Origin of the sequence: Porphyromonas miyakawae, from assembly GCF_045865415.1 — a bacterium.
Classification (GTDB): Bacteria; Bacteroidota; Bacteroidia; order Bacteroidales; family Porphyromonadaceae; genus Porphyromonas; species Porphyromonas miyakawae.
The window spans coordinates 1,028,529-1,086,199 of record NZ_BAAFSF010000001.1; the positions used below are offsets into that span (position 1 = coordinate 1,028,529).

Consider the following 57,671-nt stretch of genomic DNA (forward strand, 5'->3'; position numbering starts at 1 on the left):
TGCATCACTTGATTCAAGGGACCGGAAAAGTAGAGGAAATCACAGAACGCCTATATAACGCAATCGATAAATTATAGTGGCTGCTGAAGGCAATTTTGTAGATTGGGTTAAGATATATTGTCGGAGTGGCAGGGGAGGAAACGGCTCTGCACACTTCCGGCGAGAGAAATATATCCCCAAAGGAGGTCCGGATGGAGGTGACGGAGGTGACGGAGGTGATATAGTATTGCATGCTAATCGCAATTATCATACGCTCATACATCTGCGTTACAATCGACATATATTCGCACCGGATGGAGCTTCCGGTTCCGGAGCTCTAAAAACAGGTGCTTCCGGTAAGCGGATTGTTATTGAAGTACCGGTAGGTACAACCGTTCACGATGCTACGACCGGGGAATTTATTCTTGAAGTTACTGAGCACGATCAGGAGGCACTTCTCTTAAAAGGGGGCAAGGGAGGCAAAGGCAATACTCACTTCAAGAGCGCGACCAACCAAGCTCCTCGTTACGCACAACCCGGAGGAAAAGCAGAAGAAAAAGAGCTAATTCTTCAAATTAAGACTTTAGCTGATGTGGGGCTTGTAGGAAAGCCTAATGCCGGCAAATCCACTCTTCTTTCGTCAGTAAGTGCCGCCAAACCTAAAATTGCAGATTATCCTTTTACTACGTTAGTACCTAGCGTAGGTATTGTGGCTGTTCGTGATGGGCTCTCCTTAGTTATGGCGGATATCCCCGGTATTATAGAGGGAGCTGCCGAAGGACGTGGCTTAGGACTTCGTTTTTTAAGACACATTGAGCGCAACAGCCTGCTTCTGTTCGTTATTCCAATTGACACAGAGCACATTGGAGAAGAATTTAAGTTACTTCACGAGGAGATTGTAAAGTACAATCCGGGAATGGCAGACAAACGAGCTATTTTGGCTATTTCTAAATGCGACTTAGCAGATGAAGAGCTCATCAGCCTTGCTGAAAGCGAATTGCCTAAAGGACTTCCCCACTGCTTTATCTCTTCTGTAACCGGCTATGGACTTACGGAGCTAAAGGACTTGCTGTGGAGTGAGCTACAGCGCGAGCTTCCTTATGACAATAGCGAAATGGTGCGGCAGGATATTTCTGTGGAGGCCCTAACGGGAGAAGAGCAACAGGAACAAACTACGACTGATGCAGAGGGTGAGGAAGATGAGCTAATGGATATAGCTTGGGATGAAGATATCATGAAAGACATTGGTCTTGAGTAATACTACTACATGACACACCATCTAACTATTGATCCTCACTTCGCTACCCTCGTACCTCACTTTGCCATGGCAATGATAGAGGCGCAGGTTGCAAATACACCCTACTCAATTGAGCTTCAACGCGAAATAGACCGAGAAGTAGCTCATATAGCTCTTACACAGACTATGGAGAGCATCAAGCAGATGGAGTCTATTCACTTCACCCGCAATGCCTATAAAATACTGGGAAAGGATCCCAATAGATACCGCCCGGCAGCAGAGCAGCTTCGCCGCCGTATTGTCAATAAAAAAGGACTTTATACAATTAATGCCATAGTAGACTTAGGCAACTTGCTTTCTCTCATTACAGGTTTTTCTATGGGGCTGTTTGATGCGCCATCGGTAGGAAGGGATGTAGTGATGAGAGTGGGCACCAATGCAGACCAATTTGAGGGTATCGGACGTGGAGAGCTGAATGTAGAAGGCTTGCCTCTATATTGCGATAAGCAGGGCCCTTTTGCCAATCCGACAAGTGATTCGGAGCGAACCAAAGTAAAGAATAATACAAGCGAATTACTTCTATTTATTAACTCATTTACCCCATCGGAACAAAATGCCAAAGAGGCTCTCATTGAGGCTACTGAGCTTACTATCTCTATGCTGAAACGCTTTCTTAACGCAAAAGAGATCGTTTCACAATACCATTCTGCAAAAGAAACATTACTTTTGTCTTAGAAGAAGTAAGAACTGTAAAAAAAGAGAATAGAATCATGATTTCAGTAAATAACATTGGCGAGAGTGCCGGCATCGTGTGGAATGCCCTTAACGATCTGGGCAAGCTTGATATTAAGCAATTAAAAAAGGCAACAAAGCTACGCACCGACAAGGAGCTATTTGCTGCCATCGGCTGGTTAGCTAAAGAAGGAAAGCTTTGCTTTGAAGAAAGTGAAGATGGCACAACGCTTATCACGCTCTGCTATTAAGCAACTCAAAATACTGCCTCTTTTACATTCGCTAAGCAAGTTTTCCCAGTCGCAGCTGCTTTCAAAGAAAAAGAATAAGTAATACTACCCTGCTTTTTCTCTGCATCAAAACGATGTAAGGGGAAGTTCAATTTCCACGCAAGAAATGTTCTGATCTTTCAACTGAAACATCTATATCTTTTATACAATAGATCTATATCTTTCGAGTGATAGATATAGATCTTTTTTATGCGCTACTATAGCAGCACGCGGGAGGAACTACATAAAAAGCCCTGATATCAGCGTTCAAAATATGTAATAAGCCTACTTTTTAGCTTGGGGGTATTGCATTTCTTTTTTCTTTTTGTACCTTTGCATCACGCTTTCAGAAAAGCGACTCTGAAAGAGTGTCGGCGAGATAGCTCAGCTGGTTAGAGCGCATGATTCATAATCATGAGGTCGAGGGTTCAAGTCCCTCTCTCGCTACAGCTAGGAAACAGCATTTGTACTGAGATCAGGCTCCTCTCTGCAAGGGGCTTGATTTTTTTTGTAACTACGAGTATCCTATTGCTGATTATTTTTAGTGTACTCTCTCCTCCTTATTTAGGCTGTTATATACAGACCCCTTTGGGGGAAAATGAGCCTTTTGCTAGGCTTCTGCTTTTTTGAAGTGCGATAAGGCATTGAACGTCCAATCCAACATTTTCAGTAGTATTCCCATCTAGTTGGGCAGCAATAAAAGAAAAAGTTTCTATTATTCATCTTTTTCATCTGTGGGTTGGCTAGTGATTTACTATCTTTGTAAGACTGAATAAAAAAATGAGTTGGTGGCAAAAAATAAAAAGGAATAGCGAACAAGGCATTCCGAAAGGCTTGGAGGATGAATTAAAGCAACGTAGCAATTTATGGCATCGTTGTAAGAACTTCATCAATACTCATTGGTGGATTATGTATGCCACTGCCGCATTTATTTTCATTCTTTTTTCTTTAATCTTGGGACCTGATAGTTTGCCGGTTCAAATGGATCACAAAAAGCGCATAAGCACTTTGGAGCATAACTTAAAAGAGGCTCAAGAGGCTTTCCAAAGAGACAGTATACGTTTAGAGGGAGTTCAAAACAGCGATTTGGACGAATTAGAGCGAATTGCTCGCGAACGCTTCAAAATGAGGCGTGCAAATGAACTAATATTTCTTCTGGAAGACACAACCGGAATCTCAACAAAGCAATGAAGCAACAAAGCATTCTTAAAAACACTCTGTACATAGTGGGTTGCCTTCTCCTATTAGGCGGGTTGGTGCTAACTATCTTTATACCACAGAGAGTTTTTTCCGGCTGGCTCATTACAATTGGAGCCGTCTGCTACATTATATCTTGGTTTATGAAACGAAGAGAGTCGAAAGATGCTACTACGAATAAGACTACGAATAAGGCCAAGTCACTACGCTACAAACGCTGGATCTCAATGGCCATTCTGAGTGGTTTTTTCTGGCTCATAACAGGTATCTTATTACTCTCTAGCGACTCCCCTTGGTCGGTATGGGCGATTATGGGCTTTATTTTCTATGCCTATAGTAACATTTGCCTGGCCTACAGGAAATAGTAAATCTATGAAGAGACAGCCACATCATAGCAATACCCGTAGGAGGGAGTGCCTTTACAGTATTACCGCAGAGGCACCTACCACGCTGATAGATCTCCTTCTAGATATACGACCATCCCTAAGCCGTAGCCGCATCAAACAGCTTCTAAGCCGCCGTTGTGTAACTATAGGCAAAGAACCCATTGTACAATTCAATACACCTATTTCTAAGGGAACTATCGTTGAGGTGTATAATATAGGCTTTCCGATGCCTTTCTCCCATCCGCTGGCTAAAGAGCTTTGGAGAGACAAGTACTTTATTCTAATAGAAAAAAGAGCCGGACTGCCCACCATTGCAAAAGGAGGAATGCAAGGAGATACTCTATTTCGTCTGCTTGCTGCCCACGAAAAGGCAGATAACTCAAGAGCAAAAATATTCCTACTTAATAGATTGGACAGTGCTACCTGCGGACTAATTTTGTTTGCAAGGGATAGAGAGATTCAACAAGAGGTGCTTTCAAATTGGACGCGTTATATCCCGGAGCAAGTATTTGAAGCCGTTGTAGAGGGCATTGTAGAACCTGAAGAGGGCTCTATTAGATGGACGAAGGAGCAAAGTGAGAGAGTGAGTGAAGCAAAGTACTCTGTACTTTCCTACGGCCCTTGGTGCACAAAGCTCAAAATATATCTCTTGGGACGCTATAATGCACTCCGTACCGGATTAAAGGGAATGGGACACGCAATAGTTGGAGATCGACATGAAAAGGCTGTACTTGCTTACTCAGAAGGCTTAGCTCTATACCAAAAGGGAATGACCTTCGTACACCCTATTGATGGGAAGAAATATGATTTCATGGTGCAGGAACCAAAACAGTTTGACAAACTTCTACAAAGAAGACTAACACAAAAACAACGAACTACCATAGCTATTATTGAAGCTGAAAAAGAGAAATTAAATCAACGACTCAATTCAAATGAAGCATAAACTAATATTTTTCACACTCTTACTGAGCACTTACTGCATACCCACATTACTCAGTGCACAGCTCTATGATGATGTGATCAAGTGGAGTGCCAAGATAGAGGACTCCGGAGCCGCTGAAAAGACACTTGTTCTAACCGCAACGATTGAGAACGGGTGGCATATGTATGATCAGAATCTTCCTGAAGGAGGTCCCAACTCAACCGAATTCTTATATACTAAACTAATCGGAGCTCAAAAAATAGGAGAGGCTGTATCGGACGAAGTACCGGAAAATGCCTTTGACAAACAGTTTAATATGAACCTCAGGTGGTTTAGCCACAAGGCAACTTTCCGGCAGAAACTTCAAGTCACTAATGCTGACAGCTTTGCCTTAGTGGTTGAAACGAGAGCTCAAGCCTGCAATGATGAGACTTGCCTTGCTCCTTCAGGAGAGACATTTTCGTTTGGTGCAACCACCGCTTCCAATTCGGAAGAACAGCAGCAGCCGGCAGGGGAATTATCATTTCAGAGTCTCAGCGATACAGACAACACGCTTGGAGCTATTTACGAGCCTGTAACGGATGTACTGAAAGCTTATGGAGATGTATCCATGAAACAGGCAAATAGTTCCCTCCTGATGATCTTTTTATTCGGTTTCTTGGGAGGATTCATTGCCCTGCTCACACCGTGCGTTTGGCCTATGATTCCTATGACCGTCAGCTTCTTTCTTAAAAGGACGAAAAAGAGAAAAGAGGCTATTAGGGATGCAATGGTATATGGGCTTGCCATTATAGTGATATACTTAGTGCTCGGCCTGGCTATTACGCTTATTTTTGGTGCAAGTGCCCTCAATAGTCTTTCCACAAATGCCTTTTTCAACCTAATCTTTTTTGCCCTATTAATCTTCTTTGCTGTTTCCTTCTTCGGAGCCTTTGAGATAGTGCTACCCTCTCGATGGACCAATCGAATGGATAGTAAATCAGATTCAACAAGAGGAATTCTAAGTATTTTCTTTATGGCCTTTACACTAGTACTGGTTTCTTTCTCCTGTACAGGGCCTATTATCGGCACTCTACTTGTACAAGCTGCTTCAATGGGGGAAATACTTGGTCCGGCTATTGGCATGCTCGGGTTTGCCATTGCTCTAGCCCTCCCATTTTCACTCTTTGCTATCTTCCCAAATTGGCTGCAAAGTATGCCAAAAAGTGGAGGATGGCTCAATTCAGTAAAGGTGGTAATGGCTTTCTTAGAATTGGCTCTCTCGCTAAAGTTCCTCTCCGTTGCAGATTTAGCATACGGATGGGGAATATTGGATAGAGAGACATTCTTAGCATTATGGATTGTTATCTTCTTTCTCCTTGGTGTCTATTTATTGGGCAAGATACGCTTCCCACATGATACCCCATTAGAAAAGATTGGTGTAGGAAGATTCTTTTTAGCCGTTATTTCTTTATCCTTTGCTGTATACATGGTTCCGGGCCTTTGGGGCGCTCCCCTAAAAGCCATCAGTGCCTTCTCCCCACCTCCCTATACACAAGACTTTAATTTGTACAATGGCTTTGTGCATGCCAAATACGATGACTATGAAGAGGGTATGCGCTATGCGGCAAAGGTCGGTAAGCCGGTACTAATTGACTTCTCAGGCTATGGCTGTGTTAACTGCCGTGAGATGGAAAATAACGTTTGGATTGATCCGGGCGTAAAAAAGATCTTGGAAGAAGATTACGTATTAATCACCCTTATGGTTGATGACAAAACAGCTCTTCCCGAGCCTATCACAGTAAATGATGCCGGCAAGACTCGTGTACTGCGAAATATAGGCGATAAGTGGAGCTACTTCCAAAGGACTAAATTCGGAGCAAGCTCTCAGCCTTTCTACGTGCCTATTGATAACAATGGAGTACCACTTGGGGCCTCCTACAAACGCGACTTAAGTATTGAACGCTATACCACCTTCCTTCGTGAAGGATTAGCGGAATACAAAATGAGGACTGAGCAAAACAAGCCCATACCGGGAAGAGATAATGACAAGTAAGGCAAATAAACTTGAAGCTTTTGCACGCTTATTAGATGTGCTGGATATGCTTCGCAGCTTTTGTCCATGGGACAAAAAGCAGACCAATGAATCGCTTCGTACCAACACAATAGAGGAGGTTTACGAGCTATCCGAAGCTTTACTAAATAAGGAAGATAAAGAGATCAAAAAAGAGCTGGGAGATGTGCTACTGCATGTACTCTTCTACTCTAAGATTGGTGAAGAGCAGGGAGCTTTTGATATTGCAGATGTTTGTAACACGTTATGTAATAAACTAATCTTCCGTCATCCACATATTTACGGCACGTCTCAGGTTGATACGGCAGAGGCTGTAGTCAGTCAGTGGGAGCGAGTCAAGCAGGTGGAGAAAGGAGGAAATAAAACGCTCCTTAGTGGTGTACCTCAGTCCCTCCCCTCCTTGGTAAAAGCCTATCGGATCAGTGAAAAGGCTGCTGCAGTAGGATTTGATTGGGAAAAGCGTGATGATGTATGGGACAAGGTAGCAGAAGAACGTAAAGAGTTTGAAGCTGCCGTGAGCGAGGGTAATCCAGATGCCATGGAAGAGGAATTCGGAGATTGGCTCTTTGCTTTGGTGAACGCGGCACGCCTTTATGGGATTAATCCTGATAGTGCCTTAGAGCGCACTAATCGCAAGTTTACCAATCGCATCGGTTATATTGAAGCGCAGGCAAAAGCACAAGGAAAAAAGCTGGGCGACCTCACTTTAGATGAGATGGAAGCATTATGGCAGGATGCAAAAAAACTGGAACATCACAGCAACTAATAACTGATAGAGCCTGCCCAATTTGTGGAGGACAGGACTACATACTTTTAGAAGAAATCTGTGATCAGCTTGTATCCGGTCAATTGTTTCCTCTTCTACGCTGCCGAGATTGCGGACTGATTATTACAGGCAACGCGCCCAAAAAGGAAGAACTTGGACACTACTATCGAAATAAGGCTTATGTATCGCACAGCAATACAAATCAAGGCCTTATCAATAAGCTGTACCATTATATCCGCCATTTCACTCTGAAAAGAAAATACCATCTTATCAAAAGGCTCACCAATGGAAGAAAAGGGATCAGCCTGCTTGATGTAGGAGCAGGTACAGGACATTTTGCAGCACTTATGAAAAAGAAAGGGTATGCTGTATCTTGTGTTGAACAAGATTCAGAGGCGCGGCTTTTTATGGAGCATAATTTTTCTCTTAGCTCATCCCCCTACTTAAATGATATTTCCATACCGGTTGCCAGCCAAGATGTGATCACTCTTTGGCATGTATTAGAACATATTCCGGATTTGGAAAATCATTTTTCTCTTTTTCGTAAGCTTCTCACTGCCGAAGGGTTTCTTATCTTAGCGCTTCCTAACCCATCCGGCTATGATGCTGCACACTATGGAAACGATTGGGCTGCCTACGATGTTCCGCGGCACTTATGGCACTTTTCTCCGGAATTAATATGTAGATTGGCAGAGAAAGAGGGCTTTACCCTTGTAGAAAAGCATATTATGCCTTTCGATGCCTACTACATTGCACTACTTAGCGAGCAACGTTGCAACAATAAGGGTCTCAGCTGTTACGTCAAAGCATTTACAATTGGCTTGAAAACCAACCTTAAAGCGAGACGACAGTCAAGCTATGCAAGTGCACTAACCTACGTCTTTAGACTGACATAGATGGTATACCCTTTCATCAAAGATCCCTGCCTTCCAAATGAAAGGTAGGGATCTTTTTTCTACTTAGCCTATATGTTGCTGTCTCGTATTGAGACCTATAAAAGTGAAATATCCAAAGCGTGCAAGCGGAAGAATAGCTTTCTTACAGAATTGCAGATAGAAAGCAACTTAAAAGCTAAGGAGCTTACACGAAAGAGGAATCAATGAAAATAGATATTCAGGCTACTTTATTATGCTACGATATATCTCTTCAGGCAGATCCTTCTCAATACTCATCTTCATTAAAGAAGAAATCTTCATTTCGCGGATAGTCAGGCCAAATATCTTCAATGGAATCGAAAGTTTCACCTTCATCCTCTATCTCCGAAAGATTCTCAATCAATTCAAGTGGAGCTCCACTTCTCTGCGCATAGTCTATCAATTCTTCTTTTGTGGCAGGCCAAGGCGCATCGTCCAAACGCGAAGCTAATTCAAGTGTCCAATACATATAAACTTCCTCACACTTAATAGGTTTTGTCTCTTCTTTGCAGTCTTATATTACTGCTGTCAGCGGCTGCAAAAGTAACATTCTCTAATCAGAAAAACAATTTTGCTCCCAATATATTTCCTTTTCTCCCTCCTTGTGCGCTGCATAACGCGCAAAAACAAAGAGTAAATCACTAAGTCTATTCATGAAGCGTAAGTTTGTTTCCGCTACAGTAGCAGACTTTTCTTCCTCCGGTACAGAGGCAATCAACGTTATTATTTCTCTTTCTGCACGTCGACATACTGTACGAGCGAAATGAGCACTTGAGGCAAGCTGTCCTCCAGAAGGGAGTATAAAGCCCTTCAAGGGAGGAAGCTGTGCATCGTAGTTATCTATTGCCTGCTCTAAAGTCTGCACTGATTTTTCGGGGAGGGAAAAGCGTTTTTTTATTTCGGCATCAGCAGGAAGGGTTGCCAAATCACTTCCTATTAAGAAAAGGGCATTCTGTATCATAAGAAAAAGCTCCCTATCTTCAAGAGAGATAGGAAAGCCTAATAATACTCCAATCAAAGAATTTAGCTCATCAATAGTTCCGTAGGAGACCAATCGTTGATCTCCTTTGCTAACTCGCTGGCCTCCAACGAGGGCAGTAGTACCTTTGTCCCCGGTTGTCGTATACAACTTACTTTTCTTATTCATATCATTTCAATGGTGCTGTTTGCTATAAACTTAAAGACATCGAATATACTTTTGTAGGCAAAAAAGAATTCCCAAACAATAAAGAGATGTGCGACAAGTGAAGAATAGTCCTATATCCCTTTTCTTCGGCTATGCGGCAGGTCTTGCGCAGTGTGGTATCGGTGAGCATTAAGATCATATTTTCTGCTGCATTAGTATCTGTTCCCTCTTTCTCCACTACAACTTGTGTAGGACGACACTCCTTAGGAAACGGACCGTCAACTCCTTTTAAGGTATTTGAATTGAGATAATCTGCCATCTTTTGTAAAGTAGTAGGTAGCCCATTCCCTATCTCTATTCTTTCAATTGGGTAAAAAACGGCAAGCCTGTAAAGCACCCATGCCGCTTTTAGCTGTTCATAGGTAGCATAGGGATAGAGATGCTCAAGCTCTGTCATTCTATAAAAGTCATAGTGGGGATCCAATACCTCTGTTACCAAATGGTACAAGAAGGGTGAATGGATGCCATAGCCACAGGTTGTAAGCGGACTCTTAAACTTTGCCACTATACACTGCCATAGCGAGAATGCTTGCTTTGCCAAAACCTCTTATAACGTAATTTCTATTTCTTGCAATGAGCCATCCACGTTTCTTTGTCGGAAATATACAACAGCTCCAAACGACCTGAACTACTTATTGAGATAGTATTGCTCCCCAGCTCTGCATCTTTGAGTATATACCCTCCATTGCCACGCTCTATCATGGAGATACCATCCAGAGCAGGGATGCCATCTGAAAAAGTAAAAGAGAAGAGATTGCCCCTACGCACTACTGTCACAGATCCATTATCCACAGCAATATTTTTACCTCCCTTCTTGTACCCTACTGTTCCCGAATAAGTGCCTACTAATACTTCATCGTTGGGTTCTGAAGAGCAAGAGAACGTGAGAAGCATAAACGAGAGTAATGCACCGAAGATTAAGAATTTCTGTTTCATAAAACTATTTTTCAATTTATGTTTTTACTAAAATCAGTACCCAAAAAACAATGTCTTTTTAAGTTCTGCGCAAAGGTAACTATTCAGTGTAACTTATAGGATACATAGGGTCACATAGATATTCCACCACCGCTCACTAACTTCTTAAGTTCATGCCAGTGGGGCATTTCCTTTAGGAATGAGGCTTTTCCAACCTCATAATCCACTTGAGCGACTATTATAGATCGACCATTAGAAGCGACTAATAAAGGCGCTTGATAGCGAAGATTATAGGAGAGTAACTGATCCCATACCTTCTCAGTAATACAAACATCCGGAGCCTTAAATTCAATGATCATCCACACTACTCCACCGGTTCCGAAAACAATAGTGTCGGTACGTCCCCGACGTTTGGTGCCGGGTAGAATCGCTTCATTACTCAATGCGATACGAGGATATCCCAAGTCACTCATCATCCAATGTAGGAAGTGCTGTCGGACCCACTCTTCAGGAGTTAGAGCTACCTCTTTACACCGTACCTCATCATATATGAAAGGAGTATCATTGTGCATGCTCACCTTCACAGGAAAAGAGGGTAAACAAAGCCCATTCTCATTCAGAAAAGGCTCTTTGTTTTCGTTGTACTCATTGCTTTTCATATCTTTGCAAAGATAGTGATACAATGGAGACGAAGAAAGAAATTGTAACGGATTGGTTGAAGCGCTACACAGGACGCGAACCCGAAGACTTTGCACCGTATATATTGTTGTGTAACTTCAATCGCTACTTAGAGTTTTTTGCAGAAAAACATAGTGTACCCATACTCGGGAAAGCCCTTGCTATGCCTAATGCGAGTACCAAAGAGGTTACACTTATACAATTTGGGATGGGCAGCCCCAATGCAGCTACTGTGATGGATCTATTGAGTGCTATAATGCCCAAAGGCGTACTTTTCATAGGCAAATGTGGTGCACTCAAAAACAATCTTTCGGTAGGTGACTACCTATTACCAATAGCAGCTATTCGAGGAGAAGGGACTAGCAATAGTTACCTACCTGCAGAAGTGCCCTCTCTCCCATCTTTTCGAATACTACGTGCAGCAGATGAAGCTTTAGAACGCAATAAGCTGCTCTTTGCTGCAGGCACTGTCTACACAACGAATAGACGTGTTTGGGAGCATGATCATCACTTCAAACGCTATTTGCATACTACACATGCTGAATGTATCGACATGGAGACAGCAACGCTCTTCACGGTAGGGTATGTAAATCGAATACCTTGTGGTGCTCTCCTGGCTGTCTCTGATCTTCCAATGACTCCCGAGGGGGTAAAGACAGATAAGGGAGATCAAGAGGTAGCTAAGCGATATACAGCCCAACATTTGGCATTGGGAGAAGAAACTTTACATATTCTTCAGTACGAACGTAAAGAGCTGATTGGAATACGGTTCGGTTGGTAGCAATGAGACAACAATGACAAAACTAAATGCACCTCAAGGGAGCTCCTTATATACCCCCTCTCAAGCAATCTCAACACTAAAAGGCATTTTAAATGAAAAGAATTGCCTTCCCGCTGTGATTCTTTATTCGGGCGAAGAACAATATTATTTTAAGCAACTCGAGCAACTTATAATCAAGCATTATGGGGAGAACGTAGTTACCCTCTATGGCAATGAAAGTAGCTACTCTGACATTGCTTTGGAGATTCAATCTACTTCTCTATTTGTACAACAGAGAGCCGTAATACTTAAAGAGGCAGAAGCTGTGAAGGATCTAGATAAGCTTATTCCTACCCTCAGCAGATTACCTCAAGGCACTTCCTTAATCCTCGCCTACCAAGGGAATATGGCATTCAATGCAAAAAAACTATTTGCTTCTTTCCAAACCCTACCGAGTGACCAAACGATAATTATCGTTTCGCCTCGTATCACGAGCAAGCGTACAATACTCTCTATTATCAATCAAACAGCAAAAGCGCACGATGTAACTATTACTGCCGAAGCAGCAGAAAAACTGATAGAACGGGTAGGATTTGACGGGGTTACCTCCGCAAAAGAAGTAGCTAAACTTGCTGTTTTAGCTTCCGATAGTGGTCAGATAGAAGCTAATATGGTGGATTTCATTGTAGGGGTATCTATTCAATATTCCGTAGATGACTTATGCCAAGCTTTATATAAGAAACAGAGACGTGAAGCCCTTACTATAGCACAATACATGACCAAGGATCCGGCTAACTACCCTTTGCCTCTTATTGTAGCTACGCTCTACGGTTTTTTCTCTAATCTAATGGTTGCATCCTACCAAAAAGATAGAAGCGAAAAGGCACTTGCTTCTGTCCTCAATCTAAAGAATGCATACCAAGCCAAAAGGTACTCCGATGCGCTTTGGCTATTCAAGGCAATGCAAATATTCTATATTATCCATGAATTACGCTTAGCCGATGCTCGTCTCAAAGGTGCTGAGGATGGAGATTACGATTACGAGGGGATTCTTTTCAACTTAGTGTACTTAATACTCGCCTAAGACAATGTCCTCATTAATTGAACGAGTAAGAGAGAGCAACTTCTCAACTTTCATCCGACGTTACTTTCCAAATGATAAAGTTCAGAAGATATCGGTATCTGCTTCTAATGCTTGCCCGCTTCATGAAAAAGGACGAGGGGAAGTATGTTCCTATTGTAGTAATAGTGCCTTTAGCCCCGCTTATGCGCTTCGAGATAAACCTTTTAAGGAGCAATTGTCAGAGGGGATAAATTTCTTCCGGCACAAATACCCTTCAATGAAGTATTTGGCCTATTTCCAATCATACACTGCCACTTATGGCAATCCAGATCGCCTCATTCAGCTATTCCACACAGCATTAGCCTATCCGGAGGTAGTTGGGCTAATTGTAGCTACCCGACCGGACTTAATGCCACAGCGTGTTTTGGATGCCTTGAAGGAATTATCAAAGAAATACTTCGTAATGGTTGAGTATGGAATAGAGAGCACCCAAGATACTACCCTAAAGCGAGTAAATAGGGGGCATAGTTATTCGGTAGCCTGCGATACCATTCTCCGCACTTATAATGCAGGACTACCCGTAGGGGCACACCTCATATTAGGGCTACCCGGAGAATCCCGTACAGACATGCTCCGGCATGCGGTTAAGCTTAATGAGCTTCCATTGGATACACTTAAACTGCATCATTTACAGATCCTTAAGGGAAGCCGCATGGCAGAAGAATATGCGGCTGATCCTTCTCAATACCATCTCTTTACAATAGATGAATACATTGACTTGTGCTTGGATTTCTTGAGTTTGCTCAAGCCAACCATCACAGTAGAACGCTTCGTTGCGTCAGCTCCGGACACCGAGCTAATTGCCCCTCGCTGGGGAGTAAAAAACTACGCTTTTATAGATAGATTGCTTAAAGCTGCAGCCGCACGCTAATCCGACTTACTATCCTCCTTGACTTACTTTTCCAAATGCTTTTCATTTGGAGAGCTCTTTTCCTCGATATAAAGTTTTCCGCCTCGGCGTCTAACTCGATGCGTAGCACTTTCTATAACTGCCGGCTCCGGATTGAGAAGCTGCTCTGCGAAGGGAGCAATACGAATACGTGTAAATCCTAACGGATTAAGTATTGCAAAGAGCAAGCTAAGAGGCGCAGGTGAGGTTGCAATTAATCGTGCATCATAAAGAGTTCCCTCCTGCGACAAGGTCACTGCTTTAATTTGCTCTTCAAGGGCATAACTAATGAGGGCATCACACTCTCTCAGATTGGCAAAGGTACGAATAAGTGCCTCTGAGAAAGAAGGATTTAAATGATCAAAGAGAGGTCGTATATCGTGACGTATATAGTTACGTCTAATAGCAGTGTCACTATTCGTTGAATCGGTACAAAAAGGTTGCTCCAACAAGTTGAGAAAGCTTATAATTTCTTGATGTGGTACTTCAAGTAGTGGACGAATAATCCTTTCCCGCTGAATAGGAATACCGCGTACGCCTTTGATGCCACAACCTTTTGCTAAATTGCCAATCAGTGTTTCAAAGTTATCCTCAAGGTGATGAGCAACTGCAACGTAATGCAATTGATATTTTTGTCGACACTTTTCAAAAAAGTCGTAACGTAAGTTACGGGCAGCCTCTTCAACAGAGAGAGCATGCTCCTTTGCATACGCAACTGTATCAAAATCCGCTTTGCTAAGAGGTACTTGCAATTCGTTGCAGAGAGCCTCTACAAAAGCCTCATCCCTGTTGCTCTCGTCCCCTCTTAAGTGGAAGTTACAGTGCGCTGCTGATACAGGGAACCCCAAGAACAAGAGTGCCCTGAGTAGAGCCACGGAATCCGCCCCTCCACTCAGAGCTACTAATATAGAATCATTTGGAGCTAATCTAAGCTCACGCTTCATTGTAGCCCTAATGCGTTGTATCAGCGGATGCTGATACACGCTCCTGGGCATTCGTAGTGTCATTTAGACTCTTCCTCAAAAAGATCCGGGTCTACAACAATCCTACCACAATACTCGCACACAATTATCTTCTTGGCAAGCTTAATCTCAAGCTGTCGCTGTGGGGGAATACGATTGAAGCATCCTCCACATGCATCTCTATCAATAGGCACTACGGCAAGCCCATTATGTGCAGCACCACGAATGCGATGGAAGGCTTTTAGAAGACGTTCATCCTCCACCTTTGCTTCACATTCCTTCGCCTCCTTAACCAGCTTTTGCTCTTCAGCTTCCGTTTCTTCTATGATCTTGTCCAGCTCACCTTTCTTTGCACTTAAATCTCCGGAACGCAGCTCATAAGTTTCTTTCAGCTTCGCAATATCCTCTTTTCGTCCATTCAGCTCTGCCGTGTATTCTTTGATTCGCTTTTCCGACAACTGAAGCTCTAACTCCTGGTACTCAATCTCTTTGGAAAGGCTATCGTATTCACGATTATTTCTCACATGATCCAATTGGCGACGATACTTCTCCAAAAGCTCTCTTGAGGAAGAGATTTTGTTTCGCTCATTTGTAATAGAGGTTGTGAGAGCCTTTGCCGCAGCAGAATAGTTATCCAAACGAGTTTGAATGCCGGCAAGATTATCCTCTATGTGCTGTACTTCTAATGGCAACTCCCCGCGGAGCGTCTTAATCTTATCAATAGAAGAGAGTACGGTCTGAAGCCTAGCTACAGAACGCAGCTTAATTTCGATCTTATTAACCGGTTTAACCTCCTTTACGGCAGTCTCAGTTTCAGCAGGAGCATCCTCTTTTACTGTATCTGCTTTTTTCTTAGAAGTCTTCTTTGCAGTAGTTTTGGAGGAAGTTGTCACTTCCTTTTTTTTAGATATCTTGTCTTCGCTCTTTTTTGTTGCCATATCTATCGTCTATAATGGATCGGATTATTGTCACTATCAGCTATCTGGAATGCAAAGTTAGGCATTTTCTGCTTCATAACACGCTGAAAGAGTTCCCTAGCGATCTGCTCACTCTCCCAATGTCCTATAACAACAAGAAGGATCCTTCCTTGTGCATCTAAATAATCGTTGTAGCGTGCCTCTCCGGTGAGAAGCACATCCACACCTCTTGCCATTGCTTTATTCAGAAATGAGCCTCCACTTCCGGTTACTATCGCTATGCGCTGCACAGGACGATCAAGAGGCTTTGAATGTGCTACAGATGTCACAGTTGGCAGTAAAGCTATCCTCTTAAGTACGTCTTCCTCGCTCAAGGATCCTTTTAGGCTCGCAATAAGTCCGGAAGAGAAATCCTTTCGTCCATTCTGAAGAGGAATTATATCGTATGCCGGTTCCTCATAAGGATGGGCCTTTATCATAGCAGAGAGCACTGCGCTCATACGCTCATGCGGCACTAATACCGACACGCACGCTTCCTCAACTTTGCATACTTCTCCCACATCACCAATGTAGGGATCCGCCCCATCTAATGGTCTAAACTGCCCCTCACCGGAGATTGTGAAGGCACAACCCTCGTACGCTCCAACATGTCCGGCACCTGCTGCGAACAAAGCTTCTTTCAGCGCTTCTTTATTCTCTGTAGGTACCATTATCGAGAGCTTTGAGAGAGCACCTTTCTTTTCTTCAAGAGGCTCTAAGCTCCCATACGGCAAGTCCAAGGAATCAAGAAACTGTCTATTAAGTCCACCAAAAGCATTATCTGCATTCGTATGGGCTGCATAGATTACCACATTCTCTCTAATAGCGAGAGAAACCGTTCGCTCTTGATAGGTATGGGGCGTAAGACGGTAAAGCGGATGGAATAGAATGGGATGGTGCGTAATCAGCAAGTTACACCCTTTTTCAACGCACTCTTGCACCGTAGCTTCTGTAGCCTCAACAGCAATAAGTACTCCGGTACACTCTCGATCAGCATCCCCTACCTGAAGGCCCGAGTGATCCCATTCTTCAGCCCACAGAGGAGGGAACTCCTCCTCCATGATCGCAATAACATCTCTAATAAGCGGCATACTGACTTATTTAGGCAATGAGGCCAATCGAATATGCAACTCTCGGAGTTGCTCCTCATCCAAACGAGAGGGAGCATCTATCATTACGTCACGTCCTGCATTATTCTTCGGGAATGCTATGCAGTCTCTGATACTATCCAATCCTGCCATAATCGACACCCAACGGTCTAAGCCAAATGCAATTCCACCATGAGGAGGTGCGCCAAAGCGGAAAGCATTCATGAGGAAGCCAAAGCGCTCATCTGCATCCTCCTTGGTAAAGCCTAATAGCTCAAACATCTTGTGTTGAAGTACAGAGTCGTGTATTCTAATAGAGCCACCACCTACTTCTACTCCATTGATCACCATATCATAAGCGTCTGCTTTGACTTTTCCGGGATCAGTGTCAAGCAAAGGAATATCGCTTTCTTTGGGAGCAGTAAAAGGATGATGTACTGCGTAATAGCGTTGTGTCTCGTCGTCCCATTCCAAAAGCGGGAAGTCAACTACATAGAGGCACTCAAAGCGATTAGGATCCTTTAAGCCTTCTATATCGGCTATATGCAATCGAAGAGTACCCAATTGCTTCAAGGTGGTATATCGCTCTGCACCGGAAATAACAAGGATTAAATCTCCCTTTTCTGCCTTTAGTGATTCAGCTAATGATGCGAGTATATCTTGTGCAAAAAACTTATCTACAGTACTCTTTAGAGAGCCATCCTCATTATATTTAATCCAGATCAGCCCCTTTGCCCCAACTTGTGGCTTCTTCACAAAGTCCGTCAAAGCATCAAGTTGCTTACGTGTATAGGACGCACACTTCTTGACTACAATCGCTCCGATATAGGCTGCTTCATCTAATATAGACATGCCCTTGCCTTGCATTTGTGCCGTAATATCGTTGATTTCCATACCAAAACGAAGGTCCGGCTTATCGCTGCCGTAGTAGCTCATTGCATCCTCCCAGCACATTCTCCGGAAAGGAATAGGAAGTTTTATTCCTCTAATCTTCTCAAAAAGGTGTGCTGCAAGTCCTTCAAAGGTAGTGAGTACATCATCACGACGAACAAAACTCATCTCGCAGTCAATTTGGGTAAACTCAGGCTGTCTATCAGCACGTAAGTCCTCATCACGGAAACACTTTACTATCTGGAAATACCTGTCCATTCCAGCTACCATCAGCAACTGCTTGAAGGTTTGTGGAGACTGAGGTAAAGCATAGAATTCACCGGAATTCATTCGACTTGGCACCACAAAATCACGCGCTCCTTCAGGGGTAGACTTGATGAGCATAGGAGTCTCAATCTCCAAGAAACCAAGTGAATCCATATACTTTCTCACTTCGAGAGCCATCTTGTGACGGAGTATAAGGTTTTGCTTCACCGGTTCGCGCCTTATGTCTAAGTAGCGGTATTTCATTCTCAAGTCGTCTCCTCCGTCAGACTCCGTCTCTATGGTGAAAGGAGGCACTTCACTTGGATTGAGTATAGAGAGATTTGTAACCTCAACCTCTATTTCTCCAGTAGGCAGTGCCGTATTCTTAGCTGACCGCTCGCGTACAATCCCTTCTGCCTGAACAACCCATTCCCGTCCTATACGATGTAAAATATCGTTATGAGTTGCCTCTTCTCCCCCAAATACCAGCTGCGTTGTACCATAGCGATCCCTCAGATCCACAAATGTCATTCCGCCTAAGCGACGTACTTTACTTACCCAACCGGCGAGTGTAACTTGCTTTCCTGCATCACAGATGCGAAGAGCTCCACAATCAACTGTTCTATACATTATCTATCTTTCTGGAAGCAAAGCGAAAAAGAAACTCTTCTTCGTCTTCTGTTTTCATCTTAATTCTTACTCTACAAAGATACTAAAAAGCATACTATTCAGATCTGAAAAAAACATCAGTATCTTTCATTTGAAACATCTATACTCTTGAAACAAAACATCTGTATCTTCCGTTTGAACCAACAATACTTTTTTTTGCAGCACTTGAGAACATCTATAGTAGACTTATACATCAATACTTTTGCTGAACACAACATCTGCGCTATCACTACCTAAATTCAAGTTCTGCCATTTGCATTAAATACGATAATAGAAAAGAGCTTCACCATTCGACAAACGAAAGATGAAGCTCTAATCAGACTAACAAATTGCAGTGAACTGCCCGGGGCTCGAACCCGGGACCCCATCATTAAAAGTGATGTGCTCTACCTACTGAGCTAGCAATTCTTCCATATTAATTTTGCATATAGAGCAACACAGCGCATCTGCATTACCAACCAATGCGAGTGCAAAGGTAACAAATAAACAGAGAATACAAAAGGATATTCTCTACGGAATACGTAATTTTCCTATTATTTGATCCAATTGATGCAGCTGCTTACGCTCCATGTAAGCGACCAAGTCCTCTGTAAGTCTCTCACATATAGTCGGATCGACAAAATTATATGTTCCCACCTGCACTGCAGAAGCTCCGGCCAATAGAAATTCAATTACATCACTTATAGAAGTAATACCTCCTAATCCTACTAAAGGTATTGCAACGGCATGGCTCACCTGCCACACCATGCGTAATGCAACCGGCTTTATGGCCGGTCCAGATAAACCACCAGTCACTGTAGAAAGGATAGGACGCCATGACTCTGCATCAATAGCCATACCCAAAAGTGTATTGATCAGCGAGATACTATCAGCTCCGGCACCTTCTGCTGCCCGAGCCATCTCGGTTATATCGGTCACATTGGGAGAGAGCTTTACCATCAGATGCTTCTTATAGACCTTACGTACAGCCGAGACAACTTCTGAAACACCTCCACAAGTAACTCCAAATGCCATACCACCCTCCTTCACATTGGGGCAGGATATGTTTAGTTCTATTGCAGGGATTCCATCGAGAGAATTGATGCGTTCAGCTGTGGCCACATAATCTTCCAATTGAGACCCACCTACATTAACAATGATCGCACAGTCAGACTCCTTAATTTCCGGATAGATATGATCCACAAAGTAGTCAACGCCTTTATTTTGGAGTCCAACAGCATTCAGCATACCACAGGGAGTCTCCGCCATACGGGGATAGGGATTTCCTTCACGTGGATGTAATGTAGTTCCCTTTGTGACAAAGCCACCGAGCGAGGAAAGGGAAAGAAAAGGAACATATTCTATCCCATAGCCATAAGTACCACTGGCCCCCAATATGGGATTACGTAGTACTAATCCCTTTCCCAAATCAACTTGCGTAATCACTGCCATAGGAGTAAGTCACTATTAAAAACCGGTCCTTCTGAGCAACAGCATATATTGCCACGCTTTGTAGCCTCTACACAGCAAAGACAAACACCTATCCCACATGCCATCCTATTCTCGAGAGAAACCTCACAGGGTAAACCCCTTTCTTTTGCAAAACGAACAATGGCACGCATCATAATCAAAGGTCCACAAGTATAGATAGAGGTTAGCGAATCATGCAAAACCGGATGGTCGGTAACACGCCCTTTCACTCCATATGAGCCATCGTCAGTAGTGCAATACACTGATCCCAATAATGCAAATTCACGCTTATATAACAACAACGACTCCGTGCGAGCTCCCAATAGGATATGAGGAGTTATGTTTTTTCTCTGCAGTTCCTTGGCTAAAAAGAATAAAGGGGCAACACCTACTCCCCCACCAATCAGGAGCGGATGAGCCCCTGAGAAGGATGCATCCAAAGAGAAACCGACTCCAAGAGGCCCTATGAGATCCAATATGCTACCTACCGGAAGCTTTCGCCATGCTCGGGAAGCTTTTCCCACCTCTTGTATAACAAGACTTAATAACCCATTTTCCGCATCGTAGTCTGCAATTGAAATAGGACGTCGTAACAAAACACCGGGGGCATCTGCTTTGATCTGTACAAATTGCCCAGCTTTTGGTGCAAACGTTTCACGCTCCAACTCAGGAATGCGAACCAACAGTAAATAATATGCTTCGTTGAGCTCCTTATGCTCGACCAATTCGGCTTGAATACACTGCATGCTATTATATTTCACAATACAAAGTTAGTGAAGATAAATTCAGAATAGATAGTACAGGACGAAGCCAATAAATCCCATAACACCGATTAGGGCAATAGGATGTAACCAACGCTTTATCATTGCGACAAAGGTAATGAGGAATATCAGCACGCTCTTATAGTCCGGGAAGTTATCCGTTACGATAACCTGATCAAGAGGAAAGGGCCCCTGTCCGGCAGAGGCTATATTAGCTATAAATCGACTTCTAAAAGTAAGCATAAGAGCAGCCGCCGCAACCAATCCTACAGAAGCCGGACGTATTCCTAAAAAAGCCGCTTCAACCCAGCGATTATTACGCACTTTATTAAAGGCTACTGCAATAGAAAAAACAAGAATGATGGAAGGGATACAAACTGCTACTGTAGCAAGAACGGAGCCCCATACGCTACCGGTTACCGTATAACCTACATACGTGGCACTATTGATCCCTATTGGGCCCGGAGTAACCTGGCTCACGGCTATAATATCAGTAAACTGCTGCTCTGTGAGCCATCCGTGCCGCGTTACTATCTCATCTTGAATAAGAGATAGCATGGCATATCCACCTCCAAAACCGAAAAGTCCAACCTTTAGATATACGAGAAGTAATTGCCAATAAACCATGAGACTATTTACCTTCTTTCTTGCTCTTTTTTCCCATCCCTCGAGCCTCTATATTTGTCCTAATAACCATATAGACGATTCCGATAAATCCGGATAATAGTATCACCCATACGGGTGAAAAGTTGAAATACCACACTACTATTGCTACCACAACAGGAATAACAAGCATGTATCGCTTGAGATTCATCGCTTTCCAGATAGTAATAACGGGTATCACGATCATAGCTACTACTGCGGGGCGGATACCGCTCATAATAGCACTTACCACCTGATTATCACGAACTGACTCAAAAAACAGGGCTAAAAGAAGGATAATGATAAAAGAGGGCAGGATGGTCCCTAATGCAGCTACCAAACCTCCAATGAAGCCGGCCTTACGGTAGCCAATGAAAATGGATATATTAACAGCAAAGACGCCAGGAAGAGACTGTGAAACAGCAAATACATCCAAAAAGTCCTCTTCAGAGAGCCACTTATGCTTTTCTACTATATCCCTCTGTATGAGAGGAAGCATAGCATGCCCTCCACCAAATGTAAAGGCTCCGATACGAGAAAAACAAAGGAATAACTCTAGCAGTTGGGACATACTCCTTTCTAAAAGCGCCCTCGTGCAGAACGTTTATTGCCGCTTTTCTGACGACTACTAGTACTATTCTTCTGCTTCTTAGACTTTGCCGACTGACGCTTTGCGCGCTCTGTTTTAAGACTTTTCTCTTTTGCTACAGTTTTTTCAGTCACGCCATTAGCTTTGTCAGAGGAATCCACTTCAGTTTCCTTAACTGAAGAGCCTCTCCATAAGGACTCATCAAAAGAGGCTAATTGAGCTTCTATACGAGCTTGCTCAGCCCGAAGCGAGTCCGCAGTAGGGCAATACTGAGCCAACGCTTTACCTAAGCGGTTCTGTGTCTTATAAATTTCGCCTTTGTACAATCCGCGTCTGAAATAACTATCCAAAGAAGCGGTATTCGCATTGTTGTCATCAGAAAGGAGAACCTCTTGCGTACCTAAATAAGGCTTGCAGTCACTATACTTAACCCAAAACAAAGGATAACGAAGAACCTCTTCCGGATTGATATCATCTATAAGGATAGGGCAAATAGCCACAACCTTTACATCTATATTACTTGTTATGGGGTCGAAATAGTACTCCTCTTTGATATAATAAGAGCGAACAATATCCCCGGGTACGTCAGCCGCAGCGACCTCTATTTTTCCATTATGTTCCTCATAAAGAACTCCGAAACGCTCTAAGAAATCTTTGAAATTCAAGCGATGTGCCGGATCAAATATCTCTGCTCCATCAATATATTCGTAAGCAGGGATCTTGTTCTCTTCTATCAAACGGAAAAGCGTATAGAAGAGATTCTGCTTCCCTTCCGTGGGACGAGCCGGATAGTATAATGCTGCATTTTCGGGTGAATAAAGATTTATTTCCCTATAAATAATTCTCTTCCAAGGCGTATTATCCGTATTCTGAAGTAAACGCTCGTTAAAGGCTTGACGCCGCACCGATACATCGTTTTCTGAAGTACCCTCCTTCTTCTCTCGCTCAGCTGCCGTTCTTCGGCGAATTACGCTCTTTCGTGGAGGCTCTGTAGCTGTACTCTCTTCAGTAGTCTGAGCGTTGCCCGACACAACAGCCTCTGCCATCAAAAGAACCGCTGCAAACCAAGGTATTAATCTGCGTAACATAGAGGTTCTTATACTTAACTGCATCATTCCGTATTTATCCATTCCCTTTTACCTTACGATCACCTCGATCGTTGGTATCTTTCTTTCAATTCCATCCGGTCCTTTTGCCAAAACATCGCTTATGTAGAAACGCTTTCCACGGGACAGATTACGAATCTTTTGCTTTTGTCTATCTGAAAAATTGCTTCCATTTGACACTTCGGGCATAGCATTTCCCATCGCATCAAAAAAGGTCAAGGAGAAATGTATTACCGTATAGTTGACATCTAATATATCATCATCTATAGCAGCCTTTACCCCACCGGCAGCGAGAAGATCTCTTTTGCTGATTTGTCCTCCCTTGAAACGCTTTACTGCCCCATTAGCATCGGTATACTCAATATAAGGTAAAGGATCCGGCAATTGTCGTACACGAAGTTTAGAAGTAGCTACTTGGGTCATAGCACCATTAGCTCCACGAACCGAAACGGTAATCACAGCCTCTTGCCCCACCTTATTGGGTCGAGCAACCCAAACACCTCCTTTTGCCACTAATGAACCATTAGTCATAGTGGCCGATATCTGTTGTTGTGCTACTCCGGGGACAGCTATAGCAAGAGGATTGTCTATTCCTGCATAGAGCACATTCATCAAGGTAGGCGCAATAGAGGCCATCGGCTCCGTAACAATATATTCGCTTTTGAAAGGACGTCTAATCTTACTGCCATCACCTGCGGTAGTTTCCACATACCCCTCTATTGGGAAAGTACCGCTTGTAGGTGTAGCTGCCACATAAACCCCCTGATCTGCTGCTGAAAGACTTCTCCCATTTACCACTATGTTAGGAGCAGCCGTTGAGTCAATACTACTCATAATCACATGCGCCCTATAGGGTGTGCCTTTCATTACGATACGACTATCGGGTACCACCTGAGCTTCTATTTTATTCACCCTTAAGTCTCCCCTATCAATACTTCGAATCAAATTGTTCAGCACTTCCCCTTCCACACTGCGCACATCATTTTGTAGTTTTGTAAGCATCGTAACAGCTGCAATAGTAGGCACTCCCTCAAAGAGTTGATTCTCCCAGCTGAGGGTTCCTTTCGGCGTAGTTGAAAGTGTTTCCTCTATCATTTGTCGCTTATTTGCATCCACAACTGAAGCTACACTAAGCGTACGGAAATGATCTACCTGCTTACGCAAATGTACTCCTTTAGGATCTAATGGATTGAGCATGACTGAAGAAGGTGCATTCATATCATCCTTCCGGTCAATATTCTTCACATCTGCATTTTTGCCGTCGCTCTTTTGTACTATAAGCCTTTTAGCCTCCTCAATTGCTGCATATAAACTATCCGCAGCCAACTGTAGTTCTTTTCCTTTCATAAAAGCATGGGCTGCTTTTTCAGGATACAACTCGTGAGCTAAATTAAGTTCACTAACAGCTTGTTCGTTACGCTGCATTGTACCGGCCAGCATAGTATCAAGTCCCTTCTCTACTCTGTCAAAGCCTGTCAATACATCCCCTGACACATTCAAAGCCACCATAGCAATAAACACTAAGTACATCAGATTGATCATCTTCTGTCTATTGCGATTGCCACTCGATCCTACTGCCATAATATTATGTCGGGTTTATTAGTCTTAATATTGAGTTTGCAGCAATCCATCAATGCTCATTACTATTGCGATACTCGGGATAGTGTCGATCGTCCGGCATGCTATCGTAGCGATGCGGTGCAGAATAGGGATCTCTGTAAGAACCTCTATCGTAAGGCATCCCAACGGGGGCAGCCATATTGACTGTCATAGCCTCTAAAAGACGTGCATAAATTCTATTCAAGTCACGCAGCTGACGAGCCATTGCCGCATTTTCGGCACGGAAAGCATTACTATCGGCAAGACTATCCGAATAGGAGCGAGCAAGATCTTCCAAACGGCGATTAATCTGCTCAATAGCTCCTACCTGTCCGGTAATATCTTTCAACTGCGATTCGTACAATGAACTCAGGCCTTCCAAATTACGATTGAGTGACTCCATGTACTCTTTATACCGCTCAGTTTGCTGTCCCACCTCAATAGGAGTAGCTTTCATCTCTTCCCATTGCGACAGAGCTGTGGCGCTCATTTCTCCCAAATTCGACAGTGTATCAATAGCTTGAGAAAGACGAGCAATACTCTGCGACAGACGAGTTACGTCCTCTTCCGGTAAGCCTGCTAAGCTTACTTGTTGTACCATAGTAGGCACTGACTCGCCCGGATGCCCATTTTGTTGGACAAACTGATCGTTCTCTGTCATCACAGCACGCTCTTGTGCCTCTTTTGCCTTGCGCTTAAGATATGCACGCCGCGCTTCCATTTCCTCCTGATCCATTGGATTTTTGGAATCCAACTCAGGGAATACTTGCTCCCAGCGATACTGCTCCTCCGGCTTCTCAAAGCCTGAGATAAAGAATACAAAGAACTCTGTCATCATACCGATGAAGAGCATCTGATCCCCAAAAGGCCAGTGCAGCAACTTAAACAGAGCCCCAATGATCACAACTGCTGCCCCCCAGCTATAGGCTACGTTTAATAGACGACGTCCCTTGTGAGAAGCGAGGAACATCTCTACAGTATTTTTATATGAACGATATCTCTTACTCATTTTTTGTCTACTCTAACCTAATAGAATCCACTTCTTATTTCTTTTTCTTGGATTTTTTCACAGCTTTCATATCGGCAGGTCGGAAAGAAATGGCACTGCGCACACATCTAAAGCCTATATAAGACCGCTGTTTATCTTGTATTTCCTTATTTCTGGTAGCCGACTGAATAAAGCGAGCTACATCTTTCCACGATCCTCCGCGTATCACTTTTTGTTTAAAGGTCACCGGATCATTTACCTCTGCATAGTAACGAAGCTCAGGATTGATATCGTCTACCTCTTTATAAGCAGAAGCTGAATAGGTGGTACTGGTCCACTCCGATACATTACCTGCCATATCATAAACACCAAAATCATTGGGCATATAGGAGCCTACTTGAGAGGTAATCAGATAACCATCCGGAGTATAATTACCATCGTCCGGTTTAAAGTTACCATTGTAGCAACCATTATCGCGCTGTGTATCAGCGGCTGACCAAGGGTACCTTCGATTGCTATCTCCTGCTCTAGCGGCATATTCCCATTCTGCTTCAGTCGGGAGTCGGAAGGACTCAATGACTGTACCCTCCGGAGCATCAATACCTTTCATATAGAAAGAGGAGCGCCAAGCACAAAAAGCCTCCGCTTGCTCCCAAGAAACACCTACAACGGGATAATTATCGTATCCGGGATGATTGAAATATTGATGCGTATATTGCTCATTGTGAGCATTGGGGAAGTCATTTACCCAACAAGATTCATCGGGATATATCGGCACTATATACGTATTAAGAAAGTCATATTCACTACTCAACCTGCGCGTAATCGTCTCTCTCATAACGATTCCACTATCATCTATGTAAGCGGTATCTTTAGAGATCATAGGAAGAGAGGCATCTTCTTGCGCATTATAATCCGCTGCATGAGGCATGCGAAGCCGCAGCAAAGCATCAGAATAAAGAGCGGCTGCATGATAATCATAGCGAGTATACTTATACAGCATCTGGTTAGGATCTAATTTTTTTTCTCGTGTAACCGGATTAGTATAATAAACACTATTCATAGCTGCCAATTCCTCATCAAAAGCCCTCCGTTCATTCGGTAGGGGACGAGACCAATCCAAGTAGGGCACTTCCAAAGGATCTCCGTAGCGATCTGTCGTTATCTTATAGTCGGGATTGCCACCAAAAGCCGGATCTGCTAAGCGCTCTCGAATAATAGAATCACGCACATAATAGACAAACTGACGGTACTGTGCGTTGGTTATTTCATACTGATCCATCCAAAAAGCGTCTACCGAAATAGCTCTTGAGTCTTTTTGCATTCCCCAAACAGAATCACTCTCCGAATGTCCCAACACGATACTTCCTCTCGGTATAAGTACCATACCTAATGGCTGCGGCTCTTTCCATGCGGCAAGGGGAGCTCCTACCAGCTCACCACCTACACCCCCACGACGCGATGAAGCACATCCACTCAGGAGTAGCATCATCAGCAATCCAAACAAGATACCGCACTCTCTTCTTCCTATCATATATCGCTCTTTTCTTTTTCTTCTTTATTGCAAAGTTACAAAAGGCGTGTACTAACTACACGCAATCCCTTATCCTTGGCAGGCATAAGGGGCATGGAGTAGGTTACCATTAGTTCGTGACTACCCCACGTATTACGTGCCAAAGCACTTATAGGCATCATAAACCCGTACTGTATGCGAAACTGTCCCCACTTCATACCTACCGCAAATCCGGCTGCTTCAACCGGCCGAAACGACACAGCAGCGAACCATCGATCATTATATGCCATCTGCACATTCAAATCAATGGTATAAACCTGCCAATCCGTTAAGGCGATCACAGACGGTTGCCAACTGAATAACGAACCATGTCGTTTTATATTGTATCCGGCTGCCAAACTATATGTTCGCACCAGCCGATGGTAAAAGTTTCCATCAAAGGTAACTTTGGAACCAATCAAATGCTTTGCCGCAAGGCCGACAAAAAGATTCTTGCGTACATAATACACCCCTGTGCCCAAATCAAAAGAACGCCCGGATACGCGCTGAGTGGGCAGCCCCGGATCATTGGGCGAAAGCCCCTCCCCTTCCGGTATCTCTATTTTTGTACCATCAAAGGATAAATTGTATAGACCTGCCTCAAGTCCTATTCCCAGTACTCCTTTCCAGAGTTTGAATCGAAAGGCATACTGCCCCATTAACTCGGTTGACGTAAACAAGCCTCTTTTACTCCCCGATAACAAAATACCTACACCATGAGTCCGCTGGGCAATAGTAATTGGTGCAGAGACCGAAAGTCCATAATATCCGGGCGCACCCGATACTCCTATCCATTGCTGTCGATAAAAAGCACCCATAGTGAGCATATCACTGCTCCCTGCAGCTGCGGAGTTATAGTATGCAGGTAATACGTACCAGTTACTCAGCACCGCTTCCTCCTGTGCTTGAAGAGCAGGAAGGAAGAAAAGTGAGCCGAGCATCCACAAAAGGAATTGCCTTATGATACCATATAACTTCACGTAAGCATAACGTAATAACAGCTCATTTATTATATAAACGCCACAAAAAGCCTGCAGAGCATTCCGTAAAGGAGTGGGAGCGTATTGGATAGAAGAGTACCAATGGTATGGTAGATCTAAATAAATGGAGCAGCGGCATTAACGCTCCGGGAGGAGGGCTTTGAGTTGCTTGATGCTGCGACGCAGCTTATTGCGCTGTTGGTTCAGCTCAAATTGTAGGGAGAATTGCTTTTCATTACGGATCTTTTTCACCATCGCCTATGTCATTGCACTTATTGAGTGAGTTGGTCGCTCAACTGTTTGTAATCGGAGACCACTTTATACACAACCGGGTTCTCTCCTTCACTTACAGCCTTGAAATGTCGTTTGGCACACTCAATTTTAGCTTTTTCCACTTCACGCAGCTGCATCGTCTGCATACTTCCCTTTGTCTCTGCGACAAAGTAGACATGCTTTACGCCTTTTTCCTTGAAAACAATTGCCCAGTCCGGATTATAATGCCCCATTGGCGTATTGATGTAGAAGCCCCTCGGCAGTTTGGTATAAACAATTACCTCTTCGTGCTGCTCCAGATCAGCGGCAAACCGCAACTCATTGGTACTATCCGTTACTACAAGGTCGTAAAGCGACTTCGACTCACTTTCCATTGCCGTAACGCCCAGTTCGCCTCGAATACTGTTGGCAGTGAATACATCCACATCGTATTTTTCCTCCGTAGGCACATAGCTAATTTGCTGTACCAGCGTGCTTGCCATTGCATCGTTGATGATCTTCCCGGTTTTGCGAAGGAACTCCTCTGGATTAAGCCCGAACAGAGCAAATTTTTCCTCTTTCATCCGCTTCAGAATGGCTATAACTGTTTTGCGCGTTAAGCCGGTATCTGCTATCAGACTACCGATAAGGTCGTAGCGCACACCTTGGTTGATTGTCCGCTTCGGTAGCCTTTCGACACGCACCGCATCACGTTGCACAGCATTCCCTAAGCGAAGCGCTTCCTTATCCTCGATCTCCTCCATATGCCCCTCATGCACTTCGTAACGAATTTGGGTTACACTCAGATTCTTATTCAGTGCTTCCGCCGCTTTTTCGACTAATTCATCGGTACTGAATGCTACCCGATAGGATGTTTTGGCGTTGATCTGCTGCCATAGTTCCTGGAATTCCTTTTTCCGGAAGCAATCTATTCGGAAGCTTGCTTCCTTTGCCTTGTCGGCATTCTCTACCTTGATACCTTCGGGGCAATACACATTTTCCAGCGTGCGCACAATTCCCCCCTTATAGGGCGCAAAACCATCTAATTGGAGCGTGTCAGTTTCAAGCGCATTGTAATACTTGGGGGTTAACTTGCCATAATCATCCACATATCCTGTTCGAATAAAATGATTGTATAGTGCATTGCTCGTAGCTTCGTCCACTGTCAATTTTGTTCCCTCTTGCTCGCCATCCACGGAATCTGATTGGTATATGTTACCCACAAAGAAACTGCAGGTAATTTTCCTACGCCGTTCGCTTACCACTTCGGCAATCTCGTGCTGTAGAGCAGCAGCAAAGGATTCATAGCTTTCACTGGCAATTACGGTGAGTACATTGATATCGAACACCTCATTTCCCAGTAGACCAGCATCTTGTCGTATGCCTTTTTGGTCTACGCAAAGCCGCATACCGCGCCCTACTTCTTGGCGGCGGCGCGTGGTGTTATCCGTTTCCTTCAGCGTACAGATTTGGAATACATTGGGATTATCCCATCCCTCTTTCAGTGCGGAATGCGAAAAGATAAAGCGCGTCTTCTCGTCCAAGCTCAGCAAACGCTCCTTATTCTTCATAATTAGGTCGTACGCACTCTGGTCGTTGCTATCCGATTCACCCCGGCTTACTCTCGAATCGATTATTTCTCCCCTCCTATCCACTGAGAAGTAGCCGTTGTGCGCCTTTTCCGCGTCCATATTCTTCGAGAGATAGTGTCGGTACGCTTCGTTTTCAAAAAGGCTCAGTTCGCTTACCGCCCGCCTGTACTCCTCTTCAAACATACGGGCATACTTACCCTTTTCTGCCGTGCCGTTGTGGTAAGTACGGTAATTTTCCACATGATCGATAAAGAATAGGCTAAGCACTTTGATTCCCATCGGATAGAGCTTTCGCTCGCGCTCCAGATGGCTTTTAATCGTTTCACGTATTTGGAGAAGTCGCAACGTATCGTCGCTGTTAACGGAGTCGCCTACGGAAAGCCTTATTCCGTTGGCAAACTGCACCGTCTCCGCTTTGCCGTCTATTGTTTCCACCTTATAGGATTCACGGTACGCTTCCAGTTCGTCGCTTTGCTCATATAGGTCGAAGCCCTCATCCACCACACGGGTTATTCTACTAATGGTACCTCCGGCTCCCATTCTTTCAAACGTAAGGCGCGCCTTTGGGTCCTGATCCCTGCGAACGATTACCTCATCCAGGTGAACGAACCCTTCGGTACCGGTGGCTCCCACTTGGTGGATTCCTTTCACGCTGATCTTCTTCACTAATCGCTGCTTATAGGCATCAATAGCATCTAACCGGAACACCATATTGCGCACTTCACGATGTGTGGCCGAATAGAGCAACATCATGAGCGGATTGAACAGTTTGAGCCCCTTACGCGTAGCATTCTTCTTATTAGCTCCCAGTACAGTTTGCGGTTCGTCGATAATAATAATCGGGTTGGTTGCTGCCAGTATATCAATCGGTCTTCGGCTGCCAAAGTCGTCCCGTTTCGAAAAGATTATTCGCGCCACGCTATCTCCGCCGCGTCCCTCTTTGTTCTTCTCCTCGTTGAGCGAAGTATTGAACGCCTGCATATTGATAATCATCACATGCAGATTATTGTCGCTTCCAAACGCATCTATCTTGGTAAGCTGCGATGAATTATAGATAAAGTATTGCATCGGCTTGTTGTATTCCGAGCTAAAGTGCTCCTTCATCGTTTCGAAGCTTTTGAACACACCTTCGCGAATGGCTACACTGGGCACCACAATTATAAACTTGCTCCATCCGTACTGCTTATTCAGCTCGTACATTGTTTTGATGTACGTATAGGTTTTGCCCGTACCGGTTTCCATCTCCACGGTGAGGCTGATACCCTCCCCTTCAAGTGCATCGATCGGCTTAATATCACGCTCTCTTTGGATAGTGCGTACGTTGGCGGCTATTGCATCGCGGGAGAGCATGAGCGGCGCATTACCGTAACCCCGAAGGGCTGTTTCCAATCCGAGCTGATTATTCCGAGCCTCTTTACCAGGATCTTGCAGATACTCATTAGCCTGCTGATACGGTTGTCCCTCAAAGGCACGCACCACGCAACGAGCCGCTTCCTCCTGAAATGTCTGATGCTTATACTGCAGTTTCATAGCTTTTCTCCTTCCTTGCCGAGTTGACCTATTGCTTTAACGGAAGCCAAGTAATCTCGTTCTACATCGCTAAGCGTACGTTGCTTGTATTTTCTGTACTCCTGTGTAGCAAACTCCATTGCCTCTGTGTGGGACACTTTCCCTGCATCTTCCAATAGGCGTTCTCCCGTAAGTGCCAGTATGCTATCCAGATATTTTGCCCAATCCAGCATTGTCATTGGTTGTTTGCGCTCCGCCTGACGCTCGGCAAAGTCCAAGTATCCTGAAACCAGTTGACCCATTGAGCGGAGTTCCTTATCATTGAGATAATTCTTGGCAGTACGTGCTTCCGTTAAGGTAGGTTGACTACCCTTGAAAGTAAGTAAGCCCATAAAATCTTTTTCGGCATCCGCACGCTCTACAATCAACTCTGCTGCAGTGTGTCCGTGTATGGCATAGTGTATTTTGTTCTGAACTTTACGGAAGAATTCTTGGGATACAGAAGCGCGCGGATCGTAATCAATGCTGGTGGCGTAGATTTCGAGTATCTGACGATAAAGCACCTTTTCCGTAGCCCGAATATCCCGAATACGTTCCAGAAGCTCTTTCCAATAGCCACCTCCACCGAGTTGCTTCAAACGCTCGTCATCCATAGTAAATCCTTTGATAAGGTATTCCCGTAATCGTATGGTTGCCCATTGGCGAAAGCGCGTTGCTATAACAGATTTGATGCGGTAACCGAGGGCGATAATCATGTCCAGATTGTAGTATGCCGTTCTGTATTGCTTGCCGTCTGCAGCAGTTGTTCGGAAATAGCGAACAACTGATTCCTCCCGGAGTTCCCCTTCCTCAAAGATATGCTTAATATGCTCGCTTACGTTTGATTTACCGGTTTGATACAGCGCACACAATTGTGCTTGCGTAAGCCAAAGCGTATCGTTGTCGAGCATTACGTCTATTTTAGTTCGTCCGTCCTCGGTTGTATAGATAATGATTTTGTTCTCTTCCATACCCTTTTCCGTCACTATATCACCCGTATATTGCGGAGCGCCTCCTTTTGTTCCCAGCCGAGCAGTTGCTTCACGATTTCGAAAAGGTTGATTTTGTCCGTATCCTCAGTAAAGCAGCTATCGCGGAACAGCATGCGCAGCGGGTTACACGCCGCCATCGCACGGATAACCGCCTCATTTACGTCCGGACTGAAGCAGGCCACCAATCCGTTTTCGTCCACCGTGTAGATGGTACAGTTATCCACCTTTTCTTCAGTGATAGGGAGCGAGAGGGATAAGCCCCAAGCGAGCATAGCGCCGTAGAGCAGATCGAGCTCGGTACGGTCCGGCTTGATATTTTCCGCAAATAGATGCAGATCTTGCTGCACATAGGCGGAGGGATGCAAGTATACGTCGTTATGATTGGTACTATCTAACCGGAACACACGGAAGCCGGTATCAAGAGCCTCTATTTTATTGTCTGCTTCTTCCAAATCCTTTGCGGCTTGCGTGCGAGTTTCCTCATCTTCTATATACTCCCATAGAGAGACATCTTTTTCCACATCGTCACCTAATGCTACCTTAGCGAATTTTGCAGATGCTTTAATACTTTCCGTTGAAAGTTTCCCTAATATGGCTTTGCCGGCACGGCGGATGCGCTCCTTGGCGATAGCGGGGATGGTGGCGTAGCCCGCTTTGCGCGCTTCGCTCCCCTCGGGTGTCTCTTCGGGCAATTGCACCATAATATACTTGCGGTGCCCCCCATCCTCTGCATTGAGCTGCATTACCGCATGCGCCGTTGTGGCCGAACCGCTGAAGAAGTCAAGGATAAGAGCATCTTTGTTCGCAATTAAATTCATCATTCGCTTTATAAGACTAATCGGCTTTGTATATTCAAACACGCCCCTGTCCATCAACTCATCTATTCCTTTTTTCGCATTATCATTAGAATAGATATTCTCAGTGAATTCTAAAGTTGATAAAGGTTTAGTTCTATTTATCTGTACAATTTTATACGTATTACCTATCTTCTCTATTTTCACATTTTGATAAGTCTTCGTATAGATACGGGGACGTTGCCCTCCTGTCTTAAGAACAATAAATCCGTTTTCATACCCAAATGTATATAGCTCTTTACTCCATCTCCATCCCCAATCCGCACGTCCGTGCTGTCCGTGTTGTCGTTGAAAATAAAGTTCTTGATCACCTCCGGCATAATAGGTTTCTCCATCTATCGTAATTGGATAATCTAATGACGGAACATATCCTAACGAATCGTAGTCTAAAGTTTGATTTAGCTTGTAAAATCCTCTCTCACTAAAATATTCATCCTTAAGAGAATATCCTTCATCATTATGAAGAACTCCAACCAAGTTGGCTACTTCAAACTGTTTGGCGTATAGTAAGACAAAATCATGATTCTTTGCAAGACTCTCTGATGACTTTCCTCCTTTTTTTGTTACACGCGTAAATTGCGCCACAAAGTTGGCGGCACCGAATACCTCATCGCAGATTTTGCGGAGGTTATGCACTTCGTTGTCATCAATGGAGATAAAGATCACGCCATCCTCGGCAAGTAGCGTGCGCGCCACCATTAGGCGCGGATAGATCATACTGCACCAATCGGAGTGGAAGCGCCCATTGCTGTCGCTATTCTTCCGGTAACGGAAGCCGAGTTCGTCCTGCACACCGCTCTCTATGGCATACTCATGGCGATCGGCGGTAAAGTCGTCGTTGTACACAAAGTCATTGCCGGTGTTGTAGGGCGGATCGATGTAGATCATCTTCACCTTACCCATGTAGCCGCGTTGGAGCAGTTTGAGTACGGTGAGGTTGTCCCCCTCGATATAGAGGTTCTCCGTTTGCTCCCAATTGAGCGATTCTTCCGGCACGGGGCGCAGGGTATCGGTTACGGGTGTAGCGGCTTCACGGCGAGCCGCCTCCTTACCGGGCCAGGTAAATGCATAGCGCTCGTCGCCGGCCTCCGCCACATGATTGCCAAGGAGGCTACGGAGCGCGGCAAAATCTACGGCACGGCGCAGCTCGGTACGCACCTCGCCGGTAGCAGGATCGGTTACCCGTTCCTCAATTTCAGTAAAACAGGAGGGGGCGATGCGGTATAGCGCATCGAGATTAAGTGCAGAGCCGTCCGCCGAGGCGGTATGCAGCGACTCGGGCATAAGATTATCGGATTGCCGGGGAGTATTCGTCATTTTATACTGTTTTCTTTGCTGTTTCTTTGTTGTTTCATTGTATTCTGTTGTTGACAAAGTTAGGACATTTCGGCGGTTACTGCCTATTTTCCCATCGATTTACACGCACCTTCGCCCCGCAATCCACGCACTTATCACATCATTCCTCTGCACCAACGCGCCCACCGTAGCGCACCTTCATGCCTATTCTCCCCTGATTTTACCCTCTTTTTACCGAAGGAGCCACCCCACATCTGCGCACTTTCGTCCTTGCTCTTGCGTACATTTCCACAAACTTCTATGGGGAAACCGCCCCACCGCAGCGCACCTTCACCCGACGCTTTCCGACAAAACTTCCCATTTATTCACTATGTTGCACGCACACTCCCCTATTTTCCTTCTGCATTCTCGCTACTTTGCGTCCTCCGGTACGGACTTTTTCCCCCTTTGTTCCTTACTTACTGCGCACTTGTAGCCACTTTTTCGTTGTTTTCTTGCCTACTATTCACTTTTTTATCGCATCAAAACGCACAAAAGGCTATAGGGTTTTGATCAAAACCCTATAGCCTTTCTCGAAATACCCTATAGCCTTTTTGTGGAAACCCTATAGCCTTTTCTCTAATTAGATGGAAAGAAAAATCTGATTCTTCGCCACTTTTCCACCCACTTGTAGCGATAAAAAATGCTGCCTTCCACATAGGGAAAGCAGCATTTCAGTATATGAAAATCTAAAAGACTATCAGCGGGCAACCGATAATTGCTTTGCAACCGAATGGCCGGCTATATCCTTACAGCTTACCAAATACTGTCCTTCGGGCAAAGCAGCCAGTGAAATGCCGAGCGCACCATCAGCACCGGCCCAAAGCGTCTGTACAAGGCGTCCCTCCATATCATACAGGCTTACCTCGGAATGAGGCATCACACCCTGCAAATTAGCTACTACAGCAGCAGGATTGGGGAATAGCTTAACCTCAACTTGCTGTGCTACTATATTCTCGTTAGGCAAGTCAGCCACCACCCTTACGAGAAACTGTTTACACTCCATCATGTCCACAATCTTGTTTGTGGAAAGATCAAAGAGAACGGCTCTGAATATAAGCATTTCCCCTTTACGCGGATATAAGTTTTTCGGACTGAGACTCAGCTCAACTTCTCCATTGGTAAAATCTATTTGCTCCCAATCCGAATCGTATCCTTGTCTCTGATCATTTGCTTTAACCAGTAACCAACGAAGATAAAGAGTTGATTGATCATTTTGCCACGGACCGATCTTCTTAAAGCGTATGGGTGAGAGTTCATTTTCCTTCTTACCATAGACCAATACCTCATCCACAGGCTCCATAATTACAGCGTTGGCATAATCATCGGTAGCCGATATCGTGTACTTAGGCAACACAATTTCCTGCACTTCATCCAACTCATCAAAATAATAGAGGACTAAGGAATAGCTATTATCACTGTATGGGAAGCGGGGCACGTCGAATCTTATCGTTTGCGTCTTGCCCGCATCAACTGCAGGAAGCATATTCGCAATAACATTCATATAGCCATCGGCTTGCCTTCTGGCTAAATAGAGAGGACCGTGAAACTCCTTGCTACCCGTATTCTTAAGGTCTATGGAAATATAGCTTTCGCTATAACGGACAATTTTATAATCAAAGGAGCTGTCTACCGCCTGCAAGTTGAAGCGGGATTTCATCTTTTCATGCGTCACGGTGTACTTCCCATTCTCTTTTTTGATCGTGTAGAATTGACTTCCTACCGTACCCCATTGATACTGAGAATTGGCACGCCAATACCTGGCTCCATTGGGACGAGTAGCCAAATGTCCGAGGAACACTTCATAGGTACCCTCATCCATAGGTCCGTAAGCATGCTTAGATACACTGAAGGGCATTTCATCAAACAGATCGATGAACTCCACATCCATCGCAATATCTTCAACCCAAATAGTATCGCTCGAGGCGACCTTGGTAATACCCACCGTTATTTTGCCTTTATACTTATAGCTATCGCTAAGGAAAGCAGAAGCTTCTGCACTAATGGAAATGTCGGAGCCACCCAACAAACGAATGTCGGATTTATTGGTGCAGAGCAGCGGGTCGTTGTATTCTTTAGAAGAGCCGTTGCGGTCGGGCTTGAAGCCTACAATAATTTCCTGCCCCATGCTAAATCCTCCACCGGCACCACCTCCGATACCCATTGCGGAAGGAACTAAGAAATTGAGATTGAAGTAGCCGTTACTCATACCGGCCCATCCCCAATTGAAGTGGAAAAGGCCTTCACTATTATAGCCGTCACAAACAAAAGCATGCCCCCCGCCTTGTCCGTAACCGGAGTAATAGACAGGACATCCTGCGTCTAACTCAGCCATGATCATAGCTTCCCAAGTACGCTGGGTAAAGTCGATTCGTCTTTTCATTGCGACACCCTTGTCGTAGCGGAAATGCTCCTTCAAGGCTCTGAGTACATAGGGCGAGTAAGTACCGCTTCCATCCGGCGAGTAAGCCATATCAACCGCTACACCGGCATGAAAAGATAATGTGGCGAGGGCTTTCTCTTGAGCAGATGTAGCAGCCTGAGGAGTAGGCAGTGACTCCGGCATATTAGCCCAATCATAATTAACATTGAATTCGGCAGAAAGGTATTTTTGCGATGATTTGTCGTAGTAAGAGTATTTACCTTCCCCTTGATCCGGCCAACGATAATAACGCATAATCTGCGTATAAGCAGTAGCTACACAGCCGACGGGCATATGTTCGCCCTGCCTGGTAGGCGTTTGATTATTCCACGGATAACTCTGATTCCACAAGATTCCACCGAGCAGTGGCGCTACACTACTGCGAAGTCCATTTTGATGAGGCTCCGGGTGCAAATCACTACAAGAATAATCGCTGCCATCAGAAAGTAGATTCGCAATCACTAAGCGACAGTGCTCCATGAAAGCCGCTAAATTGGATGGCATATCCTCACTCGAAAAATGACCGGTCGTAGAATAACCTATATAAGGAGTGAGGCGATCGTCGCCTGATACAATTACAAAGCCATCATGATCACCGCGATTGTATATAAAGTAGTAACATGCATCGTCATTAGAGGAATTTCTTAGGAGCGTGCCGTCTACTCGAGGTGCCGATTCTAAAGTTAGAACCCATGAATTAGCATAATGAATATTGCCTTGCACGGAAAGTGCCTGTGCAGTAAAGAACTGCTCTGCAAGACGCTTCGCCTCTCCGGCGGTTCGTGGTGCTGCTTCTGCTATGATAGCGGTCATAAACAGAAGCGAAATCAAGGATAGTAAATGTAATCTGATTCTTCTCATTTATCTTTCTATTATTACCATATTCGTTTTTTGTCAAAAAGAAAGCCCTCTTTTAAGAGCTCCCCATTTGCTTTTAAACTGCCGCAAAGATAGTTTTTTCTGACAAATGAGAATCAGTTATTGCAACAGAATACACATTTTTAAGACAGATTCGTGTGGAAAAGGCTCCAAATCGACTAAGGATTTACATAGTGTAATCTTGTCTCCTTACCTATAGAAAGGCATTCGAAGGATTCATTCAATTGCATGCTCTCATTGTATTCTTCCAATAAAAAAGCCCTGCCCACTTAACGTGGCAGGGCCTTTTTGCTAGTATACAGCTAAGTGGAGGAGATTACTTCACCTCCCATACATCACTCTTCATAAAGAGTTCGCGAAGAGTGCGAGTAGGATTCTTAGCTTGTTGTTCTTCTATCTGTGCATGTACAGCCTCGTCATACGTAGGAGCTTCTACATCACGAATTACTCCCATTGCTACCGGAAGCGTTTCACCATCCATCATAGCAAGCATAGTATGCAGCGTAGGATCTTGTTCATGCGCATCGTGAATGAGGATATCATCCATAGTATAGCCATCCTCACCAATTGTTACAGCCTTCAGTTTGAGACCATCCAATACAAGACCACGATTCAAGTCCTTCCCAAATACCATGCGCTTACCATGTTCGAGGGTAATAGTCTTGTCAGCACGTACCTCTTTAGAAGAAAGCCACTTATGTGCACCATCGTTAAAGATTACGCAGTTAACCAAGACTTCCGTTACCGCAGCACCCTTATGCTTGGCTCCCTCTTTCAAACAGTTGACCAAATTAGGCATATCAACATCAAAAGAGCGAGCGAAGAAGCGGCCGCGTGCGCCCAAAGTAAGCTCTGCAGGGTTAAACGGATCTTCAACCGTACCGTAAGGAGAGCTCTTCGAAACGAAACCGCGAGGTGACGTAGGCGAATACTGTCCTTTCGTAAGTCCGTATATACGATTATTGAAGAGTACAATATTGATGTCTATATTACGACGGATGGCATGAATGAAGTGATTACCCCCAATTGCCAAACTATCCCCGTCACCGGAAGCAAGCCACACACTTAGGTCAGGTCTTGCTGTCTTAAGCCCGGTTGCAATAGCCGCGCCTCGGCCATGGATCGTATGGAAACCATACGTACCCATATAATAGATCAAACGCGAAGAACAGCCAATACCGCTGATCACTGCGGTTTGATGGGGAGCTATACCCAACTCAGCCATAGCCTTCTGTACACCCATCAGTACACCATGGTCGCCACAACCGGGACACCAACGTACATACTGGTCACTCTTGAAGTCCTTTGCTGTATATGCCACTGCTGTAGGGGCAGTTGTATTAATATCTTTATTTACAGGTGCCATGATTATTCCTCCATCATCTTGGTAAATTCTTCTATCAACAGACCAACATTAAAAGGCTGTCCTTCTACACGATTGTACTGAAGCGGAGAGAAGCCGGGGAAGCATCCTCTTAAATAGGAAGCAAACTGACCTGTATTCTGCTCTGCAACAACTACCTTCTTATAACTACGAAGTACTTTTTCGGTATTCTTAGGCAACGGATTGATAAAGCGGAAGTGTGCATGGGCTACCTTCTTTCCATTGAGACGCATACTCTCCACAGCTTCGTGAAGGTGACCATAAGTACCACCCCATCCTACAACCAGCAGATCTGCATCCTTATCGCCTTCAACCTCAAGCGGATCAATATAATCAGCGATGTTGCGAATCTTCTGTTGACGCTTATTGACCATCAACTGGTGATTTTCAGGATTTGTACTTATCGCACTGGTCAAGTTATCCTTTTCCAAACCGCCTAAACGATGCTGGAAGCCTTCATCACCAGGGATAGCCCAATAGCGAACTAATGTTTTCTCATCTCTGAAATAAGGCTTCCAAGGCTCGGTACCCTTATAATTCTTCACATAGTTAGGCTTGATAGCCGGGAACTTTTCGTACTCAGGTATCTTCCATGCTACAGAGCCATTAGCCGTAAATGCATCAGTGAGCAAAATAACCGGAGTCATATGCTCCAACGCAATCTTAGCAGCATCATAAGCAGCGCGGAAGCAATCGGCCGTGCTCTTAGCAGAAAGCACTACTAACGGCGACTCACCATTACGACCATATAAAGCTTGCATGAGGTCAGTCTGCTCACTCTTCGTAGGCATACCGGTAGAGGGACCTCCACGCTGTACATCAATAAGCACTAAGGGCAATTCAGCCATTACGCAGAGACCAAGCGCCTCACTCTTAAGAGCCAAACCGGGACCCGAAGTAGAGGTAATAGCCAGCTTGCCACCAAAAGAAGCACCAATTGCCGTACATATACCACTAATCTCGTCCTCTGCCTGCACAGTAATCACATTAAGTGATTTATGCTTAGCCAGCTCATGCAAAATATCCGTAGCGGGAGTAATAGGATAACTTCCTAAGAAAAGCTGTAATCCGGACTTTTCAGCAGCAGCAATAAAGCCTAATGCAGTAGCCTTATTACCACTCATATCCATATAGAAGCCCGGCTCTTGCTGTTGACCGGCAACATGGTAAGTAGTGCCGACAGAAGCGTGCGTATTGTGTGCATAGTCGTAGCCATCATTCAACGCCTTAATATTTGCCTGACGAATAAGTTCTTTCTTAGCAAAACGGTGATTGATGAAATCAATAGCATGCTCTAATGGACGATCAAATAGCCAGCACACGATACCGAGTGAGAACATATTCTTACATCTAAGAGCAGCTTTATTGTCAAGCTTTAGCTCCTTTACACTATCCTTCACCATCGTAGAGATGGGAGCCGAAAGCACACGGTCCGGATTCAAACCCAATTCTTTGATCGGATCTAATGTTTTGAAAAGAGCCTTCTCCAAATCAGATTGCTGGAAAGAATCTGAGTCTATAATGATCAGAGAGTCCTTACGAATGTGGTTGATATTCACTTTAAGGGCTGCCGGATTCATGGCTACAAGCACATCGGCAAAGTCTCCCGGAGTATATACCGGATTAGTACCAATATGAACTTGGAAACCGGACACCCCTCCCAAAGTTCCTTGCGGAGCACGTATCTCAGCCGGATAATCAGGGAAAGTGGCAATTGAATTGCCGTATACAGCAGAAAGTTCAGAGAAGATAGTTCCGGTCAGCTGCATGCCGTCACCCGAGTCGCCCGAGAAGCGTATTACGACCTCTTCCTGGCGTCTCACCTCTTTAGTTTCATTCATGATAACTTCTTGTAATAAGCCAAATGACTATATGATTACTATTTTTCGTTTCTCATTCACAGAAAGGAAGCAAAAACATCCAGTAGGGACCCTCTCGTTACCAAGAGTACGTTCTCCCGAACAGTATATTTCTCTCTTAGCTTCCTTGCCTTATGTTTACTATTTGCAAAGGTACATTCTTTATCTCAATAAAGCACTATTACGACGCTCATTAAGATCTATAAGTCGCTGATTACTACTTCCTCTAAAGAGCAAGTCAGGCTTCTTCAATGCCATTACAAAAGGGCCATCTATCAGCAGATCAATATAGGGTAATGGTTTACTAAGTGTCGGATTAGTTTCTATTTGCTCAATCGTATAACCTGTATAACACAATATGGGAAGTCCTGTTTCTTCTTTCAATCGTTTAGTCAGTACAGCTAATTCATCAGGAAACATAAAGGGATCACCCCCGGAAATAGTAATGCCATCCAACAACGGATTGTCCAATATCTCTTCTATTATTCCCTCAAGCACAAGCTCATCGAGAGGGATACCACCTGCCGGATCCCAGCTCTGTGGGTTGTGACATCCCGGACAGCGATGTGGACAACCGGCCAAGTATATGGAATAACGCAAGCCGGGACCATCCGTAATAGTTTCTCCATAGCGATTCAATAAATGCATCTCTGATGAGCAAAGCATTAAGGCACCCTCACAAAGGGGATGCCTTACCTATCACAAAACGAAAGACTTAATGATGCTTTACGCGATCTCGCTCTTCAGCTCGCTTAGCACTATTCCAACTCTCCAGGCTGCCTGTTAAGTAGCCTGTAATACGGCGGAGACGCGTTATATTGTCACTTCCACATACAGGACACTTATCAAATATGACACCCTTATAACCACAACCACGGCATGTATCCACCGGATGATTGATGGAGCCATAGCCAATACCCTCATCATGCATTACCTTAACAAGCTTCAACAGCACAGAGGGATTCTTTTTAGCTTCACCATCCAGCTCTACATAGGTAATATGACCTCCTCCTGTGATTGCGTGAAATGGAGCCTCCAATTTAATTTTCTCTACCATGGAGACCTCTTCTTTCACATCGATGTGGAAGCTATTAACGTAATACTCTAGATCTGTCACTCCGGGTATTACCCCATATTTCTTTCGATCCATTTTAGTAAATCGCCCTGCAAGTCCTTCAGCAGGAGTTGCCAATACGGAGAAATTGAGGTTATACTTACGTTTGTATTCTTTTACGACATCATTCATTGTCTCAATGGCATGATAAAGGGTTTGCCATGCCTCTTTATTATGTGCATGTCCCTCATCATAAATAGCGACCATTGCGTTATGTCCACCAATGAAACCTATTCCCAGCGTACCCGTTGCAATTACATCTCCTACCTGATCCGTTGGTTGTAAGTTTTTACCACCCTTCCATACATCATTACCCATCATAAAGGGGAACTGACGTGCCAAAGCTGTCTTCTGATAGGAGAAGCGCTCATACAACTGATCTGCACAAAGCTCAGCCATATGACGCACGCTATCCAAAAAGATACACTTTGCCTCATTTCTAATGGTGTGCTTATCTGCATCCGGATAACGCTCTTCTGCCGTTCTGCGTGCCTCAATCGCCAAACGAGGCATATTGATGGTCGTAAAGGAGGTATTTCCTCTACCGATACTCGTCTTCTCTCCTCTTAGATTTTCGAATACACGTGTACGGCACCCCATAGTTGCCAACTCATAATACCAGCGGTGAGGATCGTCCGGATTCCACTTTTCATTCTTATTGAAGGGTGTATCTAAGAATACGAAGTTAGGGAAAAGAGCTTTCGCACTCGTGTAGCAACTTTCCAGAAGTAAGTCAAAGTTGGGAGTATCAAATTTTATCTTGCCCGCCAAAGCATCATCAAAGCTTCGCATCGCCTTCTTGCAATCCTCCTCAGAGTAATTGACACCATCTTTCACCTTAAAGATTTGGATGGGAAAAATAGGTACCTCCCCATGTCCCAAACCCTCAACCGTGGATTTTAGTAGCTCACGAATCACCATACGGCCCTCTTCGCTGGTATCTGTCCCATAGTTGATACTGCTAAATACTACTTGATTACCCCCGCGGGAGTGCATCGTATTTAGGTTGTGGATAAAGCCTTCCATTGCTTGGTGGGTATCCAAACGTGTACGTTCATAGCTATTCTCCAACGAAACCTTTACCTCTTCTAATGAAAGGTTGGGGCAAATAGATGCAATAGCTTCTTTTAAGCGAGCAGCATCCGGAGCATCTGCCGAGAGGGCCGGGGCTACTGCTGCTACGATATCACGTATTGCTTTTTCTTCCGGCAGCTTAACAGGCTCGGCAGATTCTGCACCGGTAAGTTCCATTGCAAGGAGAAGTGTAGAAGCAATGTGCTTTGTATAGGTTTTACGTACCCCGGGTGCCATAAAGAAGTCGAATGCCGGTATAGCTTGTCCCCCATGCTGTTCATTCTGATTCGTTTGAAAGACTATAGTAGCAAGCGTTGCATAGGATTGGATACTCTGCGGAGTGCGAACACTTCCATTCTTTGTCCACATTCCCCTGGTAAAGATATCCTCCAAGTCATATTGTACACAAGTAGTTGTCTTTGTGGGGTAATAATCTAAATCATGGATATGTATATCCCCATTCTTATGAGCTCTGGCAAATCTATTACTCAAAAGGTATTTAAGCGTATAGTCCTTCGTCACCTCACTGGCAAAAGTCATCATCTGGCCACTCGGTGTGTAAGCACTCATATTGGCATTACTCAAGTTGACATCATTCTTTTCAATTGAGACTATGCCGTCTAAGGTACGTTTTAAATGTGTCCTTTTATCACGTTCTACATTACGCCATTCGCGATAGATAATGTACTTTTTAGCGATAAATGGGTCAAGCCCCATAAGAGCTTCCTCAACCATGTCCTGGATCTGCTCTACTGCCAGTTTTTCTCCTTCATTGTTTCGAGCGAAGCTTTCAATACGCTTTACAATAAGGTCTATGCGGGAGCTATCTGGTCGAACTCCTCCGGCTCTATAAGCTTTCATTATGGCGGAGCGAATCTTGTCCGCATCAAACGGCTGCTCACTACCATCCCTCTTCAGAATATAAAGGGTCGTCTCAGTTGATTCCATACCTTTTGAATACTCCTATTCTTCTATCCATTAAGCTGTTTTTATTTGACAGTAAGGAGACTCATGAAGCTGTACAGAAAAAGAGGAGTATCTCGATTTCTCTGTAGTGCTATAGTTCCATTCCGTCACCCTGCAAATATACAACATTTAACGAGAAAGAAGGGAAAACCTATATACATCTTCACTACACCTTTGAAGAACATTATTATTTTTCTCTATTGTACTATTATCTTTTTGGATACCGTCTAATAGTGCTTTAGAACATGCGATTCCGTATATTTGTACCAAGAAGGCAATTTACACGATTAATAGTAATAAAACGAAATAAAAACGATGAAAACAGACATTGAAATAGCTCGTGAAACCAAGCTAAAACCTATTCAGGAGATCTCTCAAGCCATGGGCATTGCACCGGAGCAAGCAGAGCCTTACGGGCACTACATAGCTAAAATCTCACCTCAAGCGATGCGACCGGACCAAATCAAGAAAAATAATCTGATACTTGTTACGGCCATCACGCCAACCAAAGCCGGAGTAGGCAAAACGACCGTTTCCATAGGTCTTGCTTTGGGGCTCAACAAAATAGGCAAAAAAGCTATTGTAGCACTTCGCGAACCCTCTTTAGGCCCTTGCTTCGGGATGAAAGGAGGAGCCGCAGGTGGAGGACATGCACAAGTGCTCCCCATGGACAAAATAAACCTACACTTCACAGGGGACTTCCATGCGATCACCAGTGCCCATAATATGATCACTGCCCTATTAGAGAACTATATATACCAAAACCGCAACAATTGCGAAGGGCTTTCACGCGTACTTTGGAAACGAGTATTGGACGTCAATGACCGCACCTTACGCAACGTAATAACAGGTCTTGGTGCCGTTACAGATGGTATACCTCACGAATCCGGATTCGATATTACTCCGGCATCGGAAATCATGGCGATTCTATGCTTAGCAAATGATTTTGATGACTTAAAGCGACGTATCGAAAACATACTCTTGGGATACACCAAAACAGGTCAACCTTTCACCGTGAAGGACTTAGGTATTGCCGGTGCCATCTCTATTCTATTGATGGATGCGATTAAGCCTAATCTCGTACAAACCACAGAAGGCACTCCCGCGTTTGTACATGGTGGACCATTTGCCAACATTGCCCATGGTTGTAACTCCATTATTGCTACTAAGATGGCTCTTTCCTATGCAGATTATGCTATTACCGAAGCAGGCTTTGGTGCCGATTTGGGTGCTGAAAAGTTCTTTGACATTAAGTGTCGCATGGGAGGCCTACAACCAAAGCTAACCGTTTTGGTAGCAACCCTACAGGGACTTAAACTCCATGGTGGAGTTGCCGAGAGAGACATCAAAGAGCCTGATATGGAAGGTGCACGTCGTGGCTTAGTTAACCTTGAACGTCATGTACACAACCTACGTAGCTTTGGACAATCTGTAGTAGTATGCTTTAATCGCTTTGCCTCAGATCCAGATGACGAAATCGCTATGGTAAAAAAGTACTGCAACGAAACGCTCGGCGTAGGCTTTGCCGTAAATAATGCGTTTTCAGAAGGTGGAGAGGGTGCTGTGGAATTAGCTCACCTTGTAGTAGACACAATTGAGAAAAATCCTTCTCAGCCCCTAAAGTACGCTTATTCGCTCAATGAAAGTATTGAAGAGAAGGTTGACCAAATTGCTAAAAATATCTATTGTGCAAGTAATGTAACTTACAGCTCCAAAGCTTTTAAGGCCATCAAGAGTATCAACGAAATGGGCTTAGCGCACTTGCCCATTTGTATTGCCAAAACGCAATACTCGTTTTCAACCGACCCGAAAGCTTATGGCGATGTGCGCAACTTTGAAATGAAAGTGAGCGATATAGTTATCAATAAAGGTGCAGAGATGATTGTTGTTATCATGGGCGATATCATGCGTATGCCGGGCTTGCCCAAGGAACCTCAAGCTGTGAATATGGATGTAATTAATGGTCAGATTGAAGGACTAAGTTAAAGGAAGGGATCTATACCCAATTATATTTTCCTATATATTTAGAGCCGCTGTATGGTTAATCAACCATACAGCGGCTCTCTAACTTCATTACTCCTTAGATTATTTTTTCAAGTTATCTCTTATCTCGCGAAGTAGCTGTACTTCCTCAGATGGCTGAGGAGCAGCTGCAGGCTCTTCCTCTTTCGTACGTCTCAGCTTATTAATTCCCCTTACGAGCATAAATATGACTAATGCAATAATTAAAAAGTCAATTAGTGCTTGAATAAAATTACCTATCGTAATAGCCACCTCCGGACGAACAACTTCTCCGGCTTCTTCAATTCCCGAGCGCAGTACCCACTTCAGATCAGAGAAGTTTCCTTTGTCTGTCAATAAGGTAATAGGCGGCATAATCACATCCTTGACCAGCGAATCAACGATCTTGCCGAAAGCACCGCCTATAATTATACCGACTGCCATATCCATCACACTACCCTTCAGTGCGAACTCTTTAAATTCTTGAATAAACTTTGACATAAACTATCTCACATTACTACCATTTAAACTTAAAATCGAAATACTACTGCAAATATACCTTTTTATCAGCGTACAACACAGCATATAAGAGAATAAAACTAGGAATTAGAAGAGAGAACAAAAGCGGGAAATGAGGTCTAATCGCATTTAATAATGGCAAAATAATACTTTTTTGCTTATAAAATGGAGAAAAAGCATTGTCAGATAAAAATAATGATTACTTTTGGAGCCGTAAGGGATGCCTATCCAAGAAGCAGATAGCAAGTAGCCGACTCGGATCTCAAGGACCGACAAGTGAAGCAGAAGTTTGTATTAGGCAAAACCGCAGTTAAGTTGAATATAAAACATTGATAATAATACGTAAAAAGAATCTTTTAGTTTAAACAAAGAATCACTATGAACAAAACAGAATTCATTGCTCAAATAGCAGAAAAATCAGGACTGACGAAGGCACAGGCACAAAAGTCTGTAGCCGCTTTTACAGAGGTGATCGCAGAGCAAATGCACGCAGGTGAAAAGGTATCTATCCTCGGATTTGGTACTTTCTCTGTAACGGAAAGAAAGGCTCGCACAGGTATCAATCCTCAAACGAAGAAAGAAATCAAGATCCCTGCACGCAAGAGCGTTAAATTCAAAGCCGGCTCCAAACTTGATCTTACAAATAAGAAATAAGATCTTCAAGGAATAGAGACAGAATTGAGCATCCTATATTGGACGCTCTACTTTCATGGCAACAAGACCGCTTAGGTAGATTTACCAAGCGGTCTTGAGTTATAAAAAAGTATTTTTCTTCATTCATTTGACATAAATAGTCCGTGTTTGTAGTATTTATTTTGTAGCTTTGCGGAAGCGGAGTGACTATTTAGATACTGCTTAGATAATAAATCACTCGGTGAGATAGACTAAAGCAATAAAAGAAAAAAGAGCAACATAGCTGATGAAGACATTAATTCGAATATTAATTGGAATAGCCGTTGTTGTAATGGCTTATCTCTGCGTGATGAGCATCTACACACCGGAGCAGTTTGACCGTGAACAAAACAAACGAGAACAAGTTATTGAGGAGCGTCTCAAAGAACTAACTCAGTACCAATTAGCCTACAGAAGTGTCCATGGATGTTTCGCTAATGCGGAGCAGTTGGTAGATTTCTTACAAAATGGGCGTATCTACTACATCAACGCTGAAGGGGACTATACAGATGCCATGCGTGAAAAGGGTATTACTGAAGAACAGGCTGCACACCAAGGCCTAATCCAACGCGATACGGTATACGTAAGTGCTAAGGACTCTCTTCTAAAGAAGGATGTAGATCCTACCGACTTGGTTAAGGTGCCCAATATGCCCAACGAAAAGATTGACATTCAAGCTTCTACCATTGACCAATATATAGGTCAGGATACAGTTCAAGTAGCCGTATTCAGAATGGGAGTCCCCATGGATATATATCTTCAGGGTATGGACGCTCAGTTAATAGAAGCAAAGAAGCAGGAAGCCATGGCTCGTAATAATGGCAAAGGCTATCCGGGCTTAGTAATTGGTTCACTGGAAGAACTTAAGACAACCGGAAACTGGGAATAACTATCTATGCCTCTTCCTCCCGCATTACCGGTAGCACCGATTAGTGAGGAAAGGACTGCCACACTAAGCCTCGCTATCCGTTTTTTCTCGGATAGCGTGGCTTGTTTTATAAGCGATCGTGGACAAACGATTTGGGCAGTCCACGAAAACCTTCCTACTCAACCATGGGATGAGCAAGACAGCAGTGCTTTTTCCTCTTTATTAGACAGGAATCCATTTCTTACTTATCCTTATAGGAGTGTACATGTTTCTTTCACCCCTAATGCATTTGCACTTATTCCACAGGGTATGTCAGATCCGGAGGGCTGCGATGAATCCTGGCTGCTTCCTTGGTTACTTAAACTCAATGATGCCACCTATATTGATACGTACTTAATAGGACGAGGACAACCCTCTTTGGCTATAGCTTGGAATAGGGAGTTGTACCATTTTCTTAGGCGCACCTACTCCACCGCCTGCATTGAACCTATCACTTTATCCTACATCAAGAAAGCGCTACATTATTCTCGAGGAACAGGAGACTACTCTATTGATTTACTCATAGATGGGACTGAAGTGGACCTTATCGCAGTACAAAACCATAATATTCAGTTGCTGAATCGTTATTCTATTGAAGCGACTCATGATGAAGAGGAGGACTATTCAACTAGTCTCCTATATTATCTTACTGCGTATACCAACTTCATCCATTCAAAATCCATCATTGGCGATCCTTTAGATATTGATATTAGGTTGCACTATCTTCCACATCAATGGCACTTTTCTTCGGTTCCCTTGCCGACTCTTTCACAAGAGTTACAGCATACTAACTATCAGTATGACACTCTGCCAATGAGTCTTATTTTTCATGAATAGAAAAAGGAATTATGCGTGTTATCGGAGGGGCTCTTGCAGGAAGACGGTTTAATATAGATCCTAAGTTAAAGCTACGCCCTACAACGGACATGGCGAAAGAGGCTTTATTCAATATGCTTTCCGCACGCTTTGATTTAGGAGGAAGAGTGCTGGATCTTTTCTCGGGGACGGGAGCTATTGGCATAGAGTTCGCCTCTCGAGGTGCTTCAAAAGTGCTCTGTGTGGAAAAAGTAGCTCGCCATGCAGCTTCACTTCGCAAGCTTATTTCTGTAGCCGGATTAGAAGACATTATGGAAGTGCGTGTAGCGGATGCACTTCGCTTTATTACTTATTCAGCCGATGAGTCACTGCCCCCTTTCGATTTCATTTTCGCAGACCCACCCTACAACCTTAATGAATTAGTGACTATACCGGAGAAGGTATTTGCCTCCACGTTGCTGTCAGATAGGGGTATATTCATCTTAGAACATCCCAAAGAATACGATTTCGAGACTCATCCCTATTTTCGTATACATCGCTCTTATAGCGCAGTCAACTTCTCTCTTTTTTCTCGCTCTAACTGCTTCTAACTCCGCCCTCCTCGCCTTCGCTTAAGCAAAAAGATAACATACTAACTAAAGAAGAGGATAAGGCAGAGCCAAGCTGCATTTATTCTTCCTTCAAAGTACTTTTTTAATGCCCCCTTGATCCGGGGTTTCTGCTTTTCTTTGCAAAGTAATCATTAAAGCAAGAGATGTGTAGCCACATGTTCAATAATAGATTCTATTCGGTCACTCATTTGAGCTCACTTTTTTATTATTACTATTGTACTTTAAATAATCACAATCTATATATCCATTTTCACTATGAATAATAAATCCAGATAAAATTATTTTATACATTTGCACCATGATTTACATCAAACACAGTATAATGCTATGGAAACAGCTATGCAATCAGTAAGTATGCGGCCTAAGCTCGCATGGAAGCAGTCATTGCTTTCCTTTTTTCTCGTTTTATGCTTAATGCCTCTGGGGCATGCCTTTATGATTCTTATGGAGCTAATTATAGCACCGGAGGTACTTCCGTATAGTGCTTTTGCTCTGGGGTTTGTGGGATTGGTGATTGCCGTATATGGAATCTTTGTTCAAAAGGATACTGCGCAAACGATTTGCGGCCTTATCGGTGGCTTACTTCTATGGACAGGCTGGGTAGAATTCCTCTTTATGTACTACGCCCAACGCTTTGGTGCACACCCTGAGATTGTTGATGGCGTGATAACTACTACTACCACTTATGCAAAAGGTATAGCGGCAAATCCATCTCTCTATATCGATGGAGCCCCGGTTATGCACATGCACGATATCAGGGACATTGTGGTTACTCGTCCTGAATACCTGCTAATGCCCGCCACATTTGGCTTTTGGATTGCGGTAATGCTGCTCTATATCTTCAATGTGCGTACAGGGTGTAACTTTATGCTATGGTGCCAAAAGGTATTTCTCGGCAAAAAGCGTAACAGCGTAGTGCGCACGGGTATGACTCGCCACACCGCCATGGTAACTTTTATGGAAACAATGATGTTACTGTGGAGCTGCTACTTGTTGCTTATGTTTTGCTACGACCCGCGCTTCCTGGGGCAAAACCATCCGGTAACGATAGCCGTTGGGGTGGGATGTTTTATCGGATTTTTCTTCATTTTCCGTAAACAACTCGACCGCCGGCAGTGGGACGCCAATATCCGCATGGCCATTCCGGCCGTTATTGTGCTTTGGACTCCTGTAGAGATATTGGGGCGGAACAACCTTTTCAACGAAATATGGATCGCTCCGCTAGAACATATGGGTGAAATGATCGCCATCCTCATTACCTTTATACTTATCGGCGGATACCTGGCTTGGCACCACAAACGCACCGCCAAAGCATAATATCACTGCATCAGGAGCGGGATACTTTAGCCCGTTCCTGAGCTTTAGAACGGGGAACGCGTCATCTTACGCTTGGGCTATCTGAGCAAAAAGAGCGCAGCACAAAGCAATACAGACCCCAATACAGACTAATATCAAAAGCGCATTGATATACTTTGCCTTAGGTTTGGTATTTTGATGCAAATCCAACGCAAAATACTCCCGAAAGAATATATATAGAGCAGGTATTGACGTTAGCACCAAGATAAAATCCTCCGGAATACCGAAAAACCACGTTTTAGTTACTCCCACCATTGCCCAATTGAGTAGCAGCAAAACAATAAAGATATTGACTCGGCTCGTAAAGAGCAGAAGGAGCCCAATCGTATAAATCGCCACCGTGCAAGGCATCACCGGTGTAGTGATATAGGGAAATGTGAGGCCACGCATAATTGAGGCCAACGGATACATCAGCGGAAGTAGAAGAACGAAAACGGCAAAAGGCTTAAACTTATCCCGAAGCACAAACTGCGTATCGTTCTGTACAAGATCCTTAACCCAAGCAAGCGCCAAAATACCCCAGTAGATGCTCAGTAATGCGGAGTAACTACGTTCCGCACAATAGATAGCGTAGTAGACTACGGCAATCCATACGTATAGAAGTATCAGATAGGATTTGGCGATAATTGAACTACTGCGCGACGGGCGTTTTGCCAAAAGGTATAGAACCACCACAGCCAAAATGATCAGCAGCAACTGTATGTACCAAGTTGCCGCATTATAATTGGCAATTGTGTTCCAAAAGGTATTCATAAAAAGATCAGTATTCTTATTGTTTTTTACGAGTTAGAGAAAAGGTTCGTTTAGGGAAAAGCAGTATGGGGAGCGTAGCACCTACCGCTAAAACAAAGATAACGGTTACGGCAACCATTGTATTAAAGAAAAACATCTCCATATACTTCTGCTGTCCCTCCGTACTTCCCAAATTCTGAAGGAACATAATCTGTGCAAAAAACATATTGTACGCATATTTTCCCGGTATCATTGGTAGTAGTGCCGGTATAGATAAAACGGTAATGGGCGTCCGGATCCGCTTGCCCAACCATAGCGCGCCGAAGCCGATCGTTAGCGAGGCGCAGAGCGAGCCTATCGCTATATTGACGCCACATATCGTCATGAGAAAAAAGCGCAATGCGTGCCCCACAGCGGCAAGCAGGGCAATACTCCCATATGCCTTCAGCGGTGGATCCGATATCGCACCAAAGCCCATCGCCGCCAATGCGGCAAACAGCCCGTCCAACAGAAGATCTACTATCAGCATCATCATAACAAGCTACTTCTGAAAATAAAGAGAGTGATGGAAAAACCCCACCCGATGCAACCAATAAGCAGGAAAGCCTCTACCAACCGCGAGAAGCCTGTTTGCACGTATCCTTCCACAATGTCGATTACTCCATTAATGAGCGGAACGCCCGGTACCAGAAAGAGTACACTGGTGGTTAGTGCTATTTCACTATCCGTTTTGAAAATCAGCGATATACTTGTACAGAGAGATGCCAAAAAGGCTGACGCTACAAAGGCAATGTAGTGATTCACATGCTCCTGAATCAGCTTTTGTTTACAGATAAACCCTACCACCGTAGCCCAGAATACGATACCCATAGCCGGCAAATCGCCTCCAAATAGCCTGCAGAACGATGCATTGGCCAATCCCACTAGTATTAACACAAATAGAGGATGTGTACCGGGTGCGGCTAAAATCTGCTCGTATCGCTTGCGTACCTCATCAAGCGTTAGATGCTCGTCTACCGTCTCCCAGCTCAATGCGCTCAGACGTGCATTATGCTCAAAGCTGATCGGCAGCGAAGGAATTGCCCCTTCTATCGTGAAGTGTGTATTGCTCTTGGGATCATACAGCTTGATGATGACTCCTTTTTGTACCATCATCGTTACAACAACATAGCCGAAGCTCTCGCCTATTCGCTGCGTACAGCGCACCACACGAGAAGTATGCACGCCACTGCCCATCATATGCGTTGCATAGGCCGAGAGAAAGGTGCCTACAGCCTTCAAACTATTATCGTAAAGCTCGTTTCCCATAGTCGTCCATCAATGATAAATTGCTCGTAGCGCAATCGTCCCTCTATAGATTACTTTTATTCTCCTGAGCTACAAGTGCCAAGCAGGTACAATACACCGATGCAAAGGTATCTTTTTTTACGCAAATGCGCTCCGGAGAGATCAGTCCGATAGTAGCACAACCTATTCTAAATTACCTTTTTCGATTATTACCTCTACATAGTTCATGGCCTTGTAGCCGCGATAATTAAATATACATTTTATGAACGCAACAAAGCTCCCAAGAAGTGATAGCCGGAAAGAGTGTGCCCTACAAAAATCGATTTATCTTACACGGTAGACTCTTCGGGAAACATAGAGATAATATAGCGTTAAAAACATCTGAACCTATTGGACGAAAGATCTATACCTTTTCATTGAAAGTTATAAATATTTCAATTGAAAGATCAGAACCTTTTGAGAAGGGAGCTTTAATCCCCCTATTCATGGGGAATTTATATCGTGTCGTATACTTATCCACGTTATACAGCCAAGTTATTTCTATTTGCTTTTCTAATCATTATCTTTGCTGTGCGATATAGGCGCTAATGGACATATGAAAGCTGAAGAACTTAGTCTCGAAGCAAAAAAAGCGATTAGAGAAGCAGTCAGTGTGCTGCGTAAGGGAGGAATAATCCTCTACCCAACCGATACAATCTGGGGAATTGGCTGTGATGCCACTAATGAGGAAGCAGTAGAACGCATTTTCAAAATCAAGCATCGTCCTTCCAGCAAAGCCATGCTGTTATTGGTGGACAGCGATGCAAAGCTCAATGGATTAGTGCGCGAAGTACCCTCAATAGCATACGATTTAATCGATGTGGCCATTCATCCTCTAACGCTGATATATCCGGGTGCTCGCAATATAGCCCCGGCCCTTATAGCGGAAGATGGCTCTGTAGGGATAAGGATAACCAAAGAACCTTTCTCCCATGCACTATGCAAAGCAGCAGGGGTGCCATTAGTTTCGACTTCTGCTAATATAAGTGGAGCTCCTACTGCCGGATGCTTTGCAGAAATCAGTGAGGAGATTCTTCAAGCTGTTGACTATGTAGTGCCGGTACGTCAGGATGAACCGGCAGGCGCCCATGCCTCCGAAATACTTGCCATGGGAGTGGATGGCAGCATTAAGGTAATCCGAAAAGCATAAGAAGGTGACGAGAGAGAAAAGCTACCGTTTGCTCTATGTTGCTTTAGACAGTATCGCTGTTCTTATAGCATATTTTCTATTCAATTCTCTAAGATACACTATAGAGGAAACGGGGCAGTATTGGTCAAAGCTTAGTGGCTACCTTTTTAATCCAAAAGCGCTCTCAATAGGTCTACTTCAATGGCTTTTTTGGGTTGTACTTATATGGATTTCAGGCTACTATAATCGTCCTCTCAATAAGGGGCGTATTAATGATATCATTACTACTGCCGGCACTGTACTCGTAGCCGGAACCATAGAATATCTATTCCTTGTAACTAATGATGCCATACATGATCCTTCTCGCTTACTACCCCTGTACTTTCTGCTTATAGCTATCTATTTCGTCTGTCTCTACAGCCTTCGCGCCTTACTTACCCGACATTGTCGCAAGCGACGCAGCGATCCCAAATTTCATCCGAGGGTAATGATCATAGGCACCGCTGAGGAGGTTAGTAGGCTATGCAGCAAAGAGAAAGAAATACGCTTTATCACGTGTGCCACTGCAATTCTTGGGAACGACTTAAAGGTTACCGAGGAGGAGATAAGTCGCCTATTTTTTGAAAGGAACCCTTCAGCGATATTCGTTGCTATTGGGAAGCAACAGCATAGCACCTCAGCTGCCCCTATTTTGTACTCGCTTTACCAATACAAGGTACCCGTGTACATTACACTTGAAAGCGTGGCACTCTCTCACCTCTCCTATGTACCCAACACAGCTCTTTCGGAGCCTCTCGTAGAAGTAACGGCAACACGAATGAGTGAGATGGAAAAGAATATCAAGTGGACCTTCGATAAAATAGCATCTATATTAGCATTGATTCTATTGTCTCCGTTATTCTTAGTCATTGCAATTGCAGTCAGATGCTCTTCACCGGGCAATATCTTTTATACTCAGGAACGTATCGGCAAGAGGGGAAAACCATTTCGAATTATTAAATTTCGTACCATGTACGAAGGAAGTGAAGCAAATGGCCCCCAACTAAGCAATGACAATGACCCTCGAATTACCCCTATTGGTCGCACTTTGAGACGCTATCGGTTGGATGAAATTCCTCAGTTCTACAATGTACTTAGGGGTGACATGTCATTTGTGGGTCCTCGTCCTGAAAGAGCTTACTACATCAACCAACTATTTGATAAAGCGCCCTATTACTACTTGTTACACAATGTATTACCCGGGATTACCTCCTGGGGCATGGTTCAATATGGCTATGCGTCCACCCCAAATGAAATGCTGGAGCGCTTGCAATACGATTGGCTCTATTACCAAAACATGTCTTTGCGTTTGGACTTGGAAATTCTTTTGAATACAATTTGGGTATTATTTAAGGGAAAAGGGAAATGAAAGAAAAATACATATCCGGGAGCACATGGGTAGCAAAGCTCCTACCCTCACATCATAGACGAGCCAAGAAACCGGACAAGGCCCTATCGGAGGATCCTAGAGAGAGGAAAAAGGCAAGCCACACCATACTCATGCGCTTTATCAATTGGCGAGAGCGAAAGATGAGTAATCGATTTTTCTTATTGGTACTCAGCTTGATAATAGGCATTCTCACCTCTTTGGTTGCCTTTTTACTAAAAGGCATGATAGAAGTTTTGCAAAAATGGGTTACTACAGCTGCCTCATCTCGCAATTGGCTTTACCTCGTACTCCCACCAACCGGAGTCCTTATCACCGCCCTATTCGTGCAAAAAATACTCAAGCAGGATATTAGCCACGGAGTTTCCAAAGTGCTAATGGCCTTCTCCCAACGTAAGAGTCTAATTAAGCCCCACAATGTATGGTCCTCTATGGTGGCCAGTACCATTACCATAGGATTGGGTGGTTCCGTAGGAGCTGAGTCTCCCATCGTGCTAACAGGCTCCGCAATAGGAAGTAATTTAGGGAGACTTTTCAAATTGGAGCAACGCAATCTCATGCTACTCGTGGGTTGTGGTGCAGCAGGAGCTATTGCAGGTATTTTCAAAGCGCCAATTGCAGGATTGGTCTTTGTTATTGAGGTCCTTTTGATGGATCTAACGTTGACCAGCGTGCTTCCTCTGCTTACAGCTTCCGTAACATCTGCCGCCTTGGCCTATATCTACACTGGAGCTGAGCCATTCTTCCAATTTGCGCAAACTAATGACTTCATCACAGGACGTATCCCCTATACTCTAGTGTTAGGAGTATTGTGTGGGTTTATGGGAGTCTATTTCATGCGGATGTCGTTTTTTTTAGAGAAACGATTCAAACAAAAAACTCCTTATGCCAAGCGATTCATCATTGCAGCAGTCGTACTAAGCCTCTTAATCTTCTTCTTTCCTACTCTGTATGGTGAAGGCTACGCCACGCTGGAGTTGCTCATGGCCGGTAAGTCAAGTGAGTTGCTAAATGGTACTATCTTCAGTGGATTGAGTTCGCACAGCTATGTACTTTTTTTATACCTATCACTTGCTGCTCTTCTTAAGGTAGTCGCCTCAGTTGCGACTAATTCAGGCGGTGGCTGTGGTGGACTTTTTGCTCCAACACTCTTTGTAGGAGGACTCGTTGGCTTTGTGTTTTCCTTTGCGATCAACAGCTGGCTACCCTTTGCGATCTACTTACCGGAAGAAAACTTTGTATTAATGGGAATGGCAGGACTCATGAGCAGTGTGATGCATGCCCCTCTGACCGGAGTTTTCCTTATCGCTGAACTAACCGGTGGATACAATCTATTCCTGCCCCTGATGGTCGTTTCACTAAGTGCACATGCCGTAAATCGCATCTTCATGACCAATAGTATCTATTCGCAACGATTAGCA

General features: G+C 44.1%; 52 protein-coding genes and 2 tRNA genes (2 of these 54 cut by a window edge). 23 read left to right on the forward strand and 31 right to left on the reverse strand.

Annotation, left to right across the window (positions count from 1 at the left end; translation table 11 throughout):
* From ACLWMH_RS04175 to ACLWMH_RS04225, 11 genes are all read left to right on the forward strand, one after another.
* On the forward strand, window positions 1–77 hold the final stretch of the coding sequence (locus ACLWMH_RS04175; protein ID WP_411915489.1) for an adenylate kinase. 493 nt of this gene lie to the left of the window's left edge; only the last 77 of its 570 coding nucleotides appear in the window; its start codon lies beyond the left edge, outside the window; the stop codon is at window positions 75–77.
* Window positions 77–1,237 (forward strand): GTPase ObgE, encoded by a 1,161-nt coding sequence (gene obgE, locus ACLWMH_RS04180; protein WP_411915490.1) that lies wholly within the window; start codon window positions 77–79, stop codon window positions 1,235–1,237. The genes ACLWMH_RS04175 and obgE overlap by 1 nt, the downstream gene beginning before the upstream one ends.
* 9 nt (window positions 1,238–1,246) lie before the next feature.
* Window positions 1,247–1,951 carry a B3/B4 domain-containing protein gene (locus ACLWMH_RS04185; RefSeq protein WP_411915491.1) on the forward strand — a complete coding sequence of 235 codons (705 nt, stop codon included), beginning with the start codon at window positions 1,247–1,249 and terminating at the stop codon, window positions 1,949–1,951.
* A gap of 35 nt (window positions 1,952–1,986) precedes the next feature.
* Window positions 1,987–2,199 carry a winged helix-turn-helix domain-containing protein gene (locus ACLWMH_RS04190; protein WP_411915492.1) on the forward strand — a complete coding sequence of 71 codons (213 nt, stop codon included), beginning with the start codon at window positions 1,987–1,989 and terminating at the stop codon, window positions 2,197–2,199.
* Window positions 2,200–2,590: 391 nt separating this feature from the next.
* Window positions 2,591–2,664, forward strand: a tRNA-Met gene (locus ACLWMH_RS04195).
* Window positions 2,665–2,997: 333 nt separating this feature from the next.
* Window positions 2,998–3,408, forward strand: a complete 411-nt coding sequence (locus tag ACLWMH_RS04200) for a hypothetical protein (protein WP_411915493.1) — start codon at window positions 2,998–3,000, stop codon at window positions 3,406–3,408.
* Window positions 3,405–3,779: a hypothetical protein gene (locus tag ACLWMH_RS04205; RefSeq protein ID WP_411915494.1), complete on the forward strand. Its 375-nt coding sequence runs from the start codon at window positions 3,405–3,407 to the stop codon at window positions 3,777–3,779. The genes ACLWMH_RS04200 and ACLWMH_RS04205 overlap by 4 nt, the downstream gene beginning before the upstream one ends.
* A 7-nt stretch (window positions 3,780–3,786) precedes the next feature.
* Window positions 3,787–4,743 carry a pseudouridine synthase gene (locus ACLWMH_RS04210; protein ID WP_411915495.1) on the forward strand — a complete coding sequence of 319 codons (957 nt, stop codon included), beginning with the start codon at window positions 3,787–3,789 and terminating at the stop codon, window positions 4,741–4,743.
* Window positions 4,733–6,757 carry a protein-disulfide reductase DsbD family protein gene (locus ACLWMH_RS04215; protein ID WP_411915496.1) on the forward strand — a complete coding sequence of 675 codons (2,025 nt, stop codon included), beginning with the start codon at window positions 4,733–4,735 and terminating at the stop codon, window positions 6,755–6,757. The genes ACLWMH_RS04210 and ACLWMH_RS04215 overlap by 11 nt, the downstream gene beginning before the upstream one ends.
* Entirely contained in the window at window positions 6,747–7,541 is a 795-nt protein-coding gene (gene mazG / locus ACLWMH_RS04220) for a nucleoside triphosphate pyrophosphohydrolase (RefSeq protein ID WP_411915497.1), read from the forward strand. The genes ACLWMH_RS04215 and mazG overlap by 11 nt, the downstream gene beginning before the upstream one ends.
* A complete protein-coding gene (locus ACLWMH_RS04225) occupies window positions 7,502–8,437 on the forward strand; it encodes a class I SAM-dependent methyltransferase (protein WP_411915498.1) in 936 nt (311 codons plus the stop codon). The genes mazG and ACLWMH_RS04225 overlap by 40 nt, the downstream gene beginning before the upstream one ends.
* 265 nt (window positions 8,438–8,702) lie before the next feature.
* Here the strand turns inward: ACLWMH_RS04225 and ACLWMH_RS04230 are convergent, their stop codons facing one another.
* The 5 genes from ACLWMH_RS04230 to ACLWMH_RS04250 form a co-directional block, all read right to left on the reverse strand.
* Entirely contained in the window at window positions 8,703–8,924 is a 222-nt protein-coding gene (locus ACLWMH_RS04230; RefSeq protein WP_411915499.1) for a DUF2795 domain-containing protein, read from the reverse strand.
* 84 nt (window positions 8,925–9,008) lie between these two features.
* A complete protein-coding gene (locus ACLWMH_RS04235; RefSeq protein ID WP_411915500.1) occupies window positions 9,009–9,602 on the reverse strand; it encodes a cob(I)yrinic acid a,c-diamide adenosyltransferase in 594 nt (197 codons plus the stop codon).
* A gap of 22 nt (window positions 9,603–9,624) precedes the next feature.
* Window positions 9,625–10,146: a hypothetical protein gene (locus ACLWMH_RS04240; protein WP_411915501.1), complete on the reverse strand. Its 522-nt coding sequence runs from the start codon at window positions 10,144–10,146 to the stop codon at window positions 9,625–9,627.
* Between the two features lie 56 nt (window positions 10,147–10,202).
* Window positions 10,203–10,577 carry a hypothetical protein gene (locus ACLWMH_RS04245; protein ID WP_411915502.1) on the reverse strand — a complete coding sequence of 125 codons (375 nt, stop codon included), beginning with the start codon at window positions 10,575–10,577 and terminating at the stop codon, window positions 10,203–10,205.
* 110 nt (window positions 10,578–10,687) lie between these two features.
* Window positions 10,688–11,215 carry a type I restriction enzyme HsdR N-terminal domain-containing protein gene (locus ACLWMH_RS04250; protein ID WP_411915503.1) on the reverse strand — a complete coding sequence of 176 codons (528 nt, stop codon included), beginning with the start codon at window positions 11,213–11,215 and terminating at the stop codon, window positions 10,688–10,690.
* Between the two features lie 23 nt (window positions 11,216–11,238).
* On the opposite strand from ACLWMH_RS04250, the gene ACLWMH_RS04255 reads away from it, so the two are divergent.
* From ACLWMH_RS04255 to ACLWMH_RS04265, 3 genes are read left to right on the forward strand one after another with little or no spacing between them, the layout of a single operon-like run.
* On the forward strand, window positions 11,239–12,015 hold the full coding sequence (locus ACLWMH_RS04255; RefSeq protein WP_411915504.1) for an AMP nucleosidase: 777 nt from the start codon (window positions 11,239–11,241) through the stop codon (window positions 12,013–12,015).
* A 13-nt stretch (window positions 12,016–12,028) separates the two neighbouring features.
* Entirely contained in the window at window positions 12,029–13,078 is a 1,050-nt protein-coding gene (gene holA / locus ACLWMH_RS04260; protein WP_411915505.1) for a DNA polymerase III subunit delta, read from the forward strand.
* A 4-nt stretch (window positions 13,079–13,082) separates the two neighbouring features.
* Window positions 13,083–13,988 (forward strand): TIGR01212 family radical SAM protein, encoded by a 906-nt coding sequence (locus ACLWMH_RS04265; RefSeq protein WP_411915506.1) that lies wholly within the window; start codon window positions 13,083–13,085, stop codon window positions 13,986–13,988.
* A gap of 23 nt (window positions 13,989–14,011) precedes the next feature.
* Here ACLWMH_RS04265 and tilS read toward each other — a convergent pair whose 3' ends face one another.
* From tilS to ACLWMH_RS04375, 22 genes are all read right to left on the reverse strand, one after another.
* The gene (gene tilS, locus ACLWMH_RS04270; RefSeq protein ID WP_411915507.1) at window positions 14,012–15,013 is read right to left on the reverse strand and encodes a tRNA lysidine(34) synthetase TilS; all 1,002 of its coding nucleotides are present in this window, start codon (window positions 15,011–15,013) and stop codon (window positions 14,012–14,014) included.
* Window positions 15,010–15,906 carry a zinc ribbon domain-containing protein gene (locus ACLWMH_RS04275; protein WP_411915508.1) on the reverse strand — a complete coding sequence of 299 codons (897 nt, stop codon included), beginning with the start codon at window positions 15,904–15,906 and terminating at the stop codon, window positions 15,010–15,012. The genes tilS and ACLWMH_RS04275 overlap by 4 nt, the downstream gene beginning before the upstream one ends.
* Window positions 15,907–15,908: 2 nt before the next feature.
* Complete coding sequence (locus tag ACLWMH_RS04280; RefSeq protein WP_411915509.1) at window positions 15,909–17,015, reverse strand: Nif3-like dinuclear metal center hexameric protein; 1,107 nt, start codon at window positions 17,013–17,015, stop codon at window positions 15,909–15,911.
* Between the two features lie 6 nt (window positions 17,016–17,021).
* Window positions 17,022–18,779 carry an aspartate--tRNA ligase gene (gene aspS, locus ACLWMH_RS04285; protein WP_411915510.1) on the reverse strand — a complete coding sequence of 586 codons (1,758 nt, stop codon included), beginning with the start codon at window positions 18,777–18,779 and terminating at the stop codon, window positions 17,022–17,024.
* A gap of 374 nt (window positions 18,780–19,153) precedes the next feature.
* Window positions 19,154–19,226, reverse strand: a tRNA-Lys gene (locus tag ACLWMH_RS04290).
* A 102-nt stretch (window positions 19,227–19,328) separates the two neighbouring features.
* Complete coding sequence (locus tag ACLWMH_RS04295; protein ID WP_411915511.1) at window positions 19,329–20,249, reverse strand: dihydroorotate dehydrogenase; 921 nt, start codon at window positions 20,247–20,249, stop codon at window positions 19,329–19,331.
* Complete coding sequence (locus ACLWMH_RS04300) at window positions 20,240–21,013, reverse strand: dihydroorotate dehydrogenase electron transfer subunit (RefSeq protein WP_411915512.1); 774 nt, start codon at window positions 21,011–21,013, stop codon at window positions 20,240–20,242. The genes ACLWMH_RS04295 and ACLWMH_RS04300 overlap by 10 nt, the downstream gene beginning before the upstream one ends.
* Window positions 21,014–21,052: 39 nt before the next feature.
* Window positions 21,053–21,655 (reverse strand): chromate transporter, encoded by a 603-nt coding sequence (locus ACLWMH_RS04305; RefSeq protein WP_411915513.1) that lies wholly within the window; start codon window positions 21,653–21,655, stop codon window positions 21,053–21,055.
* Between the two features lie 4 nt (window positions 21,656–21,659).
* Entirely contained in the window at window positions 21,660–22,241 is a 582-nt protein-coding gene (locus tag ACLWMH_RS04310; protein WP_411915514.1) for a chromate transporter, read from the reverse strand.
* A gap of 8 nt (window positions 22,242–22,249) precedes the next feature.
* Window positions 22,250–23,347: a type IX secretion system ring subunit PorN/GldN gene (porN, locus tag ACLWMH_RS04315; RefSeq protein ID WP_411915515.1), complete on the reverse strand. Its 1,098-nt coding sequence runs from the start codon at window positions 23,345–23,347 to the stop codon at window positions 22,250–22,252.
* A gap of 48 nt (window positions 23,348–23,395) precedes the next feature.
* Window positions 23,396–24,946: a type IX secretion system motor protein PorM/GldM gene (gene porM / locus ACLWMH_RS04320; protein ID WP_411915516.1), complete on the reverse strand. Its 1,551-nt coding sequence runs from the start codon at window positions 24,944–24,946 to the stop codon at window positions 23,396–23,398.
* 49 nt (window positions 24,947–24,995) lie between these two features.
* On the reverse strand, window positions 24,996–25,973 hold the full coding sequence (gene porL, locus ACLWMH_RS04325) for a type IX secretion system motor protein PorL/GldL (RefSeq protein WP_411915517.1): 978 nt from the start codon (window positions 25,971–25,973) through the stop codon (window positions 24,996–24,998).
* Window positions 25,974–26,007: 34 nt separating this feature from the next.
* On the reverse strand, window positions 26,008–27,486 hold the full coding sequence (gene porK, locus ACLWMH_RS04330; protein WP_411915518.1) for a T9SS ring complex lipoprotein PorK/GldK: 1,479 nt from the start codon (window positions 27,484–27,486) through the stop codon (window positions 26,008–26,010).
* A 35-nt stretch (window positions 27,487–27,521) separates the two neighbouring features.
* Window positions 27,522–28,445: a PorP/SprF family type IX secretion system membrane protein gene (locus ACLWMH_RS04335; protein WP_411915519.1), complete on the reverse strand. Its 924-nt coding sequence runs from the start codon at window positions 28,443–28,445 to the stop codon at window positions 27,522–27,524.
* A gap of 311 nt (window positions 28,446–28,756) precedes the next feature.
* On the reverse strand, window positions 28,757–31,858 hold the full coding sequence (locus tag ACLWMH_RS04340; protein WP_411915520.1) for a type III restriction-modification system endonuclease: 3,102 nt from the start codon (window positions 31,856–31,858) through the stop codon (window positions 28,757–28,759).
* Window positions 31,855–32,847: a virulence RhuM family protein gene (locus tag ACLWMH_RS04345; protein WP_411915521.1), complete on the reverse strand. Its 993-nt coding sequence runs from the start codon at window positions 32,845–32,847 to the stop codon at window positions 31,855–31,857. Before ACLWMH_RS04345 ends, ACLWMH_RS04340 begins: the two co-directional genes overlap by 4 nt.
* A gap of 14 nt (window positions 32,848–32,861) precedes the next feature.
* Complete coding sequence (locus tag ACLWMH_RS04350; protein ID WP_411915522.1) at window positions 32,862–35,039, reverse strand: site-specific DNA-methyltransferase; 2,178 nt, start codon at window positions 35,037–35,039, stop codon at window positions 32,862–32,864.
* Between the two features lie 718 nt (window positions 35,040–35,757).
* Window positions 35,758–38,340, reverse strand: a complete 2,583-nt coding sequence (locus ACLWMH_RS04355) for a thiol protease/hemagglutinin PrtT (RefSeq protein WP_411915523.1) — start codon at window positions 38,338–38,340, stop codon at window positions 35,758–35,760.
* Window positions 38,341–38,674: 334 nt separating this feature from the next.
* Window positions 38,675–39,724: a 2-oxoacid:ferredoxin oxidoreductase subunit beta gene (locus ACLWMH_RS04360; protein WP_411915524.1), complete on the reverse strand. Its 1,050-nt coding sequence runs from the start codon at window positions 39,722–39,724 to the stop codon at window positions 38,675–38,677.
* Window positions 39,725–39,726: 2 nt separating this feature from the next.
* The gene (locus ACLWMH_RS04365) at window positions 39,727–41,583 is read right to left on the reverse strand and encodes a 2-oxoacid:acceptor oxidoreductase subunit alpha (RefSeq protein WP_411915525.1); all 1,857 of its coding nucleotides are present in this window, start codon (window positions 41,581–41,583) and stop codon (window positions 39,727–39,729) included.
* A 180-nt stretch (window positions 41,584–41,763) separates the two neighbouring features.
* The gene (gene nrdG, locus ACLWMH_RS04370; RefSeq protein WP_411915526.1) at window positions 41,764–42,249 is read right to left on the reverse strand and encodes an anaerobic ribonucleoside-triphosphate reductase activating protein; all 486 of its coding nucleotides are present in this window, start codon (window positions 42,247–42,249) and stop codon (window positions 41,764–41,766) included.
* A gap of 67 nt (window positions 42,250–42,316) precedes the next feature.
* Complete coding sequence (locus ACLWMH_RS04375; protein WP_411915527.1) at window positions 42,317–44,737, reverse strand: anaerobic ribonucleoside triphosphate reductase; 2,421 nt, start codon at window positions 44,735–44,737, stop codon at window positions 42,317–42,319.
* Window positions 44,738–45,070: 333 nt separating this feature from the next.
* On the opposite strand from ACLWMH_RS04375, the gene ACLWMH_RS04380 reads away from it, so the two are divergent.
* Window positions 45,071–46,741: a formate--tetrahydrofolate ligase gene (locus ACLWMH_RS04380; RefSeq protein WP_411915528.1), complete on the forward strand. Its 1,671-nt coding sequence runs from the start codon at window positions 45,071–45,073 to the stop codon at window positions 46,739–46,741.
* A gap of 99 nt (window positions 46,742–46,840) precedes the next feature.
* On the opposite strand, the gene mscL is transcribed toward ACLWMH_RS04380, so the two are convergent.
* On the reverse strand, window positions 46,841–47,257 hold the full coding sequence (gene mscL / locus ACLWMH_RS04385) for a large-conductance mechanosensitive channel protein MscL (protein ID WP_411915529.1): 417 nt from the start codon (window positions 47,255–47,257) through the stop codon (window positions 46,841–46,843).
* 396 nt (window positions 47,258–47,653) lie between these two features.
* On the opposite strand from mscL, the gene ACLWMH_RS04390 reads away from it, so the two are divergent.
* The 5 genes from ACLWMH_RS04390 to ACLWMH_RS04410 all read left to right on the forward strand — a co-directional run bounded on the left by ACLWMH_RS04390 (window position 47,654) and on the right by ACLWMH_RS04410 (window position 51,598).
* Complete coding sequence (locus ACLWMH_RS04390; RefSeq protein ID WP_411915530.1) at window positions 47,654–47,929, forward strand: HU family DNA-binding protein; 276 nt, start codon at window positions 47,654–47,656, stop codon at window positions 47,927–47,929.
* A 265-nt stretch (window positions 47,930–48,194) separates the two neighbouring features.
* Complete coding sequence (locus ACLWMH_RS04395) at window positions 48,195–48,836, forward strand: hypothetical protein (protein ID WP_411915531.1); 642 nt, start codon at window positions 48,195–48,197, stop codon at window positions 48,834–48,836.
* Between the two features lie 6 nt (window positions 48,837–48,842).
* On the forward strand, window positions 48,843–49,691 hold the full coding sequence (locus tag ACLWMH_RS04400) for a DUF3822 family protein (protein ID WP_411915532.1): 849 nt from the start codon (window positions 48,843–48,845) through the stop codon (window positions 49,689–49,691).
* Between the two features lie 11 nt (window positions 49,692–49,702).
* Window positions 49,703–50,260 carry an RsmD family RNA methyltransferase gene (locus tag ACLWMH_RS04405; protein WP_411915533.1) on the forward strand — a complete coding sequence of 186 codons (558 nt, stop codon included), beginning with the start codon at window positions 49,703–49,705 and terminating at the stop codon, window positions 50,258–50,260.
* 348 nt (window positions 50,261–50,608) lie between these two features.
* Window positions 50,609–51,598, forward strand: coding sequence for a hypothetical protein (locus tag ACLWMH_RS04410; RefSeq protein ID WP_411915534.1), 990 nt, complete (start codon window positions 50,609–50,611; stop codon window positions 51,596–51,598).
* 66 nt (window positions 51,599–51,664) lie between these two features.
* Here ACLWMH_RS04410 and ACLWMH_RS04415 read toward each other — a convergent pair whose 3' ends face one another.
* Genes ACLWMH_RS04415 through ACLWMH_RS04425 form a run of 3 tightly spaced genes read right to left on the reverse strand, consistent with a single transcriptional unit; the run spans window position 51,665 to window position 53,677 of the window.
* On the reverse strand, window positions 51,665–52,390 hold the full coding sequence (locus ACLWMH_RS04415) for a DUF6064 family protein (RefSeq protein ID WP_411915535.1): 726 nt from the start codon (window positions 52,388–52,390) through the stop codon (window positions 51,665–51,667).
* A gap of 16 nt (window positions 52,391–52,406) precedes the next feature.
* Window positions 52,407–52,898 (reverse strand): threonine/serine exporter family protein, encoded by a 492-nt coding sequence (locus ACLWMH_RS04420; protein ID WP_411915608.1) that lies wholly within the window; start codon window positions 52,896–52,898, stop codon window positions 52,407–52,409.
* Window positions 52,899–52,900: 2 nt separating this feature from the next.
* On the reverse strand, window positions 52,901–53,677 hold the full coding sequence (locus tag ACLWMH_RS04425) for a threonine/serine exporter family protein (protein WP_411915536.1): 777 nt from the start codon (window positions 53,675–53,677) through the stop codon (window positions 52,901–52,903).
* 574 nt (window positions 53,678–54,251) lie between these two features.
* Between ACLWMH_RS04425 and ACLWMH_RS04430 the strand changes: the two genes are divergently transcribed.
* From ACLWMH_RS04430 to ACLWMH_RS04440, 3 genes are all read left to right on the forward strand, one after another.
* Entirely contained in the window at window positions 54,252–54,845 is a 594-nt protein-coding gene (locus ACLWMH_RS04430) for an L-threonylcarbamoyladenylate synthase (protein WP_411915537.1), read from the forward strand.
* Between the two features lie 4 nt (window positions 54,846–54,849).
* Window positions 54,850–56,232 (forward strand): sugar transferase, encoded by a 1,383-nt coding sequence (locus ACLWMH_RS04435; RefSeq protein WP_411915538.1) that lies wholly within the window; start codon window positions 54,850–54,852, stop codon window positions 56,230–56,232.
* Window positions 56,233–56,363: 131 nt separating this feature from the next.
* Window positions 56,364–57,671, forward strand: the 5' portion of a protein-coding gene (locus ACLWMH_RS04440) for a chloride channel protein (RefSeq protein WP_411915609.1). Its footprint extends 453 nt past the window's final position; 1,308 of the gene's 1,761 nt are visible here — the first part of the coding sequence; it begins with the start codon at window positions 56,364–56,366; its stop codon lies beyond the right edge, outside the window.

What these genes read in the sequence shown, in the direction of transcription:
- ACLWMH_RS04185 (WP_411915491.1), top strand. Translation starts at nt 1,247, where the DNA reads ATGACACACCATCTAACTATTGATCCTCACTTCGCTACCCTCGTACCT.
- ACLWMH_RS04190 (WP_411915492.1), top strand. Translation starts at nt 1,987, where the DNA reads ATGATTTCAGTAAATAACATTGGCGAGAGTGCCGGCATCGTGTGGAAT.
- ACLWMH_RS04200 (WP_411915493.1), top strand. Translation starts at nt 2,998, where the DNA reads ATGAGTTGGTGGCAAAAAATAAAAAGGAATAGCGAACAAGGCATTCCG.
- ACLWMH_RS04205 (WP_411915494.1), top strand. Translation starts at nt 3,405, where the DNA reads ATGAAGCAACAAAGCATTCTTAAAAACACTCTGTACATAGTGGGTTGC.
- ACLWMH_RS04210 (WP_411915495.1), top strand. Translation starts at nt 3,787, where the DNA reads ATGAAGAGACAGCCACATCATAGCAATACCCGTAGGAGGGAGTGCCTT.
- ACLWMH_RS04215 (WP_411915496.1), top strand. Translation starts at nt 4,733, where the DNA reads ATGAAGCATAAACTAATATTTTTCACACTCTTACTGAGCACTTACTGC.
- mazG (WP_411915497.1), top strand. Translation starts at nt 6,747, where the DNA reads ATGACAAGTAAGGCAAATAAACTTGAAGCTTTTGCACGCTTATTAGAT.
- ACLWMH_RS04225 (WP_411915498.1), top strand. Translation starts at nt 7,502, where the DNA reads ATGGCAGGATGCAAAAAAACTGGAACATCACAGCAACTAATAACTGAT.
- ACLWMH_RS04230 (WP_411915499.1), bottom strand. Translation starts at nt 8,924, where the DNA reads ATGTATTGGACACTTGAATTAGCTTCGCGTTTGGACGATGCGCCTTGG.
- ACLWMH_RS04235 (WP_411915500.1), bottom strand. Translation starts at nt 9,602, where the DNA reads ATGAATAAGAAAAGTAAGTTGTATACGACAACCGGGGACAAAGGTACT.
- ACLWMH_RS04245 (WP_411915502.1), bottom strand. Translation starts at nt 10,577, where the DNA reads ATGAAACAGAAATTCTTAATCTTCGGTGCATTACTCTCGTTTATGCTT.
- ACLWMH_RS04250 (WP_411915503.1), bottom strand. Translation starts at nt 11,215, where the DNA reads ATGAAAAGCAATGAGTACAACGAAAACAAAGAGCCTTTTCTGAATGAG.
- ACLWMH_RS04255 (WP_411915504.1), top strand. Translation starts at nt 11,239, where the DNA reads ATGGAGACGAAGAAAGAAATTGTAACGGATTGGTTGAAGCGCTACACA.
- holA (WP_411915505.1), top strand. Translation starts at nt 12,029, where the DNA reads ATGACAAAACTAAATGCACCTCAAGGGAGCTCCTTATATACCCCCTCT.
- ACLWMH_RS04265 (WP_411915506.1), top strand. Translation starts at nt 13,083, where the DNA reads ATGTCCTCATTAATTGAACGAGTAAGAGAGAGCAACTTCTCAACTTTC.
- tilS (WP_411915507.1), bottom strand. Translation starts at nt 15,013, where the DNA reads ATGACACTACGAATGCCCAGGAGCGTGTATCAGCATCCGCTGATACAA.
- ACLWMH_RS04275 (WP_411915508.1), bottom strand. Translation starts at nt 15,906, where the DNA reads ATGGCAACAAAAAAGAGCGAAGACAAGATATCTAAAAAAAAGGAAGTG.
- ACLWMH_RS04280 (WP_411915509.1), bottom strand. Translation starts at nt 17,015, where the DNA reads ATGCCGCTTATTAGAGATGTTATTGCGATCATGGAGGAGGAGTTCCCT.
- aspS (WP_411915510.1), bottom strand. Translation starts at nt 18,779, where the DNA reads ATGTATAGAACAGTTGATTGTGGAGCTCTTCGCATCTGTGATGCAGGA.
- ACLWMH_RS04295 (WP_411915511.1), bottom strand. Translation starts at nt 20,249, where the DNA reads ATGGCAGTGATTACGCAAGTTGATTTGGGAAAGGGATTAGTACTACGT.
- ACLWMH_RS04300 (WP_411915512.1), bottom strand. Translation starts at nt 21,013, where the DNA reads ATGCAGTGTATTCAAGCCGAATTGGTCGAGCATAAGGAGCTCAACGAA.
- ACLWMH_RS04305 (WP_411915513.1), bottom strand. Translation starts at nt 21,655, where the DNA reads ATGGTTTATTGGCAATTACTTCTCGTATATCTAAAGGTTGGACTTTTC.
- ACLWMH_RS04310 (WP_411915514.1), bottom strand. Translation starts at nt 22,241, where the DNA reads ATGTCCCAACTGCTAGAGTTATTCCTTTGTTTTTCTCGTATCGGAGCC.
- porN (WP_411915515.1), bottom strand. Translation starts at nt 23,347, where the DNA reads ATGTTACGCAGATTAATACCTTGGTTTGCAGCGGTTCTTTTGATGGCA.
- porM (WP_411915516.1), bottom strand. Translation starts at nt 24,946, where the DNA reads ATGGCAGTAGGATCGAGTGGCAATCGCAATAGACAGAAGATGATCAAT.
- porL (WP_411915517.1), bottom strand. Translation starts at nt 25,973, where the DNA reads ATGAGTAAGAGATATCGTTCATATAAAAATACTGTAGAGATGTTCCTC.
- porK (WP_411915518.1), bottom strand. Translation starts at nt 27,486, where the DNA reads ATGATAGGAAGAAGAGAGTGCGGTATCTTGTTTGGATTGCTGATGATG.
- ACLWMH_RS04335 (WP_411915519.1), bottom strand. Translation starts at nt 28,445, where the DNA reads ATGCTCGGCTCACTTTTCTTCCTTCCTGCTCTTCAAGCACAGGAGGAA.
- ACLWMH_RS04340 (WP_411915520.1), bottom strand. Translation starts at nt 31,858, where the DNA reads ATGAAACTGCAGTATAAGCATCAGACATTTCAGGAGGAAGCGGCTCGT.
- ACLWMH_RS04345 (WP_411915521.1), bottom strand. Translation starts at nt 32,847, where the DNA reads ATGGAAGAGAACAAAATCATTATCTATACAACCGAGGACGGACGAACT.
- ACLWMH_RS04350 (WP_411915522.1), bottom strand. Translation starts at nt 35,039, where the DNA reads ATGACGAATACTCCCCGGCAATCCGATAATCTTATGCCCGAGTCGCTG.
- ACLWMH_RS04355 (WP_411915523.1), bottom strand. Translation starts at nt 38,340, where the DNA reads ATGAGAAGAATCAGATTACATTTACTATCCTTGATTTCGCTTCTGTTT.
- ACLWMH_RS04360 (WP_411915524.1), bottom strand. Translation starts at nt 39,724, where the DNA reads ATGGCACCTGTAAATAAAGATATTAATACAACTGCCCCTACAGCAGTG.
- ACLWMH_RS04365 (WP_411915525.1), bottom strand. Translation starts at nt 41,583, where the DNA reads ATGAATGAAACTAAAGAGGTGAGACGCCAGGAAGAGGTCGTAATACGC.
- nrdG (WP_411915526.1), bottom strand. Translation starts at nt 42,249, where the DNA reads ATGCATTTATTGAATCGCTATGGAGAAACTATTACGGATGGTCCCGGC.
- ACLWMH_RS04375 (WP_411915527.1), bottom strand. Translation starts at nt 44,737, where the DNA reads ATGGAATCAACTGAGACGACCCTTTATATTCTGAAGAGGGATGGTAGT.
- ACLWMH_RS04380 (WP_411915528.1), top strand. Translation starts at nt 45,071, where the DNA reads ATGAAAACAGACATTGAAATAGCTCGTGAAACCAAGCTAAAACCTATT.
- mscL (WP_411915529.1), bottom strand. Translation starts at nt 47,257, where the DNA reads ATGTCAAAGTTTATTCAAGAATTTAAAGAGTTCGCACTGAAGGGTAGT.
- ACLWMH_RS04390 (WP_411915530.1), top strand. Translation starts at nt 47,654, where the DNA reads ATGAACAAAACAGAATTCATTGCTCAAATAGCAGAAAAATCAGGACTG.
- ACLWMH_RS04395 (WP_411915531.1), top strand. Translation starts at nt 48,195, where the DNA reads ATGAAGACATTAATTCGAATATTAATTGGAATAGCCGTTGTTGTAATG.
- ACLWMH_RS04400 (WP_411915532.1), top strand. Translation starts at nt 48,843, where the DNA reads ATGCCTCTTCCTCCCGCATTACCGGTAGCACCGATTAGTGAGGAAAGG.
- ACLWMH_RS04405 (WP_411915533.1), top strand. Translation starts at nt 49,703, where the DNA reads ATGCGTGTTATCGGAGGGGCTCTTGCAGGAAGACGGTTTAATATAGAT.
- ACLWMH_RS04410 (WP_411915534.1), top strand. Translation starts at nt 50,609, where the DNA reads ATGGAAACAGCTATGCAATCAGTAAGTATGCGGCCTAAGCTCGCATGG.
- ACLWMH_RS04415 (WP_411915535.1), bottom strand. Translation starts at nt 52,390, where the DNA reads ATGAATACCTTTTGGAACACAATTGCCAATTATAATGCGGCAACTTGG.
- ACLWMH_RS04420 (WP_411915608.1), bottom strand. Translation starts at nt 52,898, where the DNA reads ATGCTGATAGTAGATCTTCTGTTGGACGGGCTGTTTGCCGCATTGGCG.
- ACLWMH_RS04425 (WP_411915536.1), bottom strand. Translation starts at nt 53,677, where the DNA reads ATGGGAAACGAGCTTTACGATAATAGTTTGAAGGCTGTAGGCACCTTT.
- ACLWMH_RS04430 (WP_411915537.1), top strand. Translation starts at nt 54,252, where the DNA reads ATGAAAGCTGAAGAACTTAGTCTCGAAGCAAAAAAAGCGATTAGAGAA.